Genomic DNA, 53,181 nt, shown 5'->3' on the forward strand with positions numbered 1-53,181 from the left:
GAGGCGTGAGCGGCCACCTGATCGCCGGCCGTGCCTATGGCCTGACCGCAGGCGTGCGGACCCATTCACCGCTGTTCTACGCTCATCTTGATCTGGACGCCAATGCACGCGCGGAAGTTCCGGGCGACCATCCGGAGCGAGCGGCGTACATCGCCACCGGGCTCGTCGAGGTAAACGGGACGCCCTACGGTCCCGGACAGATGCTTGTTCTGGGTGCCGAGACATCCAGCCTGAAAGCTTTGGCGCCGTCGACGGTGATGGTGCTGGGCGGGGAACCCGTGGGTGAGCGCTTCCTCTACTGGAATTTCGTCTCGTCCTCTCAGGAGCGCCTCCGCCAGGCTGCGGAGGACTGGAGGGCGGGGCGGATGAAACTTCCCGACGCCGATGACGCGGAGTTCATTCCTCTGCCTGACGATCCCTTTCTCAAGCCACCCGCAATGTCGTGATACCCCGGGAAACGCGATTGAGGTTCCTCGGCTGACTGCGCAAGGAAAAAGGCCGGAGCGGTGAACCGCACCGGCCTTTCCAAAATGCCCCCGGCAAGCCGGGAAACCTGCCGATACCGCTTAACGGAAGAGCGACAGGAGCGTTTGCGGTGCCTGGTTGGCGATCGACAGGGCCTGCACACCCAGCTGCTGCTGGACCTGCAGGGCCTGAAGGTTCGCGGACTCCTTGGCGAGATCGGCATCGACAAGGTTGCCGACGCCGGTCGTGATCACGTCGTTCAGGTTGCTGTTGAAGTTAAGCTGCCCTTCGATCTGACGCGAAGCTGCGCCGAGATCGGAAAGGCTGGTCTTCACTTCCTTGAAGAAGGCGTCGAGCTTGGTGCCCAGCGCCTTGGCTGCAGCCGCCGCAGTTGCCGACGTATCACCGGCAAGATCGGTGATGCTGGTGTCGGTTCCCGAAGCGCCCATTGCCGTGCCGGCCTTGGTGGTCAAGCCCTGGTTGGCGACCGTGAGCGTGTCGCCCGCGATCGACTGCAGAGCGCTGACCTTGCCGTCGGTGGCAGGAGCGGTAGCGCCGCTCTTCAGCAGGTTGACGTCGTTGAAATCCGAACCGTCGATGACCGTGAAGATCTGCTTCTTAAGAGCAAGCAGGTCGTTGGAGATCGCGGTGCGGCTTTCCACGTCCAGACCTTCGTCCGATGCTTCGAGAGCCTTCGACTTCATCTGGTTGACGAGGTCGGAGATCTGTTCGGCACCGGCAACAGCAACGTCCGTGACGCTCTTGGCGTTGTTGAGCGAGCTGGTGACTGCGTTCAACTTGCCGAGGTCGCCGCGGAGCGTCTGGGCGACAGTGTACTTCGCCGAGTCGTCCTTCGTGGATGCCACGTTCAGACCCGTGGTGATACGGCTCTGAGTGGTTTCCATCGAACGGTTGGTGGCATTGAGGCTCTGGAGAGCTGCCATGGCACCAGCGTTGGTGTTTACCGAAAACGCCATTTCAATTTCCCTTCTAGGTTACCGGCCGATTCTGCGGCCTCGACGGCAGGAAACGCTGCCGCCCGTACTCCCGACAATTCCGGGTGCAGGATCATTCTAGAAGGCAGGCGCCGCCCTCGGTCGCAGCCTGTGGAAAAACTACGCAGCCGGCATGGCGTCAGAACGGAAACAGCGCGTCGTAGATCTGCTGGCCCCAGCGGGCCTGCTGTGCATCGGTAAGCTGCCCACGCCCGCCATAGCTGATCCGCGCTTCCGCGATCTGGCTGTGCCGGATCGAGTTGTCGCGTGCGATATCCTCGGGCCGGATCACGCCGGAGACGACCAGTTCGCGCAGTTCGAAGTTGACGCGAACTTCCTGCTTGCCGCGAATGGCCAGGTTGCCGTTGGGCAGGACGCCGACGACGGTGGCCGCGATTGTCATGTTGATCTGTTCCGAGCGTGCGGTGTTCCCGGCGCCGACCGAGCTCGACTTCGAGCTTGTGCTGGTGAGATTGCCCGGGTCCGGATCGCCCGGCAGGATCTTCCCGATCTGGCTTTCGAGGCCGAGCAGGGCGGCGATACCGCTGTTCTCGCTGCCGGTGCGGGTGCGGGTCGTGGCGTTATCCACGCGGGCGCTGTCGGCGATGTTGATGCGGATCGTGACGATGTCCCCCACGCGGGAGGCACGCTGGTCACGGAAGAAGGCGCCGCCTCCTGTTCGGAACAGGGAGGCCCCGCGCGAACCCTCGGCGATCTGCGGATCGCTTCCGTCGGGGCCGTGCTCGGCCTTGGCGTGGTTGCCGAGCGAGGGCTCCACACGGGGCGCGACAGGGGCGCCGGGGTCGCTCATCCGGGGCGCTTTGCCGACGTTCTGAAGTCGGCCGACAGCGCCGCAGCCGGTAAGGACCGAGGAGCAGGCAAGAGCCGCGGCAACGATGAGGAAACGGTTGTTCATGCTGAATATCCTACGCGGCAGGCGCGGTGGCGGTGGTCAAGGTGCAGCTATCTGCACTTCGCCGCTCGATGTGGCGACGCCTTCGAGTGTCCGGTTCGTGGCAAGGTTCAACACTCGCACCGGATCGCCCCGACCCGCATCGGCCAGGGCCCGGCCCGGCGAGGTGATGCGCAGGGCTCCGGAAATGAGGGCGATCGTCACCGTCTCTCCCCGGCGTACCATTCGCGGCGGGGCGACATCATTGGCGCGAACGGGGCTGCCGGCCGAGAGGCGACGGGTCGTTTCCTGCCCGGCCGCTTCCGCGGGAGAAAGGGCGCCCCGCGCGACGGCGGGTGCCACACGCGCCGTCTCGAAGTCGGCGCTGGACAGCACGTCGCCGCGCTCCACTGCGCGCGCGAGAACCGGCACCGGCGCGTTCGCGGGCTGCGGCGCGGCTGCCGTCAACATGAGAAGGGCGGCGGTCAGCATCCTTTCGGTAGCCTCAGACTGTCTGAGTTGAAGTCTGCAGCATTTCGTCTGCCGTCTTCAGCACGCGACTGTTCATTTCGTAAGCGCGCTGCGCGGTGATGAGCGAGGTGATTTCCGAGACGGGATTGACGTTGGAAGCTTCGATGAAGCCCTGACTCAGCGTCCCGTATGCAGGCTGACCGGGGGTGGAGACCATTGGCTGGCCCGATGCGCCGGTTTCGATGAACAGACTGTCGCCGATCGCCTCGAGTCCCGCTTCGTTGATGAAGGTCGCCAGTTCGAGTTGGCCCACCGTCTGCAGTTCGGCCTGGCCCGCCAGCTTCACCTGCACTTCGCCCGTCTTCGAGACTGAGACGCTGAGCGCTCCCTGCGGCACGGTGATGTCGGGCTGCACGCGGTAGCCATCGGCCGTGACGAGTTCGCCCTGGTCCGACAGCTGGAACGATCCGGCGCGGGTGTAGCCGAGATCACCGCTCGGCAGCATCACCTGGAAGTAGCCGGGGCCGTCGATCGCGAGGTCATAGGGATTGCCGGTGCTGGTGAGGGCGCCCTGTTCGGTGATGCGGTAGACGCCGCCGGTTTTCACGCCTGCACCGATCTGGATGCCCGAGGGCACTTTCGTGCCGTCAGCACTGGTGGCCGCGCCGGGGCGGGATACCTGCTGGTACAGGAGGTCCTGAAACTCCGCACGCTGCCGCTTGAACCCGGTTGTGTTCATGTTGGCGATGTTGTTGGAGGTGACATCGACATTGGTCTGCTGGGCCAGCATGCCGGTGGAAGCGATGGAAAGAGAACGCATGCAGGGTTCCTTGACGTAAGAGGGCTCAGCCCAGCTTGCTGAGACGGTCGATCGCGCGGCGGCGCATGTCGGCGAGGTCGGCGGAGAGGCGCTGGCTGGTCTGGTAGGAGCGCAGGATCTCCACCATGTGCGTGGTTTCCGAGATCGGCTCCACGTTCGACGCTTCGACGCCGCCCGTGCGCAGCTTCGTCTGCGCAGCGGCAAGCACCGTACCGCCCGCGCCGGTCAGAAGCCCGTCGCCCCGGACCTCCAGCAGGTTCTCATCCGCGAAACCGGTCACCGCTAGACGGCCGACCGGCTCCTCACCGGCCATGACGGTGCCGTCGCTGGTGATCTTCACCAGCGCCAGCTGGTCTACGGCGACGGCGAGCGGCCGGCCATTCTCATCCAGCAGCCGCTGGCCGCCGGAGGTTGCGAGTTCGCCGCTTTCCAGCACCTTGACGAAGCCGACACGCGTGTAGCCGGTCGAGCCGTCCGCCATCTCCACGTTAAGGTAACCCGGCCCTTCGATCATGATGTCGAGAGGGTTGCCGGTCGCCTGGAAGGCGCCCTGGGAGATATCGTGAACGGCACCGTAATCGAGGACGTAGGATGTCCTGCGGGCGTCCTCGACCGGTCCCTCCTGGGCCGCCTCGACGTATTCATGAAAGAGCGCCTGTTCGCGCTTGTAGCCTGGCGTGGAGACGTTCGCCATGTTGTTGGCGGCCACGTCGAGCTGACGACGCAGGGCCTGCTCGTGGCTCAGCAGCACGAAGGAGGAGACGTCCATCTTCAGGCCCTTGCAAAAAAACTCGGCATAAACCCGCAAGGCGCACCCCTGCCGGCTACAATCCTATATATAGGAAGAAATCCCGCGCATGGATTCTGGTGCGGAATTTTGAGGGACAAGGCGTGAGCGAGACGACAGGCGAAACCCCGCCGGACGGGGCCGATGTGGCGAAAAAGCCGGGCAAGGGCCGCCTGATCGCCATCGCCGTCGTCTTGGTCGGGCTGCTTGCAGGCGCCGGCGGCGTCTACTGGTACATGCGCCCGGCGGAGGAGCATGCCGAGGAGAAGCAGGCAGAGGCATCTTCCGAAGAGGCGGAGGAAGGCGATGTGTCGGCCTCCTACATCGAAGTGCCGCCGATGATGGTGAACCTGCGTGGAGGCGGGGCGCAGTCAAAATTCGTGAAGCTGCGGTTCGTGATCGTCGCGGCGCCGGGCAAGACGGATGCGGTGAAGGCACGCCTCCCCGTGGTTCTCGACGCCTTGCAGCCGTTCCTGCGCGAATTGCGCCCGGACGACCTCAACGGCTCGGCCGCCGTATTCCGCATAAAGGAAGAGATGATGCGGCGCTCCACCGAAGCTCTAGGCAAGGGCATGGTTCGTGACGTGCTGATTCAGGATCTCATCCAGCAATGAGCATGGACCGCGAGGATCCGTCTCGTCCGGAGACCGTGCGGCTGGCGGCCGTAGATGGTGAGGCGCTGCCGCGCCGAGGGCTCAAGGCGGTGCTGGAATCGAACGTCATCAGCCATGAGCGTCTCCCGATGCTCGAGGTGGTCTGTGAGCGCATGGTTCGCACGTTCGCAACCTCGATGCGCAACCTCACTTCGGATGCGATCGAAGTGAACCTGGAGGCGATCACCTCCGTGCGGTTCGGCGATTTCATGGACCACGTGGCGCTGCCGGCCATGTTCGGGGTGTTCCAGGTGAAGCCCTGGGAAAGCTACGGCGTGGTCACGGTGGACGCCGGGCTGATCTATGGCATCGTCGACGCGCTGCTGGGCGGCCGTGGCGGAAGCCGGGCGCTGCCGCCGGAGGGCCGCACGTTCACCACGATCGAGTCCAGCCTGGTGTCTCGGGTCGTCCAGATGGCTCTGGACGAGCTCGCCGCTGCCTTCGAGGAAATCGCTTCTGTGGCGATGGGCCTGGAACGGATGGAATTGAGCCCGCGGTTCGCCGCGATCGCGGAACCCAGCAACGCGGCTGCAGTCGCAACCTACCGCGTGTCGATGGAGGGGCGCGGCGGCGTGTTCTCGATCCTGCTGCCCTACGCCACGCTCGAACCGGTGCGCGACAAGCTCCTGCAGCGCTTCATGGGCGAGAAACTCGGCCGTGATCGCATATGGTCGCAGCACATGGCTTCGGAGCTCTACAACACCGAAGTCACCGTGGATGTAGTCCTTGGCGAAAAGATGATGTCGCTGCGGGACGTGCGCGATCTGAAGGTGGGCCATACGATCGCCCTCAGCCACAGCCCTGAGGATCCGCTGCATCTGCAATGTGGCGGCGTGCCGCTCGGGCGTGCGCACATCGGCCAGCGTTCAAGCAATATCGCCATCCGCATGGCCACTGACATCGCGAAGGGATACTCGAAATGACTGTTGCGACGGCAATCAATTTCGCTTTGGTTCTCCTGTGTCTGTGCGTGATGGTCCAGGCCATCCGGATGGACCGCCGCATCCGGGCTTTGCGCGACGGGCATCTTGATCAGGCCGTCGAGAAGCTCGATAACGCAACTCAGCAGGCGCGTATCGTGCTGGCCGATCTCAAGCGCGTTTTGTCCAGCGATGTCGCGGCGCAAGGGGAAATCCTTCTCGCCGCGCGTGAATTGCGCGACGAGCTCTCCGTGATGGTCGGCGTCGGCAATTCGGTGGCGGAGCGCATTGTGGATGCCGCAGACAAGGCGCGGGCCGCCGAGGCCGGCGCACGCCGCCGCCCCGCCCGATGGCGGGAAGAGGCGGACGCCGCGCTTCGCGCCGACGAGGCCGTGCGCCGTGAAAGCTCTCCCGCGGGTGGAGAGCCGGCCGCGAAGCGGGATCTCAGCAGCATCGTGCTTGACCTTACAGCCGCCCGAGGGTCGCGAGGTAGCGCGGTCGCATGATCAAGGCGTTGACCCGGCCTACCCGCCTGATGCTCGGGGTGGCAGCCGCCGCGGCTGTTGCCAATGCGATCGCCTTCGCAGCGTCGGCGGACCTTGCCGGCGGGCCGGACACCGGGCGTCTGGGTGCCTCGCTTCGCGATGCGACCGCGCAGAGGGACCGGGTTTCCGCCGCCGACAAGCGCAGGCTCGACATGCGCGAGCAGGCGGTTCGGGCCAGCGAGGCGCGGCTCGCCAGCCAGTTGAAGCAGCAGCAGGAAGAGGCGGCCGCCGGGACGGCGAAGGGTGCTGCCGGCGCGCAGGCTCCGGCTGTGCCCTACGACAACCTCGCCCGTATCTATCAGCGGATGAAGCCCAACCGCGCGGGACCGATCTTCGAGAAGCTCGATCTTGACGTCCAGCGGGAGGTAGCGGCCCGCATGCGCGAACAGGCAACGGCGCAGATCATGGCCAACATGTCACCCAATGGCGCGGTGGCACTGTCGATGGCGATGGCCGGACGCAAGGTCATGCCGGCTCCTGCGGCGACCAGGCCCGGCGCTGGCCGCCCGGTCACGCCGAAATAAGCAGCGCGCCTCGAGCGGGAAACAGCGGCTATTGCTCCCTTGCAGATACCTTGACGATCAGCACCGTGTCGACAGCGTTGTCCGCTCGTTTCACCGAGGTCTTCAGCATCGCGGCCAACCGTCCGACATTCACAGGCGTGAAGCGCGACGTCCAGAGGCGAGCAAACTCGATGGCGGCTGAAAGCGCGGCCGCACGAAGTTTCGGGATGTTCTTGCCCAGGGCGGCGGCATCATCCGCAGACTTGGCCTTGATGACGATGGACAGGTGGAGGACCCCGTCCACTCGTCCTCCATCGACGATAGGCGCCGCGATCGGCTCGAGGCTGACGAAAATAGGATCAGGCGGCGGCAGTTCCTCCGCCTGGCGCGGTTCGGTGTTGGCTGCAAGCGCGGGCGCAGTCCACAACAACATCAGGGCAGAAAAAAAGGCGCGACAGGGGCGCAGCGAAAGCATGGGAACTCCGGTGAGCGGTCCGCACAAGGCTGGGTGGTTCTATAATAGGATGAAATTCGAGGAGTCGCGTCGGAATGAGCAGTGATCGGAAACCGGGGAAGGTCCGTGTCGTGGCCTCAGGCCCGGCACAGGCACCGGCTCCGGGTGCGGCACCTGCCCGTCGGCGTACCGATCAGCCCTCAGACAGCGCCAAGGCTGCGCCAGCCGTCCGGCCGCGGGGGGCGAGTCTGCTATGGCCCCTTCTGGGGTTTCTGCTCTTCCTTGTGAGTTGCCTTCTCGGCGGAGCCCTGCTGGTCCTGAGCGGCGTTGTCGGGGCGGGGGCGGCATGAGCCGTGTTCGCCTTCTTTGCGGTGTCGTGCTCGCCGCCAGCGCCTCGCTTCTTTCCGCAACCGACGGTGCGTACACAGCGCGGCTTCCCGGTTTTGCGGCGGAACTGGCGCAACGCCCGCCGCTGGTCGACGGGAACGCGTGGAAGTCGATGCCGGACAAGAGCGCCTGGCTTCAGCTCTCGACGGTCGAGGCGGCAGGGCGACAGTCGGCCCGCTGGGATTACGCGCGCAGCCTGATCGCGCAGGAACGGGGCCCGGATGCCTTGGGCGTGCTGGAAGTGATGCGCCAGGATGATCCGGACCTCGGCATGGTGGATGCCTGGCGCCTGGCCCATGGCGCAGCACTGACCCTGGTAGGCCGCGCCGACGCTGCGCTCACTGAGCTGGACATGCCGGGCCTGCGCATCAATCCGGAGGCCTGCCTGTGGCGTTCGCGGGCGCTTGCGGGTGAAGGTCTGGCAGAGCAGGCGCTACAGCAGCTGGAATGCGCCGCACCTGCCCTGGCCAAGCCGCGTGCGGCTCCATTCGTGCTGGCGGCGGCCCGCGCCGGTATAGAGGGCGGTGCACCGCAGAAGGCACTGCACTGGCTGTCTTGGCTGCCGGACCGAGACCCGGCGGCGAACCTGCTGCGAGGCAGGGCGGATCTGGCTTTGGGTCGCCACGACGCGGCGCGTCTTCGCCTCGCGAGGGTGGAGCAATCGGGCAGTGCGGCGCAGCGGATGGACGCCCGGCTCAGCCGTATCGAAGGCGATGTCGCCCGCAAGGCGATGCGTCCGGAGGAGGCGCTTGGGAAGCTGGCGGAGATACGCTACTCCTGGCGGGGTGATGCGATCGAGGAACGTGCCCTGCGGTTGTCGTACAGCCTCGCGGACGGACGGAACGATCTGGCCGGAGCCCTCTCGGCAGGGGCGGCGCTGGTGCGCTACCACGATACACAAGGTGCCGCAGCGCTTCTCCCGGACGTGCAGGCGAAGCTGGCGGCGGCCCTCGATCCGGAAAGAAAGTTGCCGCTGGAGCGGGCGGCAAGCCTCTACTGGGACTATCGGGACATCGCGCCATCAGGTGCTCAGGGCGACCTCCTGGTAAGCCGCCTTGCGGCGCGGTTGCAGCAGGCAGGCCTCTACGAGCGTGCCGCGGATCTTCTGTCGCACCAGTTGATGCAACGTGCGGGCGACCTTGCCCGAGGGCCGCTATCGGCTCGCGTCGCGAGTCTCTACATCCTTGCGGGCCGGCCGGAACGTGCGCTCAGGACGCTGCGGGAAACAGAGGATCCAGGCCTGCCGGACAGCATGGTCGGTGACCGCAAGCGGGTGGAGGCCGCCGCTCTCGCACAGGTCGGACGGGCCGAAGAGGCGCTGGCTGTGCTGCAGGATCTGCCCGGTTCCGCTCCCCTGCAGGCGGAGATACTCTGGCAACGCCGGGATTGGGGCCGCTATGCCCAGGCGACGGGAGAAAGTCTGCCGAAAGGCAAGTCGCTGGACGCCGTCGCTCAGGCGCAGGTCCTGCGGCATGCCATCTCCCAGGCGATGCTCGGGCGGGAGGACGCGCTTGCCTGGCTTCACTCGCGTTATGCCGCCGCGTTCAAAGGCCTGCCTTCGGCGCCCGTCTTCGAGATGCTGACCGGCGCGCCGGGCGCCGTCGATGCGGCGAAACTCGCACGGGCGATGGCAGCGATCCCCTCCGCGAGCCCGGCCGGCACCTTCGCGGACCTTCTGGGAGCGAGGAAGACGCCGTAGTCCCCCCACAGGACCGGCCTCAGTCCAGATAATTGGCCAGCGACATGGCGTTCAACTGCGAGAACACCGAATAACTGGCCTGCAGGATCGTCTGGCGCTGCGTTATGTCGATCGCGATCTGGCCAAGGTCGGCGTCCTCCACCTCGCCAATCGCCTGACTGAGAAGCTTGATGCGCTCATCCGCCCGCGTTTCCAGCGCTTCAACCTGCGCTTGGCGCCGGCCGTTCGCTCCATTGACCGAACGAACGCCGGTGATCCCTTCATCAAGCAGTGCCAGGGCCGCGGTGATGGCCTCGGCCTGCTCCTCGGTGAGCGTTTCCCCGAAGGGTCCCGCCTCGGCAAGGGCGCGGAAAGCCGAGACAAGACCCGTTGCGATATCGCTCGCGACGAGGCCATACTGCACGTCCATCCCGTCTCCTGCCCGGACGGCCTGGCGCACCGTGTCGTTTGCGAAGGCGGCGTCGGCATCGAGGCCGATCGTGTCCTGCAGCGTTTCAGGCACAAATGGCAGGGGAGTGGTCCGCGAGCCGGCGAACATCGGGACGCCGGATTCCTGCGCGTTGAGCGAGGAGCGGATCTGAAGGAACGCCTCCTCGATCATACCTTGCAGCCCCGGCGCATTTCCGGTGCCGACCGCGCTGAACAGCTCTTCCCGCAGGTCCAGCAAGGACGCGTCGATCTGCTCGAGGTGTCCCTGGTACATCGAGAGGGTGGTGGAGACCCGGTTGATGTTGTTCTTGTACGCCTCCTGCGTGGCGACCATCGAACGCGCGGAAAGGGTCCTCACGGCATCGAGACCGAGCCCGGCGTAGTCGTTGACCTTCTTTTCCGTCGCCAGCTGCAGTTGGCTTTCGGCAAGGTTCTGCTGTGTGCGCTGAATGGCGCTCGAAAGTGTCTGCTGCAGCGGAATGGTGGCTACGCGGGTCATCGAGCGTCGTCCTTAGACCATGTTGAGCAGAGTGTCGTACATCTGCGAGGCGGTGCTGATTACCCGTGCGGAGGCGGAGTAGCTGTTCTGCAGGACGACCATCTGGGCCAGTTCCTCGTCGATGTTGACGCCGGAGAAGGAGTCCCGACGGTTCACCGCATCCCCGAGCCGCGCGCTTGCATCGAGGGCCGAGGTCTTGGCGAGTGACGCCTGCGCGCCGGCCCCGCCAAGCAAGCGGCTTGCGAACATGTCGATGGTGGAACGACCGTCCTTGCCAAAGTCAATCGTGGAGGCGAGCGCATCGACGAAAGCGTTTGCCCCTCGGATATCCGCGGCGCCGATCGCCTGCTGGCCGGGGGTGGCATCGAGCTGGAGCCGCGCCAGCGGAAGGCGCGATGTGTCCGTCGCCATCTCGGACGAGACATGGGCGGTCGCGAGCGCGGCACTTGCGCCGCCGAGACCCGACAGTGCCGAGAACGAAAGCCCCGTGTCGAAGCGGTCCGTCGCGTCGGAGGGGATGGTGATCGCCGCCCCCGCGTTTGCCGTACTGGCGGTAAAGGTGATGCGGCCGGTACCGTCGAGGGCAAAACGCCCGAAGCTGCCCAGGTCGCTTCCGTTCAGGCCATCGACAAGGTCGCCCCAGGTGCCTCCGGCGGAGACGTCGAGTTCATGGCTGGCGAGCAACTTGCCGGACGGATCGCGCAGGACGATCTGCGCTGCGTCATCCGCGCTGAACCCGTGCGGGTCGTCGGACGCGAAGCCGGAGGGTGCCAGGGCGTTCCGATCCGAACGGATCAGATTGTTCAGGCCGAAGAACTGCGAGAAACCGATGCCCGCCCGGTCGCTTGGGCTATCGGGGTCCTGCCCGATGGCGATGCCGTTCTTGCCCGAGGCGGCGCTGATGGACAGGACACCGTTCTCGAAGGACGCCGATCCGGCCGGGGCCAGTCCGTCGTTGATGGCCGCCACAGCGTCGGCGACGGTCGAGAGCGGCGGAGGACTGTCGAAGTCGAGCGTTGTCTTCGCGACGAGGATACCGTCCTGCCCGACGACGGCGAATGTCACCTTGCCGGTGAAGCCGAGCCGGTCGGCAGCGACAAGGCCATTGGGCTGGCCGGTAAGCGTCTGCGGCGGGGGAGATGCGGTCCCTTCGTTAGCGACCTTGTTGAGCGTGCCCGCCAGACCGCCGAACAACTGGCCCAGCTGGTCGGTGAAGCCGGGCAGCACGCGGTCGCGCATGTCGATGAGGCCGCCCAGCTTGCCTCCGACGCCGCTGGTCTCGATGGTCTCCCCCGCCGAGGCGCCCAGCGCCCCGTTGTCTGCGGCGAAGTGAATGCTGATGCCTTTGTACATCCCCGCCGAGGCCCCGGCGCCGGACGCATAATTCAGCTGGCGCAGGCGCTTGTCCAGAAGGACCTGGCCGGAGGCCGTGTCGATCGTGACGCGCCCGTCCGGCTGCTCGCGCACCTTCACCTCGACGAGCCCGCTGAGTTCCTGCAGCGCGTTCATCCGCTCGTCGGCCGGGCCGGAGGCGCTCAGGCCGAGGCCCTGCAGGCGCGACACCTCGGCGTTGAGGCCGTGGACCTTGCGCAGCAGGACGTTGACCCGATCCACAGTGTCTGAGACCTCGCTCTCCACATCGGACCGGAGGGCGCCGACATCGGATTGAAGGGCATCGAGCGCGTAGATCGCGTCCGCTACGTTGCCGGTGAACATCGCGATCGCTTCCGGCGAGCCCTGCAGGCCGCCGACTTCGGAGATCGATGTCGAGATGGCGGTCAGACGGGCTGACAGCCCGCTGTCAGCGCCAGGCGTGCCGAGCAGCGACTGCAGGCGATCAAGGTACGTTGAAACGGCCTCCGTCCGGCCAGCTTCGCCGCCTCGCTGATAGACGGTGTTCTCGAGGAACTTGTCGGCTACGCGGGCGGGCTCCCCCACCACGACGCCGGTGACGTTCCCGCCGGCTATCGACGCGCTCTGCGAGACCGTCTGGCGCGCGTAGCCCGCCGTGCCGACGTTGGCGATATTGGTGGAGACGGTCTGCATCCCCGCCTGCGAGGCGGCAAGCCCCGACTTTGCGGAGTTCAGGATTGAACTGAGGGACATGGATCAGACCGTCCGGGTTGCTGTTGTATCAGCGCTTCAGGTTGCCCACTTCCTGAAGCATGTCGTCCACCGTGGTGATGATCTTCGACGAAGCGCTGTAGGCACGCTGAAAGAGGATCATGTTGGAGAACTCGGCGGCCAGATCGACGTTGGAGGTTTCCAGCATGCTGGCCGAGATCTTTCCGCCGCCGACGAGGCCGGGCTCGTTGATGGCGACGTTACCCGACTGCTCCGAAACGATGTAGGCGTTGCCGCTGATGCGGGTCAGGCCATCCGGGTTCTGGAACGTGGCCAGGGGCAACTGGTAGATCGGCCGCGACGTGCCGTCATCGAAGACCGCGCTGACGATCCCGTTGTCGGAGATACTCACCGATGCCACCGTGCCCAGCATGCCGCCATCGACGGTCGAGGAAAGCAGTGCTGAATCGCTGCCGAACTGCGTCAGGCCGGCGAAGCCGTCGGGTGAGCCGAGGTCGAGCTTGATGAGCGGCGCTTCGGCGCCGTTGCCCCAGCTGAGATCGAGCGCGCTGAAAAGATCGCTGCCTGCGGTTTTCAGGCTGCCGTCACCGTTGAATTCAACCATGCCGCTGCGCAGCGTGACGGGGGTGCCTGCGTCCCTGGCCGCCTGAAGAGCGGCCGCTTCCTTGCCGATGTTCTGGGGATCGACGAAGCTCGCCAAATCGTTCGGATCCGCGGTGATTTCGGCGTGCCACGTATTCCCGTCCGTCTTGACGAAGCTGAAGGTCAGCGTGTGGGCGCCGCCTTGTGCATCGAAGACTTCGACGCTGCGGGCGAACTGAGGCAGGACCTTTCCGCTCGCCATGTCACCTGCCCCGTAGCTGGCCACCGGGGCCGCAGTGGCGTCAAGGTTGGCGCGAAGCTGGACGGAGGTGGTGGCCGCAGCGGCTCCCGTCAATGCATTGGGACGGATCGGCTGGAGCGAGGTCAGGCTGCCGTTGTTGACGTACTTCCCCGCTTCGTCGAGCGGCCAGCCCATCAGGTAGAAGCCGGCGGTGTTGCGTAGGTACCCCGAGGAGTCCGTGGTAAAGGAACCGGCGCGGGTATAGGCGATGGCACCGCTGGAATCCGCGCTGGAGCGTACGACGAAGAAGCCCGCGCCGTCGATACCCACGTCGGTCAGGCTGGAAGACGCCTGAAGCATGCCCTGCTTGGAGATGAGCGCCTTGGGCGTGGCTGTGACGCCGCCTGCGGAATAGTTGCTGGTCATGCTGCCGCCAGTCACCAACGACTGGAACTGGGCCGAGGTGCCCTTGTAGCCGACCGTGTTCACGTTCGTGATGTTGTCGGCCACCGTCGCCATCGCGCTCGACTGCGCGTTAAGGCCCGACACACCGGCATAGAGAGCGGAATAAAGGCTCATGACAATCTCCTGTGGTGCAACGGTCGTACCTTGGGCGGCGCACCTCTCGCACCGGACACAGGCATTGTAGGATAAAGAAACGAGTGACGGTCGCGAGTCGCAGACTAAAAATTCGGAAGGCGTGGTGCCTGCCCGCAGGCTTTCATCCTATAATAGGGGGCACATCTAGCAGGCTGATCTCCACATGACCCTTCGCATATCGCTCCGCAACGGCGAGCCTGTCATCGTCAATGGCGCGGTCCTGCGCTCGGTGGGCCGCACTGATCTCGTGCTGGAGAACAGTGCCACGATCCTGCGCGGGCGTGATGTCATGAAGCCGCAGGACGCAGTTACGCCGGCGAAGCAGCTCTATTTCGCCTGCATGATGGCCTATATCGATCCCGCCGATATCGCGCGACACCAGCATGTGCTGCTGGAGAAGCTGGAAGCGCTGATGGGTGCACTCGTCTCCGCCGAGGCGAAGGCAGTATGCGTCACCTTCGCCGAAAAGGTCGCGATGGGCGAGTTCTATCAGGCGCTTGCCGATTGCCGCTGGCTTATCGCCTACGAGGCGGAAGCGATCGCCCGTCTCGTTCCCGCTGGCGCCGAAGCCGCAGGCTGACGGGGGCGTTCGCGGATGTCGAGTCTGGCCGCTGCCGTTGCGGGGTTGCGCATGCTGGCCCCCGACCGGCGGTATGGCCGGGTGGTGGCGGTTCGCGGCGCTCTCATTGAGGTGGATGGCCTCGCCGGTGCGGCGCGCATCGGTTCACGCATAAGTCTGCAGTCAACGACCGGCGCGATCGAGGCGGAGGTCGTCGGTCTCGATCACGGCATCGCGCACTGCATGCCGTTCCATGAACCCGAAGGCATTGCTTCGGGTTCAAGAGCGGACCTGTCCGCCGGTCAGCTGGGCTTGAGAGTGGCGCCGCAGTGGCTGGGCCGCGTTGTTGATGGCCTCGGCCGTCCCGTCGACGGGAAGGGCCCTCTCGTGCAGGGACCGGAGCACCGACGCATGAAGGCCGCTCCGCCCGCCGCCTCTGCCCGCGCCCGGGTGGGCGCCCGCATCGAAACGGGCGTGCGTGCGCTCGACCTCTTTGCGCCGCTGTGCCGGGGACAGCGCCTTGGCCTTTTCGCCGGCTCGGGTGTCGGCAAGTCGACGTTGCTGTCGATGCTCGCGCGGTGGACGGAGTGTGACGTGGCCGTCATCGGCCTCATCGGCGAACGTGGCCGCGAGGTTCAGGAATTCATTCAGGATGACCTTGGGGAGGAGGGGCTTGCCCGCAGCGTCGTCGTCGTCGCGACGTCCGACGAGCCGGCGTTGTTGCGGCGGCAGGCTGCATGGACCACGCTTGCCATAGCCGAGCATTTCCGTGACGCCGGGCTCGACGTTCTGTGTCTGATGGATTCGGTGACGCGCTTCGCCATGGCGCAGCGCGAGATCGGCCTGGCGGCGGGCGAGCCCCCCGCCACCAAGGGGTACACCCCGACAGTCTTTGCCGAACTGCCGCGTCTGCTGGAGCGCGCGGGACCGGGTTTGCCGGGCCAGGGGGCGATAACGGGCCTGTTTACCGTTCTTGTCGATGGCGACGATCACAACGAGCCGGTGGCGGATGCCGTTCGCGGTATCCTTGACGGACACGTGGTGATCACGCGCCAGATCGCCGAGCGGGGGCGTTATCCTGCTATCGACGTGCTCCGGTCCGTTTCCCGCACTTTGCCGCATTGCCTGCCCGCGGAGGACAATGGCACACGCCTCGCGGCGCGGCGGGAATTGGCGATGTGGAAGGACATGGAGGAGATGGTGCGGCTGGGCGCCTACCGCCCCGGCGCCAACGCCGAAGTCGATCGCGCCGTGGCCCTTGCCCCGCGCATCGAGGATCTTCTCCGGCAGGACCAGCGTGACCGTAGCTTTGTCGCGGCTGACTTCGCAGCCTTGCGGTCAATCCTGGAAGGAACTTCATGAAAACACCGTATGATACGGCCATGCGTGTGCGCCAGCGCGACCTTGACGAAGTCAGCGCCGCTATTCGCCGGGAGGCCGGGGAACTGGGGCAGGTGGAGCGCGAGCAGGCGCGGATGCGTGCTGCAGTGCGCGATGAGGCGCTCCTTGCCACTGCGGACGTGACCCTGATATCGCCGGGCTGGCAGCGGCGGGTGCAGAACGCGCAGCAGTCCCTTTCCGACCGCCAGGCCGAACTCCAGCATCGGCTTGAGGCGCTGCGAGAAGTCGCCATCGATGGCTATGGCGTTCTGCGCGGCATCGAAACGGCGGCCCAGGACTATCGTGCGGATCTGGGCCGAAAAGTGGCGGCAGCCGAGCAGGCGACCAGTGACGATATGAGCGCGGCGGCGTTCCTGAAGACCCTCCGCATCCAGCGCCGCAGGGCAAGCGGTGATTGACCGCACGTCCGCTACGGCGGGGCTCTCTCGCCTGGATGCGACGCAGAAGTCGCGTCTGATCTATGATGAGGCGCGTTCGCAGATGGCGGGTCGCCTGTGGCGCGCGGCGCTTGGCTCGACAGAGAACGCCGATGCTCCGGCCTCCACGGCGGCTATGCCCGAAGAGGCTCATTCCATCGGGCTCGAACGCCTTCTGTCTCTCCTCAGTACGGAAGACGCCAGCCCATCACCGCCTTCGGGTGCTACAGGCGAAAACGCTGTCGAGGAGCCGAGCCCGGCGCCCGCTGCCCTGCGCGCTGGGGATGTGGATGGGGCCAACGCACGCTACACCCCAATGCTCAACGACGCGGCTGCGCGCAGCGGCATTCCCGCCGCTGCGCTCGCGGCGATCATCGACGCGGAAGCGGCGAAGGGGCCGGGCGGCGCGTGGCAGCCTTATTCGCGAAACCCTCGCTCCAGTGCGGCGGGGCTGGGCCAGTTCCTCAACGGAACCTGGGAAGGGGAGGCTGAGCGGGCAGGCACCTGGCTTAACGGCCGGGCGCGGGAGAACGGCTGGCTTGATTCGGATGGGCGGGTGCGCGGCGACAAGAGGGGTGCCCTCCTCGCTCTGCGCTATGATCCCCGCGCTTCGATCGAGGCTGTAGCCGACTACGCATCCGCGAACGTGCAGTCGCTGCGGAAGGCCGGAGTGCCGATCGAGAGCGGCGTGGCCGATATCGCGCGCGCGGCTTACCTGGGCCATCATCTCGGATTTGGAGATGCGCGGCGTTTTCTGGCTGGCGGTCTCGCTCCTGACCGGGCCCGCAAGCTGCTTGGTGCGCAGGTCGGGGCAGCGGCGGCGGAGCGCCGGATCGCCCAGGCGGGCGGAGCCGTGGCGGCGCATCGCACATGGCTCCTTGGCTATGTCGGGGAGCATATCAGGCCCGAACGGTTCGGCTAGGGCCGCCCAGAGCCTGCGCGAAGGGCGCCCAGCTACCCGTCAGTGGATAACTTCCATATAGGATTGATGGTTCCCGCATTATAGGAATATTTTGCCTTTCATGGAGCAGTGGCAAAAAGCCGCCTGCGCCACGGGGGTTCGCCATGTCGAAAATCACTGCTGCCCTGGAGTCCGCAGTCGCGACTGTACGGGCAAATACGCCGTCCGATGATGCTCCGCAGACGCGGCGGCAGAGGGCGGAAATCGACCGCGCTTTTGCGCGGATCCTCAAGCTGATCGCGCCGCGCATCCGGCACTTCATCCGCCAGTACGGGCTTGTCGGGCACTGGGACGATGCCGAGCAAGTCTGCGCAATCGCCGTCCATCGCGCCATCCTTGCTTACGAGCCGGAAAAGGCCCAGTTCACGACGTTCGTGAACTGGCAGATTCGCGGTGAGCTGCAGAGCCTGCGCTTCCGGGTGATGACGGACCAGCGGCCTTCGGCGAAGAAAGTGGAGGCGACCACGGTGTCGCTGGACGCGATTGCCGGCGGTGATGATGGCGAGGGCCTATCCATCCTTGCGGCAATTGCCGACGAGGATGCGCTGGGCCGCACGGAAGCAGGGGCGAGCGAATATCTGGCCCGCGCCGCCATGAGCGCGCTGACGGACAGCTATGTCGAACACCTGCGCAACGCGGGTCTCGACCGCATACGACGGCGCGCGCAACCCCGGAAGTTGACCCGCGCCGAGCGTGCCGCCGGTGTCGTTGTGCCTCGACGCCCCTCGCTCGACCCCAGCGAAATCACGGAGCTCGAGCAGCGTCTTGAGCACAACCGTCAGGTCGTGGAGGGACGGCTCTTCGACATGGCTCCTCTTGACGGAGACCATGACGAGGGTGCGCGCGAACGCATGCGGCAGGTGGCGAAGCGTGCCGCCAAGGCCATGGGCGACCTGGCGTGCATCGACCCACGGTTCGCGCTGATGGCAGAGTACCGGCAGACCATGCTCGCCTGCTGAGTGAGCTGTCGTTGCCGCCGCGTCACCTTTCACGCAGGTTCGTGGGCCGCGGTGCCGTTTTCATTGGCGAGGCCGCTCATGACGGTCCGGTTTACCTCGATCAGCTGATCCACGCTTTCGCGCCCGGTGATGACGAGCGAGGTATACCGGTCCACCCACAGGCCCAGCGAGATGATGCCCGCGCGCAGCTCTTCGGGCAGGGCGTTCGCAGGGTCGATGCACAGATTGCGAAAGGCGCTCCAGACCTGCCGGTTGCGGTGAAGGGCGGGCGCCAGCTTCACGCCGGACAGGCCGGCCTCGTGTGCAGCCAGCATCTCACCGGTTATTTCGCTCATCAACCGGTATTCGGTGCTGCGTGGCGTCGCGGCGACCTTCTGGGCGCGGACGTAGGCGTTGACGGACATTGGGGCTCCGGCTTTGGGCGTGTCGCTCAGACCATATAGGATGAAAGCCGGAGGGGTGGTCGCGCGTCGGGAAATTGTGCGCGGACACACCGCGGCGGGCGGCGACGTTCTATAATTCGGTCACAGCCCGCGCGCGCGGGCGCCATCATTGCGGACCTTTAATGCTAAACGTCATCGGCCTCGTCGTCATTCTGCTGTGCGTATTCGGCAGCTTCCTGATGTCGGGCGGAAGCCTCGGGGTCATTCTCCATGCCCTTCCGCACGAACTGATGGCGATCGGCGGGGCGGCGCTGGGGGCTTTCGCCCTCGGCAATTCGATGACCACGCTGAAGAAGGCCGGTTCCGGTATTGCGCGCGTTTTCAAGGGCGACCGCTGGAAGGAGGCGGACTACCGCGACCTGCTGGCGCTCCTCTTTACTCTGCTCGCGACCTTCAGGAAGGGCGGTGCCAATGCCATCGAACCTCATCTGGACGCGCCCGCCGAAAGCTCGATCTTCTCGCGCTACCCCCGTCTTCTGGCCGATCATGAACTGATCGAGTTCATCTGCGATTATCTGAGGATGATGACCGTCAACTTCGAGGATCCGCACCAGATCGCCGAGGCCATGGAAGGGGACATGGAGCGCCATCACCATGAGGAACTGGCGCCTCAGCACGCCATCCAGATGATGGCCGATGGCCTTCCTGCCATCGGCATCGTCGCTGCGGTTCTGGGCGTCATCAAGACCATGAGTTCGATCGACCAGCCCACCGAAGTGCTGGGAGCGATGATTGGTGGCGCTCTGGTAGGCACGTTCCTCGGCGTTCTGCTGGCATACTGTCTCGTCGGGCCGATCGCCCAAAAATTGCAGCAGATCATCGACGCGGATTTCAAGCCCTACCTTATCGTCAAGACCGCCATCGTCGGCCATGCGCAGGAGCAGCCCACCGAGATCGCCATCGAGCTTGCCCGCCGCATGACCCCGTCCCCCTATGCACCAAGCTTTCAGGAAATGGAAACGGCGCTGGAGGCGGTGAAGCAGCAGCTTAACGGCGCTCCGGCCTGACGGAGAACGGGCAGTGGCAACAAGGGGCAACGAAAAGCGTCCGATCGTCATCCGCAAGGTCAAGAAGGTGACCGGTGGAGGGCATCATGGCGGCGCCTGGAAGGTCGCCTACGCGGACTTCGTGACGGCGATGATGGCCTTCTTCATGCTCCTCTGGCTTCTCGCCAACCCCGATGAGGTCCAGCTGAAGGGTCTTGCCGAGTATTTTTCCGCCGACAGTGCAAAGGCCAACCTGTCCACCACGCTGACAAATCAGCCGGGCATGCAACCGGGGACAGGGGGCAACGGGCGGAACAACCAGTCGGATGATCAGGAGCCGCGCGGCCAGCCTGCAGCGGAAGCCGGAACCGTGGGTGTCTCGCGTGGCGGGACGGCGAACATACCTGAAGCGGCGCTGCGGGTGATGGCACAGGAGATGCGCGTCGCGCTCGAACCTCCGCTGGATTCAGGCGAAAAAGGGAATGAGGGCGCTGGCAACATAGACGTCCGGCCAAGTCGCGAAGGCATGCGTATCCACCTTGTCGACAGCCCGCAGCGATCGATGTTCAAGGGCGGTACGGCGGAGCTGAACGACTTCGCGCGCGCCATGCTTGCGCGTGCGGCGCACAAACTGGGGACGATGGACGCCCGCATTGCCATCGAAGGGCACACGGACGGTGCCGGTGGCGACAGCGAGGCGAACTGGCAGCTGTCTGCACAGCGAGCGCTGGCTGCGCGCGCGGCACTGGTCGCGGCCGGTCTGCGTCCTGACCGGTTTGCGGAAATCGTCGCCAAAGCCGGTACCGAGCCGGTTTATCCCGACGATCCGGACAGACCCGAAAACCGGCGTATCACGATCGTCGTCATGGCGGCGCCGGGGGCGCTGCCCCATGACGCCAGCTTCAAGTTCTGAGGAGTGCCGGCCATGATGAAGCGGGCAGCGTTCGGCCTTGTCGCCATTGTGGCCGGGCTCGGCATCGGTGCAGGTGGCGCATGGGGCGTGCTGCAATACTTCCCCCAGCAGTTGCCTCACCACAAGGCCAGTCGCAAAGGCCCGACGGAGTTCGTGCCGCCGGTGCAGATGCTGGCGCCGCTTGTCTTTCCGGATGGCAGGCTCGCGGGCTATGCGAACTTCGAGATCCAGCTTGAGGTCAGCGAAGGCGCTGGCGAGGACGTCGGAACGACCATGCCCCTGCTCATGAACGCGGTGAATCTGCGGACGTACCGTACGCCCCTGGCGAGCGGCAAGGACGGGCTCGTACCGGGTCTGGAGCCCTTTCGGCGGGTGGTGATGGAAGCGGCCGCCGAGGTCTATGGCAAGGATGTGGTGCGCAGCGTTGCCGTGACCCGGGCATCCCCGGGCTGACGGTCAACGCTGACTACCCTCCCGCGCCGAAACTCTTGACGAGTGACCCGGCGACCAGAGCCCACCCATCGACCAGAACGAAGAAGATGATCTTCATCGGCAGCGACACGGTCGCGGGCGGCAGCATCATCATGCCCATGGCCATCAGAACCGCTGCCACCGCAAGGTCGATCACCAGGAACGGGAGAAGCAGCAGGAAGCCGATCTCGAAGGCGCGCCGCAGCTCCGAAATCATGAAGGCAGGCATCAATGTCGTCATCGGGAGATCCGCGCGGGTCCGGGGCGTCTTGCCGGACAACTGCACGAAAAGCTTCACGTCGTCTTCGCGAACCTGGCTGAGCATGAAGGCGTGGAACGGCCTGCTCGCGCGTTCGAGTGCCTGGGTTTCGGTGATCTGACCCGCGCTGTAGGGCTCCATTCCCTGCTTCCAGGCGGCATCGAAGGTCGGCGCCATGACGAAGAAGCTGAGGAAGAGCGCAAGACTGATGACGATGGGATTGGGAGGGACGCCCTGGACACCCAGGCCTGAGCGAAGCAGCGACAGCGCGACGACGATGCGGGTGAAGGACGTGATCGTCATGAGGATGCCGGGCGCTAGGCTCAGCACCGTCAGGATCATCACCAATTGCAGCACGCGCCCCGACATCGAACCACCGCCGGTCAGGGCCGCTGCCGCACCTTCGCTCTGGGCCATGGCGGCTTGCGGGCAGGCGGCGAGGACACCAATCCCCAGGGCGAAGCCAAGGGTAACGGCGCAGAACTTCAGGAAGCGATAATCACGTCGCACGGAGCCCGCCCGCATTGCGTTAGATTGCATCAGTGGAAGTCCGGGCCTGCGCGCGTGCTTCTGGAAAGGTCGGCCATGTTGCCGTCTTGTGTAAACCAGACCTCGGGCAGCACGGGAATCCGCTCCGCAAAGGAGTTCGGCGGCTCCGGCAGGGGGGCCGGACGCGATTGCGGCTGCGGCGTTTCTACCGGATGAGGGGCCGCGGCATCGCCGATACGCTTCACTTTCATGCCGGTTTCGAGAACAGTTACGCCTTCGGGGCCGATCACCAGGCTGAATTCGGTCTCATCACGCCGAACCAGCAGCAAGGAGCGCTTCTGATCGATGGCCAGCCGCTCCACCACGTGAAGGCGCTTGTCGGATGCAGGCCCCGCCAAGCGGCCCAGCCAGGCCTGAGGCAGGGTGAGATCATAACGGCGCACGGTCCACAAGGCGGCGGCGAGGAGGCCCAGCACCAGCAGCAGCGCACCGAGCATCCGAAGAAGAGAAAGCGCGTCCAACTCAGCCCTCGCGTTCCATGACACGGGTGATTTCGAGCGACATGGACTCTCCGTTGACCAGGATGCGCCCTTCGGCAACGAGGCGGTCGTTCACGTAAAGGCGCGTGGGATCGTCCTGTCCGCAGTCGAGCGGGATCATGGCGCCGCGGCTCATCTTGAGGACCTGCCGGATCGGAATGCGGGTCGAGCCCAGCACGATCGAGAGATCGATGGGTATGCCTTCAAGAACCGACACGGCAGGTCTCCTTTCAGCAAGCCTTATAGGAAAATTTATAGGATCGGAGTCCCACTAGGAAAAAGTTGCCTATAAGAGGACAAGGAGGCCCGGTGTGGCCGGGAGCGTGAGGCAGCCGTGGCGGAACTGGGCAATTCAATCGAGGTGTCGGCGTCGGGGCTGCGCGCCCAGGCCTTGCGCATGCGCGTCATTGCCGAAAACCTTGCCAATTCGAACTCCGTTGCGACGACCGCCGATGGAGATCCCTACCGGCGCCGGGTGGCAACCTTCGCTGCCGAAGTCGATCGTGCAAGCGGTGCGACACAAGTGGCCGTCAAGGCCATCGAAGCCGATCGCAGCGCCTTTGGACGGATCTACCAGCCTGGGAATCCGGCAGCGGATGCGCAGGGCTATGTCGAGCAGCCGAACGTCAATCCGCTGATCGAAGCGGCGGACATGAAGGCGGCGCAGCGTTCTTACGAAGCGAATCTCAATGCCATCGAGGCGGCACGTGGCATGACCATGCGCACCGTCGATCTGCTGAAGTAAGGGAAGGCGGATGTCGATCGGAGCCCTGGATGGCGTCTCGGCCTACGCGCGCGCGATGCGAGCGACCGCGCCTCTGGCCACTCCCGCTTCGCCTCCGGCCGGCGCGGCCGCGTCGGCTGGCATGGCTTCCGGGGGAAGCGGCTTTGGCACCATGGTCGAGAATATGGTGTCGGAAACCGCAGGCGCCCTGCGCAGCGCAGAAGCGCAAAGCATCAAGCAGATCAGCGGCAAGGGCGACCTGATCGATGTCGTGACAGCGATAGGGGCGGCGGAAACGGCCCTCGACACTGTCGTCGCGGTGCGGGATCGGGTGGTGTCGGCCTACTCCGAAATCATGCGAATGCAGATCTGATGACCCCGGACCAAGCGATCGAAGTGGCCCGTGCCGCGCTGATGCTTATGCTTACGATCTCCGGGCCGATGCTGATCGCGGCCTTGATCGTGGGTGTCCTGATCGGTCTGCTGCAGGCCCTTACGCAAGTTCAGGAGATGACGCTGACCTTCGTTCCCAAGCTGCTGGTCCTGGGATTGGTCATGCTGGTGAGCCTGCCGATGATGGGGCATGCGCTAGGTGCCTTCATGGATCGTGTGGCTGACGCGATCATCGCGCGGTGAGGCTGTGAACGCCGTCGACGTGGCGACATTGCTCCGGCTGCCGATTGATGTGGCATGCGTCCTGTTGCTGTTCTGCCGGGTGGGCGCAGTGGTGATGCTGTTGCCGGCGTTTTCGGATAACGCCATCCCGCCTCAGATCCGTCTCGTCATGGCCCTCGCTTTCACTTTCGGCATGTACGGCATGCTGGAAACGCGCGTGCTTCCAGCCACGACATCGGGCGTGTCGATGCCCTTGCTGGTGATGAGCGAAGTCATGGTCGGGCTGTCGCTTGGTATGATCGTGCGGATCATGTTCAGCGCCGCCGCCATGGCAGGCGCGATCGCATCGCAACAGGTCGGGCTCTCCTCCGCCCTGGTCTTCGACCCCGCGATGGGCGGTCAGGCGCCGCTGCTGTCCCGGTTCGTGGGACTGGGCGCTATCGTGGTGTGCCTGGGGTTGGGTGTCCATCATCTATGGATCGCGTCGATCTTCACGTCCTACGCGAGTTTCCCCACCGGCGGGCTACCACCGGCGGCAGACTTCGCACACCTCGCGGTCTCGGTCATGGGGCAGGCCATGGCGCTGGGCGTCAGCCTGTGTGCGCCGCTCATACTTTACGGCTTGTTGTTCAACCTCGGTTTGGGTCTTGCCGCCCGCGTCGCGCCGGCGATCCAAGTCTTCTTCATAGCGCAGCCCCTCAACCTCCTGCTCGGCCTTTCCGTGCTGGCCATGACGATCGGTGCAGTGCTGACGACTTTCGCGCGCGCCATGGCCACATTCATGCAGAACGGCTGGACGTACTGACATGGCCGACGATCCATCCGACAAAGATCAGCGGACTCACGAGCCGACTCCCAAGAAGCTGGAGGACGCCCGCCGTCGCGGTGAAGTGCCGATGGCTCCGGAGGTTCGTCATGCCACGATGATGGCTGGCGCGCTCGCGGTCACGGGGTGGCTGGGGCTCTCGGCCATGGAGCGGCTCGGCACCATGCTGACCCGCCTTTGGGGCGATGCCCAGACCTTCCGGATCGAGCCAGACGGCGCGCAGAACCTTGCGACCGGGGTGGTCTGGCACACGTTCGTCTCACTGCTTCCCGTCTTCGCCGTGCTGCTGGCCTGCGCGGTGGGCACGGCGTTCCTGCAGGGCCGTCCCTCGCTGAGTTGGTCCCGCGTCAGTCCGAAATGGTCGAAGCTGTCTCCGGCCGCAGGCGTGAAAAGGCTTTTCGGCACAAGGGCGCTGGTGGAGTTCACGAAGACGCTGGCCAAGATCAGCGCCATAGGGCTGGTCGTGTGGCTGGTCCTTGCGCCCGGCCTGCAGGGGGTCGATGGCCTCGTCGGGCGCTCCCCGGGCGCCGTGGGAGCCGTAGCGGCAGGACTTGCCTTCCGCGTCCTGCGCGCGGTGGTAGTGCTGATCGTCGTCTTGGCGCTGCTGGATTTCCTCTGGCAACGGCGTTCGTTCCTTCAACGCATGCGCATGACGCTTCAGGAGGTGAAGGACGAACACAAACAGAGCGAAGGCGATCCCAAGATCAAGGCGAAGATCCGCCAGATCCAGATGCAGCGCGCCCGAAAACGGATGATGGCGGCCGTGCCTGCCGCCAGCGTGATCATCACCAACCCGACCCACTACGCCGTTGCACTGAAGTACGAACATGGCGCCATGGCGGCACCGTCCGTCGTCGCGAAAGGCACGGACGCGGTGGCGCTGCGCATCCGCGAGATCGCGCAGGAAGCAGGCGTGCCGATCTTCGAAAGCCCTGCGCTGGCGCGGGCCCTCTTCGCCGCGGTGGAAATTGATCAGCCGATACCCATCGAACACTATTCCGCCGTCGCAGAGATCATCGGCTACGTGATGCGCCTGGCCCGGGGCCGCGCACAGTGAGGGCAGCGCTCAAGAGGGGCTCACCGCCAGTGGCAAGAAATCAGTCACGCCGCGACGGTTCTGGCCATCCCCTTCCTATAAGTACGGGAATGCCGAGGCTTCTGTTCTTCCTGCTGGCGGCCCTGCTGCTTGCCCCCTTGCCGGCCATGGCCGGGCCGCAGCCGCGTATCAAGGACATCGTCAACATCGAGAACGTGCGGCCAAACCAACTGGTCGGCTACGGTCTGGTCGTGGGCCTGCAGGGGACAGGGGATCGGACCCGCAACGTGCCGTTCACCGAGGAAACCCTGCAGGCCATGCTCGAGCGTATGGGCGTCAACATCCGGGGTAGCCAGATGTTGACGCAGAACGTTGCCGCCGTGACCGTCACGGCCACGATGCCGCCTTTCGCGCGTGCAGGCTCGACCATAGATGTGCAGGTTTCGGCGCTCGGCGATGCGAGCAGCCTGCAAGGTGGCATCCTGCTCGTATCCTCGCTGCGTGCTCTCGACGGCGAAATCTACGCGGTCGCCCAAGGGCCGGTGGCGGTTTCGGGTTTCAAGGCCCAGGGCGCCGGCGCCAGGCTGAGCCGGGGCGTGATGACCACGGCGCGGATCGCAGGAGGTGCCATCATCGAGCGGGAAGTGCCTTATGACCTGCGTTCGGCCACCACGCTGAAGCTTGCGCTGAAGAATCCGGACTTAACGACTGCGCGGCAGATCGCGCTGACCGTGAACCGGCAAGCGCCCGGCTCGGCCGAGGTTCTCGATCCTGGAACCGTCGAACTGCGGCCCTATGGAAGCGGCTCGCTCATCGATCTGCTTACGCGCGTGGAGAACCTTCCCGTCGCGGTGGATCAGCCGGCGCGGATCGTCATCAACGAAGCGGCAGGGACCGTCGTCATGGGCGCCGACGTCCGCGTAAGCCCTGTGGCGATCGCTCAGGGAGGCTTGACGATCAGCGTCACCGAGACGCCGGTCGCATCGCAGCCCGGCCCCTTGTCAGCGGGTCAGACCGCCGTTCTCCCCCGGACACGGATAGAGGCCAACGACGGAAATGGCGCCGCGCTGGCGATGCTGACAAGCGGAACGTCTCTTCAGACGCTTGTCGGTGGCCTCAACGCTCTGGGCGTCAGCCCGCGCGACCTGATCACCATCCTGCAGGCGCTGCGTACCGCAGGCGCGCTTCAGGCCGAGATAGCGGTGCAGTGATATGAGCGAGCAGAAAGTCACAGCCGCAGGGTCGCAGCCCCCACCGCGCCCCGCGACTGTGCACCCGGATCGCAGCCCCGGCGCTGTCGCCAGACAGTTCGAGGGTGTCTTCGCCGGTCAGATCACGAAGATCCTGATGGAGACGGTCGAGCAGGATCCGCAGTTTTCCGGCGGGCACGGCGAAGATATGTTCCGCGGCATCCTGGCCGAGCAGATCGGCAACCAGATCGCTCAGGGTAGAGGCCTCGGCATCGCTTCGGCGGTTCAGGCGCAGATCATCCGGCTGCAGGGAGATGAACCGGGTGCCCGGTGAAGTGATAGCCATCATGACCTCGCTGTCTGCGGTCATGCGGGAGGAGACCGCCAGGCTGGACTCCAGCCAGCGAGCGCTGGACCTTGGTGAACTTGCAGAAGTAAAGGCCCGTCTGGCCGGGGCGCTGGAGGAACGACTCGCGCGCCTGACGCGGCAGGAGCCGGGCTGGGCCACCGGGATGGGCGCCGAACTGCGCCACACATTCGCGGAAGCTCTTGGCGAGCTTCGCGCTGCCTCCATGGTCAACGCGGCCCTGCTGGAGCGGCACATCGAACTGTCCGTGGACATGATGGCCGCGATTTCGGCCGAGGCGAAGCGTCTCACCGGCAACCGCGCCTACGGGTATGGGGCGAGTGGAACCCTGGCACGGTCGGATCTCACGACGCCCATCGCTGTCAACGGGGAATTCTGACACGCGGCCTGCCGGGCTGCGGCTGCGAAGATGGCCAGGCCTGCTACTCGAACACGGCGGAAACGACGGCGGCAACCGCGTCCGGATCCAGCGCGTCAAGTGCCACCTCCACATCAGGAACCTGGCTGTACCCGAGCATACGGCCATTACGGTCCACCGCAACAGATACGACGCGCAGACCGTCTTCCTCCCGCACAACAGCCAATCCGCCGGCCACGGGGAAACGGTCGGGATCGACGACCAGCGTCGCACGTCCGGGCAGGCCGGCACCAAGGGTGGGCCTGCCGACGCGCAGCCCGTACGCGCGGGGGCCTGCAGAGCGGGGCGCTTCTACAATGGCCTGCAAAAGGGTCCGGGCGATCAGGCCATCAGGCAGCGGGGTGCCGTAGACCGGCAAGAGCCTGACCAGAGCCGTTTGCCCGTCCGAGGCGCCGTGCGGTGGAGGCGCGTCCCTGCGGACCGGAGCGGGCGGCTTCGATGCAGGCTTCTCCCGCAGCGCATCCCCGGCGGCAAGCTCCTCCCTCAACGCCGCGATGCGGGTACGGGACTTCGTCAGGCGCGCCTGCGGATTGGCTACCAGCGGCAGTACCGGGTCCAATGCTCCACTGCTGGCCAATCTTTCGAGGTGCGCGGCGAGCGCTGCATCGTCTGCCATGCCGAACAGGCGGCGCAGGGCGCTGCGGACATCCTCGTTCCAGCGCTCCAGCGGCTTGAGTGCATTCTCGATCCGTGAAAGGACGACGGGCGCGATGCCGTATTCCTGTTCCAGCGCGGCGATTGTAAGGGCGGGATCGCTTCCGCGACGAGCCCGCAAGGCAGCGGCCAGGAGGACGGCCGCTCGTTCACCCTCCGGGTCTGCCGGTATGGTGCCGTGAAGCGGTTCGGCCCATGCCGCGATGTCGAAGGAAGGATCGTTGACGTCGATCAGGAGTTCGTCGGCCGTGATGCCCAGAGCACGTGCGATCAGACGCAGTTCATCGGCTCGGGCGAAGACCTCCCCCCGTTCGATCTTGGAAAGACGAATATAGGTAATCGCCGGAAGTCTTTCGGAGAGTTCAAGCAGTGAGCCGATGTTCATCTGCTTGCGGAACTTGCGAACGCGGTTCGGGAACACCAGAGTGCGATGGAAATCAATTTCCATCAGTTCACTTCCTTTAATGTGCCGTTGTTCTGCCCGGAGGCTTGTTCCAGGCGACTTGTCGTTCATCGCTGTCCGTATCCGATCGAAGCCCATACAGGCTTTTTCATGCCTCTCCGACAGCGTCAATGCACCCTTTCGGGTGAACCGCCGAATCGGTTCTTTTCCGCGACCATTACTCTTTGGTGCAGTTCCAGACGGGTCTGGAGCGCCCCTCCTTAAATATCCTTAAAGCCCGCGCCGGTTGCACTTGAGCCTTGAACTTACTTCAGGAGCGTCACGGAGGCGGCGCCTGAAGGATCCGGTCCGGAGCTTGAAATGGGAACCGCCGAACTGGCCCGGCCTTCAGCCCTTGCTGGTCGCCGTCTTCATCAGGGCCATCTGTTTGCGATAGAGATTGGTCAGCGCCGCGTAGTCCTGCTGCACCTCGCCAAGCGCCAGAAGCTGGTCCTCAAGCGTCACATTGTTGCCGTCGGGCTTGGTTTCGCTCGTCTCGCTGTCCAGCACCACGCGTCCGCCCGTCTGCGGAGGTCGTGCACCGAGAGCGGCCATGCCGCCCGACAGCTCCACTCTGGGCCGGGACACGTGGGGGGGGCCGCCGGCTCCAAGCTGTCCGTCGAGGAGGGAGGCGAAATCCGGCGCCTCCACCGTCCGTGCCTTGTACCCGGGAGTTTCGCTGTTGGCGACGTTCTCGGCGATAACACGCTGGTGCTCGGCCATGGATTTCATGGCGCGGCTCATGCTGTCGAATATGGCGGGCAAGGAGGACATCAGGGGCTTTCCTGTCACGCTGTGCCGGTCAGCCGGGCGAGGGCGGCCTGGTAGTTGGCGAGTTGTGCCTGCTGGTACGGTGAACCCGAGCCCCCCGACATCACGCCGTCGACCAGAGCGGCCTTGGCTGAGTCCCAGTAGAGCGAGCGATAGGCGGACTGAGTCATGGATATGGCCGAAGTGACCGCTGTCAGCGCAGCCGCCGCGGTTTTCACGTCAAGCAGGGTCAATGTGTCGTCGAGGGCAAGGTTGTAACGACCGCCTGGTGTGACCTTGGGTTCGTTTCTGGCGGCAACCTTTGGGGGGATGAGCCGGATGGGCTCGAGGCCCAGCTTCGGCAGCGCATCGGTCCCTGTCGCGCCGGCAACGAGCTCAAGGGTATGGCCCGACTTCACCTCGATCTTGAGGCTGGACAGACCATCCGTGAACGGGGTGCTGATCGTGGCGTCAGTTCCGGTAATCCGGCGAATCTTCTGGGCGAGAGAGGCCATGGTCTCACCTTTCTCGATGGTGACCGTCCGCGCCGCCCCGCCGTCGAGCCTGATCTTGAAATTGTCTCCCACCCGCAGAGAGGTCTCCGTGACCAGGTCGCCGGTCGCCTGCTGGTTGAGCAAGCCGCGGTGCAGGCCAAGGGCCCCGAGCGCCGTCGAGCCTCCGGACACGGCGGACAGACGCACCGGCTCGATAGAGGTGGCGAGGCGCCCCCACTGCGAAACGGTCTGGACCGAGCCGCTGCCCGGATCAATGCGAGCGACAAAGCCGTCCACCCGGCCGGACCTTTCGCCTTCCAGAGTGCCGGCCGTTCGTCCGCCGACGTACAGGGAGCCGTTCAGAAAAGTGAGGCTGTCCGCCTGGTCGGCCTCTGCCGTTCCTATGTACGTCGTGGACCGGCTGGAGAAGTCAGCGTCGATGAGCATGACGAAGGCGTCCATTCCCCCACTGGGGGCGTTGACCTGGTCGCCGAGCAGGCTGCTGCTGGACGTTCCCGCCACCGCGATCTGCCCTGTCTCCGATACCGCTATCGCGCGCGCTGAGGCCGCACCCAGCTCAAGGCTGCCTGCATCCTCGCCCAGCGAGGAGCCGAAGCGGCGCAGCGTGGCAATGCCCTGCTCGTGCGTAAGGGCAAGAAGGCGCCCCTCGCCATCGATGGCCAGCGCGGCCACTGAATCTGATCCTCCGCTGTCGATCGTGCGCCGCTCGATGAGCTTGCCGGCGCTGTCCAGCTTGACGATCACCGCGTCTCCCCCCCCCGAGGACGCGCGGCCGGCCACGAAGATGGAACCGTCACGGCCCACGGTGACCGCACTGGCTGTTTCGGCTCCTACCTGCCGGATGACTGTATTCGAAAGTTCCTGCCCCTTGGCGTTGAAGCGAGCCACCAACATGTCGCCCTGGATCTCGTCTCCGCTGCTGGCGGTTCCCGCAACCACGATTTCGCCATTGGGGGCGAGGGTGACGGCCGCACCCCGGGCGCTGCCAGCGGTCCCCAGACTGCGCTGCCACACGAGGTTGCCTTCGCTATCCACCTTGGTGAGGAATAGATCGTCGGTGCCGTCCCCGAGGTGCGTCCCCAGGTCCCCGGCGGTCGTGCCGACGATGTAGCTGTACCCCTGCGCATCCGTGACGAGCCCCTGTGTGGTCGTACCGGCATTAACCGTGAGGTCGGCAGCGTCATCTTCCGTGCTGTCGATCGCGGCCGCTTGCGCTCTCGCGGTGGCGGCCGCGTCTACGGCGCTTATCGAATTCAACCGCTCCCAGCTCAGCGATCCCGCGCGGTCCTCAATACGATACACGTTCGCGCTGACCGGGCTGTCCTGGCCGGAGATCTGCCGTGTCTCACCGCTGGCGATCATCAGGGCGTCGGCCGTGCCCACCTGATCGAGAGATACTTGCTCGATGCCGGATGGGTTGAACACAAGACCCCATTTCCCGCCAGACTTCTCGACCGTGAAATTCGATGTCCACTTGCTCGTCGGGTTTCCGTCGGCATCGAGAACCGGGCTGCCGTTCGCATCGAGAAGAGGCCTTGCGGCGATGGCCGCGTTGAGCGCCCCCGCCACCGAATCGAGCGTCGGCGGCTGGCTGCTCTGCGAAAGATCGACTGTCACGACCTCCGTCAGGCTGCCCTTAGTGAGGGAAACGGAAAAAATTTCCGACCCGCTCAGGCCCTCCAGAGATGCCGCGCGCGTGGCCGAAACGCCGGCACCGACCACCGCCCCAAGAGCGTAGACCGAGGGCAGGCCCACTGTCCGGCTGGTGCTGGAGGCGGACCCGAAGGCAAGCGTCAGCAGATCGGTTTCCGCCGACGCTAAATAGGACTGCAGATCGCTCAGCCCTCTGGCGAACGCCTTCTGAAGGGATGCGCGCTCCGCCTCCTGAAGGGTTTTCGATGTCCCCGCTTCGGCAAGAATCCGCAGGTTCTCCAAGGCCTTGTAAGCGGTGAAGGCCGTCTGCACATCGGGCAAGCCGTCAAGGGAACTGTCCCCGGAGGTGTCGATGATCGAGGCCAAGCGCTTGACTGCGGCCACCTGCGCGCTGGTCGCTCCGCTCATCTCCCCAAGCCCCTGCCACGGGGGTGTCACGGTCGGTGTGGAGAACGCCTTCTTCGCTGCGATGACAGCCGGGCTCTCCGTCGATGCCGCCGTGCTGAGATAGGAGGAGTAGGAGGACGTTCCGCCCAGGATGGACAACCCGATCAACCCATTATTCAGACTTATCGTCAATTGTGCCTCGTAAGCCGGTTGCGCGGGGGTCTCTCCTATAAATAGAAGAGAGTCGCCGGAATCGGATGGGATCGCTTCAAAATTGCCATGACGTTTCAGGGAAACTCACAGTGAACATGATGACTGCGGTGGGTGAGCCGCCCGAGCTGAAGAAGTACTCGGGCACGCAGCGGGCGGCTGCGCTGCTGCTGGCACTGGGCCAGGAGCATGGCATCCCCATCTGGCAGCAACTCAACGACGACGAGATCAAGGAACTGTCGGCGAGCATCGCGCAGCTCGGCCGGGTACCGGCGCCCGTGGTCGAATACCTGCTGGGGCAGTTCGTCGGGGAAGTCTCCTCGATTACCACGCTGCATGGCTCCTATGAAACCACCGAGCGCCTGCTGGAGGGCGTGCTCTCGCCCGACAGGGTGAAGGATATCATGGAAGACATCCGTGGTCCTTCCGGGCGGACCATGTGGGACAAGCTTTCGAACGTCAGCGAAGGCGTGCTGGCCGGATACCTCAAGAGCGAACACCCGCAGACAGTGGCCGTGATCCTGCAGAAGCTGAAGTCCGACCATGCGGCGAGGGTGCTGGCGGCACTTCCCCGTGAGTTCAGCACCGAAGTCGTCCTGCGGATGCTGAAGACCGAGACGGTTCAGAAGGACGTGATCGTTCAGGTCGAGCAGACACTCAAAACCGAATTCATGACCAATCTTTCGCGCGCGCAACGTCGGGATCCGCACGAATCCATGGCGGATCTGTTCAACGCCATGGACCGCGCGACCGAGGAAGCCATGCTGGGCGCGCTGGACGACCGCGCGCCGGAATCCGCCGAGCGCATCCGCGGGCTCATGTTCACGTTCGAGGATCTGGGCAACCTCCTGCCGAGCGCCATCCAGGTCGTTGTGCGCAATTGCAACAAGCGCGAGCTGGCGCTGGCCCTCAAGGGGGCGCCGGAAGATATGCGGCGCCTGTTCTTTGGGGCGATGACGGAACGTGCTGCAAAGCTTCTGCGCGACGACATGGCTGCCATGGGCCCCGTCCGCGCGCGCGAGTGTGAGGCTGCGCAGGGCAATCTCGTGGCGCTCGCAAAGGATCTCGGCGAGAAGGGAGAAATCCTGCTCGCCGATCCGAAGAGCGACGACGCGATGATCTACTGAGGTGATGATGGACGCTGCGGCCACCATACAGCCCTTCGGCTTCGACCGGGTGTTCTTTCACAAGGTCGACACGCCGGTCGCACCGCCGCAGCTGCCGGATGAGCCTTCCTTTGAAGCGCTTCAGGAGCAGGTGGAGGATCTGCAGGCGCTTCTCGAGCGGATGAAGGCTGAACATGCCGTCGAGCTTGCCCGCGCTCGCGCCGACGGCTTTGAGGCCGGAGCCGCGCAGGCGCGGACGGAACGCGGCGAGGCGCTGCTTGCAGCAACGGACGCGCTTTACGCCTCCTTGGATCTCGTCGAGTGCCGCTTTGACGAAGCGGCGCAGCGGATGGTGGGTGAAGCCGGGGCCGTGGCCTTTCATGCGGCGGAAATGCTGGCCGGCCACGCCATTGATGAGGCTCCGGCAAGGGCCATTGACGAGGCTCTGGGCCGTGCGCTCGATCAGGTGGTGCGCGGGACCGCGCTGGTCGTGCGCGCCAATCCTGAGATGTGCGAGGATATCGCGGCGCTGATCGAGGCCCGCGAAGGCCGTGCCGGTCGTGCGCTGTCCATCACCGTCGTCAGCGACGAGGAGGTGGCACCGGGAGACGCGCGTATCGACTGGAACGCGGGCGGCCTGGACGTGGACTTGCAGGCCCGCCGCGCCGCCGTGCTGGCCGAACTCGACGGGGTGCTGCGACCTGCCACCCAGCGCGGCATGCCAGATGGCCGGGTGCCGCGCGAGGCTTGATCGCCTTTGCAGGGCGAGGCCGCGACACAAATTTCCATCGACCCGGCAAGTCTTGCCTAGTCTTATCCTATAATACCCTCGAAGGCGTCGCGCAGCGGTGCCGTTCATCGAGGAAGGCGGCACTTGGACGCGTTGCGCAATTTCGTAGGACAGATCGGCGTGCGCCGGGCGGCTGCCATGGCGGCCGTCGCGCTCGCCCTGCTCGCGGGGCTCGGCTGGGTTGCCATGCGCACGCCGCAAAGCGCGATGGGCTACCTCTACACCGATCTCGACCCGGCAGCGGCGGCAACCATCACTGAAAAGCTGAAGGCGCAGGCGGTGCCCTTCCAGCTTTCAGCCGATGGGACCGCCATCATGGCGCCTGTAGACAAGCTGCCGGAACTGCGCATGGCGATGGCTTCCGAAAAGCTGGGCGGCAAGATCGGCTATGAAGTGCTGGATGAGGAGGAGCCGTTCGGCATTTCCTCGTCCCGCGCCAAGCTGAACGAGACACGCGCGGTGGAGGGCGAACTTGTCCGTTCCATTGAAAGCCTCGATCGGGTCAGCCGCGCGCGCGTCCATGTCGTCATGCCCGAGCGCGCAATGTTCGAGACGGAGCCGCGTAAGGCGACCGCTGCGGTGACGGTGAAGACCAGCGGCCGTCTTCCCGGGGAGGCCGTGCAGGCGATCCGCTATCTCGTTTCCTCCGCGGTGCCCGACCTGTCCCCCGAAGCCGTCTCCGTCGTGGACCAGACCGGGGCTCTGCTCGCACGGGCCGGAGAGGGTGAGGGCGGGGCCAGCGACATCGAGGACCGACAGGCCGCCGTCGAGGCGCGTCTGCGTGACCAGATCGAAACGATGGTCGAACCGATCGTCGGCCAGGGCAAGGTGCGTGCCGAGGTTTCTGCGGTTCTCGAGCGGGATCAGGTGCGCGAGGAATCCGAAACCTTCGATCCCGACAAGCAGGTCGTCCAGCACCAGGTCACGGTCGAATCCAACAACCAGAGCAACGAGAACGCTGCCGGGGCGCAAGGCGCCACCGTCGCCGCGCAGCTTCCCGAGAACGAGGGCGCCGTCGCAGGCGGCGGCGGGGACAGCCGTCGTTCGGCGCAGAACGAGACCTCGGAGGACGTAACGTACCAGAACAGTCGCGTGCAGAAGGTGGCGGTGCGCACCCCGGGCCAGGTGAAGCGCCTCACCGTGGCGGTCATGGTGGACGGCGGCGAAAAAGGATTGCCCCAGCCCCAGCTGGAACGCCTTCAGCGGCTTGTCGAGAACGCCGTCGGCTTCGACAGCGAGCGTGGCGACAGCGTCGTCGTCGAGAATATGCCCTTCGCCGCACAGGAACTCGACAGCTTCGAAGGCGGCCTGCCGTTCGGGCTGACGGTGGATCGCATTCTCGACATCCTGAAGATCCTGCTGGTGGGCGGTATCGTGCTCTTCGCTATCCGTATGTTGCGGCGGCCCAATGCACCGGCCCTGTTACCCGCGCCGGCGCCCGAGGACGGTGGCAACGGCGCTTCCGAGGGCTTCGTCACGCTCGGCCAACTGGAACCGGTAACCGACCCGGAAACCCTGCTCGACCAGGAAATCGCGCTCGCACATGTCGACGGGCGGGTGAAGCTCTCGGCCATCAATCGGATCGGAGAAACCATCGCCTCCAATCCGGCGGAGTCCGCCTCCGTCATTCGCCAGTGGATGAACACGTGAAAGGTAACCGATGAGCGACGAGCTTGAACCTCGGCAACTCGCCCCTGCGCATCTGCCGGACGAGCCGGACGGCGATACAGCGGATCAGGCGACGACCACGCTGCCGCCCCGGCCGTCAACGCCTCCCACGCCCGACGATCTGCAAGCCGTCTTCGATGTCCCCGTCAAGGTGCAGGCGGTGCTTGGCCGGTCCAAGATGGACATCGGCGACCTGCTCCGCCTCAAGCCTGGCATGGTCGTCGAACTGGACCGCCGTGTGGGAGAGCCGGTCGACATCTTCGTGAACAACCGCCTCATTGCGCGGGGCGAGGTCGTGCTGATCGATGCCACTCTCGGCGTCACGCTGACCGAGATCGTTCGCAAGGAGGGCTGATGATCGGCCCTTCTCCTCATCCCACGCGCCTGCGGCTGGTGGGGGAACTGACCGAGGCGACGCGCCTTGCAGCCGAAATGGTGCGCGGGTCCGCCACCAGGATCGGCGTCGGTGCGGCGAACCAGGCGACCCTGGACGATTGGGCCGGCTCCGGCACGGACGTCGTCGTGGTCGATCTCTCAGTCAACCTGAAGGACGTTCTATCCCGCCTCCGAGGCGTCGGAGGTTCGGTGACGGCTTCGGTCTCCGGCCTCGTCGGGCAGAACATCGCCGACGTCGAGCGGGAGCTTATACTCCAGACGCTGCACCACTGCGGGGGCAATCGCAGCGCGGCGGCGGCGATGCTGGGTATTTCGGTGCGGACCATGCGCAACAAACTCCGGTCCTTCAGCGCGGAGGGAATGGAGGTGCCGCCGTCGTCCGAACGCCCCCCGGCAGCAAGACGGGGCCGTGACGTGAAGGGCGAGCGGCAAGCGGCGCAGCCTTCGCCGAGGGGCAGGGCCTGACTGTGGCGTCCACGGCATCCTCGAAATTCCAGCTTCCTGAAAGACTTGGCCTGTTCGTAGCGCGGTTGGGTCCTGGCCGCGACCTTGCGCTGGCGCTGGGTGTGGGCGCGATCATCGCGATGCTCATCCTGCCGATGCCAGCCTGGTTGCTCGACATGGGGCTGGCCCTGTCGATCACCGCTTCGGTGCTGATCCTGATGACGGCGCTCTTCATCGAAAAGCCGCTTCAGCTGTCGAGCTTTCCGACCATTCTCCTCATCACGACGATGCTGCGCCTCGGCCTCAACCTGGCCTCGACCCGGCTGATCCTCGGCCACGGCCATGAGGGGCACGAGGCTGCCGGAGGCGTGATCGCCGCCTTCGGCGAATTCCTGATGGGGGGCGAGACGGTCATCGGCCTCACCATCTTCGCGATCCTTATCGTCATCAACTTCGTGGTCATCACCAAGGGCGCCGGCCGCATCGCCGAAGTCGCCGCCCGCTTCAGCCTCGACGCGATGCCCGGCAAGCAGATGGCCATCGACGCCGACCTGAACGCCGGCATGATAACCGAGGAACAGGCCCGGGAACGCCGGGCCGAGATCGAGGCGGAAAGCGGCTTCTACGGCGCGATGGACGGCGCCTCGAAGTTCGTGAAGGGGGATGCGGTCGCCGGCTTGCTCATCACGGGCATAAACATTGTCGTCGGGCTGATCGTGGGTGCCGTCATTCACGGCGTCCCCTTCGGTGAGGCGTTCACGACCTACACGATCCTTACCGTAGGCGACGGGCTCGTCAGCCAGATCCCGGCACTGATCGTTTCCACGGCTGCGGGCCTTCTGGTTTCGAAGGGTGGCGTCGTCGGCAAGACCGGGGCTGCGCTTGGGGAGCAGCTTGGCCGCTATCCCAAGGCCTTCGGCATAGCCGGTGCCCTCATGGTGGCGCTGGCGCTCATGCCGGGCCTGCCTTTTCTGCCGTTCGCGCTGCTGGGCGGGCTGTGCGGCTGGCTGGCATGGTCGATGAGCCGCAAGGCTGAAACCGCAAGCGCGGCCGCCCGTATGGAGGAAGCGGCGGCCCTGCAGCGGCAGAACGCCGCACAGGCCGAGGAGCCGATCGCCCGCACCCTGCAGATGGACGCCCTGCGCATCGAATTGGGTTACGCCCTGCTCCCCCTCATCAACGACGCCAGCGCAGAGCCTCGCCTGGACGATCAGGTCCGGGCCTTGCGGCGCCAGCTTGCAATCGACTACGGGTTTGTCCTGCCTGCCGTCCGCATCCTGGACAACCTGGCGCTTCAGCCGAACGAGTACGTCGTCTTCGTGAAGGAAACGGAGATCGCGCGCGGCGAACTGCGCATCGGAAAGCTGCTCGTCATCAATGCAGGGGGCGGCGAAACCGGTCTCAGCGGCGAGGCCACGCAGGAGCCGGTGTTCAAGCTGCCCGCGCTTTGGATCGAACGCGAACTGCGCCAGGAGGCCGGGTTCCGCGGCCTTACGGTGGTCGATTGCGGCACCGTGGTCACCACGCATCTGACCGAGATCGTCAAGGACAACATCGCGGATCTGCTATCCTATGCGGAAACGCAAAAGCTGCTCGACGAGGTTCACAAGGAATCGGCGAAATTGATCGCGGATATCGTGCCCTCGCGTATTTCCATCTCGGGCGTGCAGCGTATCCTGCAGAATCTGTTGGCCGAGGGTGTGTCGATCCGGGATCTGCCGACGATCCTCGAAGGTGTGGCCGAGGCGAGCGCGATCACAGCCAATCTGACGCAGGTGACGGAGCATGTCCGCGCGCGGCTGGCGCGGCAGATCTCCGCCCAGCACACCCTGAACGGGACGATACCGATCGTGGCACTCGGGCTCGTCTGGGACGAAGCGTTTTCGGAGGCGATCATCGGCCAGGGCGACGATCGCCACCTTGCGATGGCGCCCTCCCAGTTGCAGGGGTTCATCGCCGCGGTTCGCGAAACCTACGACCGTCTTGCGGCCCAAGGCGAGATCCCCTGCCTGCTGACCAGCCCCAGCCTGAGGCCGTTCGTGCGCTCCATCATCGAGCGCGTTCGTCCCGCCACGATTGTGCTCTCGCAAAACGAGATCCATCCGCGTGCACGGCTGCGCAGCCTGGGCGCGATCGGATGAAGATGATGCGCTGCAACCGTTCTGGTCGCGCACCCTCTATGATGAGGTCTGATGGCACTCACCCCGTTTCCTTTTCCTGTATCGACGGCCGTTCTCACCGGGCCGATGCCGGCGTCCGCATCGGCAGCCGGGGCCCAGCCGGGCGTGCTCTTCGCGGCCGTGCTGGAGGCGGTGAGCGGAGGGGGCATGCCAGGCGGGGCGGTGGCAGTGTCGCCGCTGCCGGGTGTCGCTGAGGCACCGCAAAGGACGGCTGCGAGGGACGAGGGGGTGTCCCGGCCATCCGTTCCAGGCGCACTGTTGATGAAGGCAGCCGAAACGGTGTCGGCGGTGTCGGTACGGTCCATCATTGACCCGGTCGTTTCCATTCCTAGGCCACCGCAGGCCGATGAGCAGGCGGATGGCTCGCTACGGGTGGACATGGCGCCGGACGCGGTCGATGCCGAGGCTGGGAGCGTGCCCGCTGTTGGGCCGGAGGGATCGAGTGGCGACGCGCGCGCTTTCCTTGCTGCTCCGTTTGCCGATGCAGCTGTTTCGGAACCGGAGCCTCTTTCCGCAGTGGAGGCCCCGGCGCTGACACCGGAGGATCCGCAAGCTTCACCTGCCTCGCAGGAGGAGGAGGAGCCGCGCGCGACACCTGCGGTCGCGATTGACCTGCCGTTGCAGCCGGCGCTGGTTTTCCCCGGTGAAGATGGCGTGACCAAGGGGGCCGAAGCTGCCGGAACCACCGACCTCGTTGCGGAGTCGCCCGAGGTGAGGGCCACGACGAACGAGGACGCTGTCGCCATCCACACGGAGGATCAGGACAGCGCGGCTTCTCCGGCTGCCAGCGCTTTGCCGGTAGCAGTCGTGATACCGGCAATCGAACGTCCGGTGACAGGCGTGCAGAGCGAAAGGGCGATACAGATCCAGCCTTCGGCCGTCAGCCACGAGCGGAGCGCCACCGATCCAGCGTCGGTGCCGCGGGATGCACCTGACGCGCTTGCTCCGGCTTCCCCCGACCTGGCGGTGCCGGAGGGCGCAAGGGCCGGCACCGCTGCCGATGGGCCTTCTTTCGATCAGCACATCAACGCCGTTCTGGAGCGTTCGTCGTCTGCGGCCTCTCCGGCAATGGCCCGTCCGCCGGCAAGTCACGGGGCCGAGGCGACCGTCGCTCTGCGGGAGGGGCGGTTCGGCAATGACATCGGTGTTGCGATCGCAAGGGCGGTGGACCGTGTCGATCGCGGCGCGGGCGAGATCTTGCTGATCCGGCTGGCGCCGCAGCATCTGGGCCGGGTGGACGTGGAGCTTTCCTTTTCCGCGGACGGCACGCTGCGCGCGGTCGTCTCATCGGACAACGCGATGGCTCTGGACCTGATGAAGCGGGAAAGCGGCCAGCTTGATCGTGCCCTGGCCGATGCGGGCGTGCGTGCCGACACACAGTCGCTTCGCTTCGAAAGTGGGGCAGGTGGGCAGCAGCGCCATGGCGCTCGCCCGCATGTGCCGACATCTCCCGCAGGCGACGGAAGTGTCTATCCTGACCAGCAGGAGATCGCCGCGCCCATCCTCCCGTCGTTGCGAGGCAGCGGCCAAGTCGACCTCATGGCATAAGGCAGCCTATGACCACCGTTACCGATACAGCGACCAAGGGCATCAGCGCGACGGCCGGAGCCACCTCGGGCCTCCTGGCCGATTACAACCTGTTCCTCAAGCTGCTCACGACGCAGATGACGAACCAGGACCCGCTCGATCCCATGGACACATCGGAGTACACGGCACAGCTGGTGCAGTATTCGCAGGTAGAGCAGTCCATCCAGCAGACCGGTAAGCTGGACGACATCATGAGCCAGCTCCTCTCCCAGCAGATGGCGCAGGCCTCCAGCTACATCGGCCGGGAGGCCCGCTTCGATTCACCTGTCTCCGGTCTGGGCGATGCCCCGGCGCGCTGGACGTACTACGTCGACGGTGCCCCCTCCACGATCACCGCAACCGTGAAGGACTCGCTGGGCGCCACGGTCGCGACCGTGGCACTGGACCCGGACGCTCAGGGAACGTTCGAGTGGGACGGGACGAAGTCGGACGGCAGCAAGGCTGAGCCAGGCGCCTATACGCTGTCCATAAGCACCGTGAACGCGTCTGGATCAAGCCTCACGGCCACCATCAACTCGGTCGGCCGCGTAGACGATGTCGTGACCGACGGATCCAGCATCATGCTCGGCGTCAACGGCATCCGCTTCTCGGCGACTGGACTGGTCGCTCTCACCGCCGGCAGCGAGGATTGATGGCAAAATCAGTCGAGAATCGACACCGGCTCGACATCCGGGGACGTTCGGTCTCCGTCCGGCCTCGTGTGGGCAAGGATCGTATCAAGCCGACTGCAGCCGGGGATGCGTTCCGGCAGAGCCAGGATCATGAGGCAATCGGAGACGGACGGGTCCTCGATTGGGCCAATTATCTCCTCCACCTCTGCCGGGCTGAGGTTGGACTGGCTCAGGCACCGCAGGGCGGCCGCCTGCCAAAGCTGCTCGGGTGAATCCACCCGCAGCTTCAGAGAGAACCAGTATTCCTGCTGCGCCCCCGAGGCTGGAGCGTTCCCGCTGCCCAACCCCCAACCTGTCGTATCCGCCATACGCACTCTCAAGCACTTCAGACCAAATCCACGGCGGCCCGCCCCCCGGGCCCGCGACGTAAGGTCAACCCCAACGGCCAAGTGATGTCCGATGCATTCACCAGTCAACCGTCCGGTCTATCTGTATATCACCGTAGAAGGCATGAAAGCGGGCACCAGCAACAAAGCGTTGATAAAAGGCGAGTAGAACAACGGTTCAGCGCAAATCGACCCTGACGACCGGGCGTGGCCCCATCCTTTCTGAGCATTCATGGCTACTGGAACCCTGCCGGCGCTTCCGTACGGCGGCGAATCAGTCAGCCGGGCGGGTGCGGGAAATGCTCGACCAGGAAGTCCAGGGCAACGCGTGTTCGCATCGGCATCCTCATGCCTCGAAAGCCGTGGGCGATCAGGACGGCGACGGGCGGAATTGCAACCTGCGGCAGGACGTGGGTGAGCAGCCCGCGTGCGAGGTCTTCCTCCACCTGGATACGCGGAAGCAGCCCGATGCCGCCACCGCCGCGTGCAGCGCGCAGTATCGCTTCACTGCTGTTTGCCCGCAGGAAGCCCGTGACGCTGAATTCCTTCCCCTCAAGGAGCCATGGGCTTGGCCGGGCGGCGTAGCCATAGGCCAGGCACTGGTGCCCCGCGAGGTCGCTGACGGAAACGGGGACGCCGTGCCTGCGAAGGTACCCCGGCGAGGCGGCCAGTATCCGGGGCAAGTGCCCCAAAAGCGTGCCTTCGGCGCCGTCTTCCCCCACCCAGAGCCACAGATCAAGGCCACCGTGATCGGTCGCATCGTGCCAATCGGCCATCAGCCATTCGACCAGCAGCTCGGGATGCTGTTCGGAGAGCCGGCCGAGCCGCTCGGCATAGTGCAGCCCCAGTGCCGTCGTCACACCGATCCGTACCAGACCCCGGGCTGCCACGGCGCCCGCAAGGTCGCTTTCCGCAAGGCCAACCTGGTCGAGAATCGCCACCGCGTGTTCCAGCAACCGTTCGCCGTCTGTCGTAAGAACCTGACGGCGGGTGGTGCGTTGGAACAGCCTGACACCGAAATGGAGTTCCAGGTCACTGATGGCTCGAGCGATCGTGGTGTGGCTCAAGTTCTGGCTGCGTCCGAGCGCGGAGAAGCTGCCTTCTTCCGTGAGGCGAACGAACAGGCGCAAGGATCGGATCAGATCGCTCATTTGAACGGCTATAGCACAAGTGATGTGCCGAATTGCTATATTGTCTTCGCCTTCGCACGGATCGAAGGAGAAGCGATGAGGACCGAGGCCCCGAGAAGGCCAGGAGATTGAGAGGCAACTCATGACGAAGCGTATCGCCCGTGACGACCTGCGTTCGAAGATCATGTCCGCTGCGGACGCTGCCGCGCTGATCAAGCACGGGCAGACCGTCGGCATGAGCGGGTTTACCGGCTCGGGCTACCCGAAGGCCGTGCCGGTCGCGCTTGCTGCCCGTATCGAGGCGGAACACGCCGCCGGGCGCGCAATGCGCGTGAAAGTCTGGACCGGGGCGTCCACGGGGCCGGAACTGGACGGTGCGCTGGCCAAGGCGGACGGTATCGAATTGAGGCTGCCCTACAACTCCGACCCGATCGCGCGCGAGCGGATCAACAACGGCGAGATGGACTATCTCGACATGCACCTGTCGCAGGTGGCGCCGATGGCCTGGCAGGGGTTTCTCGGGCCGCTTGACGTCGCTGTCGTCGAGGTGACGGCCATTCGTCCGGACGGTTCGCTGGTGCCATCCTCGTCGGTCGGGAACAACAAGACCTGGCTCGATCGGGCCGAGGCGGTGATCCTTGAGGTCAACTCCTGGCAAAACCCGGCGCTGGAGGGGATGCATGACATCTACTACGGCACCGCTCTTCCTCCCCATCGCGTGCCGATTCCCCTTGTTCGGCCCGACGACCGGATCGGTGAAGCCGCCTTTCGTTGCGATCCGTCGAAGATCGTCGCCATCGTCGAAACCGACGCCCCCGACCGCAATCTGCCGTTCACGCCGCCGGACAGCGCGGCGCTGGCAATCGCCGATCACATCATTGAATTCCTGTCGCATGAAGTGGCGAAGGGGCGTCTGCCGGCTTCTTTGCTGCCGATACAGTCGGGCGTCGGCAATATCGCCAATGCCGTCCTCACGGGGCTGGTCGACAGCCCCTTCGACGATCTGACAGCCTACACCGAAGTGATCCAGGACGGCATGCTCGACCTGATCGATGCCGGGAAGCTGCGGATGGCCTCAGCCACCGCATTCTCACTGAGCCCCGACGCGGCCCTGCGCATCAACGCGGAGATGGAGCGCTATCGCTCACGCATGATCCTGCGCCCACAGGAGATCAGCAATCATCCGGAGCTGGTGCGCCGCCTTGGCTGCATCGCCATGAATGGCCTCATTGAGGCGGATATCTACGGCACCGTCAACTCCACCTGTGTCATGGGGTCACGCATCCAGAATGGCATCGGTGGTTCGGGCGATTTCGCGCGCAACGCCTACATCTCGATCTTCATGACGCCCTCCATCGCCAAGGGCGGCGCGATTTCCGCCATCGTGCCGCAGGCGGCGCATGTGGATCATATCATGCAGGACGTGGCCGTGCTGGTGACCGAGCAGGGTCTGGCGGACCTGCGCGGCCTCACACCGCGCAAGCGGGCCGCCCTCGTGATCGAAAACTGCGCGCACCCCATGTATCGGGATGCCCTTCGCGATTATTATGACCGCGCCAGCCGCACCTCGTTCGGCAAGCACGCTCCGTCGCTGCCGTCGGAGGCTCTGTCATGGCACCAGCGCTTCATCGACACCGGCACGATGCTGCCGAGCTGAGGAACGGGACCAAGGCTTAAGAAAAGGGGGCGCGAAGGCGCCCCCTGTTCCTTAAGGTCACGCGGAGCCGAGCCGCTTTCAGCGCACGAACTCTGCCTTGACGTTCCGTTCCTCGCAGCCGGATACCTCCGGCCGGGACATGCGGAGCAGGGTGTACCCCAGCAGGCCCGAGAGCAGCGAACCGGCGAGGATGCCGATTTTCGCCTCCGCCTGAAGGATGGCGGCATCGGGATAGGCCAGCAGCGCGATGAACAGGCTCATGGTAAAGCCAATACCGCACAGCAGAGACACGCCCAGCATCTGCGTGCGGCTGGCGTAGGCCGGGGCATCGGCAAGTCCAAGTCGGATGGCGATCATCGACAAGCCGAAGACCCCGATGGGCTTGCCAAGCAGCAGGCCGAGGGTAACGCCAAGCGTCACAGGCGCGGTGAAGGCGTCGGCGGGCAGGCCGAGCAGGGGAACGCCGGCATTGGCGAAGGCGAACAGCGGCACGATGAGGAAGCCTACCGGGAGATGCAGGGCGTGCTCGAGCCGGTGCAGCGGGCTCTCCGCATCGCTGTCAGAGCGGCTGGGTGTCCTGTCGAGAGGAATGGTGAGAGCGAGGACGACACCCGCAAGGGTGGCGTGAATGCCCGAGCGGAACACGAAGAACCACAGGGCGGCACCGAGCAGCAGATACGGCAAGAGGCGGTCGATCTTGAAGCGGTTCATCGCAACGAGGGCGACTACGATCGCTCCCGCCCCCGCAAGGTTGCCGAGCGAAAGGTCAGCCGTGTAGAACAGAGCGATGATGATGACCGCTCCCAGGTCGTCGATGATCGCGAGAGCGGCCAGGAAGATGCGCAGCGAGGCCGGAGCGCGCTTGCCCAGGAGGGAGATGACGCCCAGGGCGAAGGCGATGTCCGTCGCCGCGGGTATCGCCCAGCCTCGCGCTGTCGGGCCGGTGTTGAGGGCGTAGAATATGAGCGCCGGCACCACCATGCCACCAAGCGCCGCAACCCCGGGCAGGATCCGCCGCGACCATGTCGAGAGTTGTCCATCCAGCATCTCGCGCTTGATTTCCAGCCCCACGAGAAGGAAGAAGACGGCCATCAGCGCGTCATTGATCCAGTGTCCGAGGGACAGCGGTCCCACGTAGGTGTGCAGGATCGCCTCGTAGGTACCCGCCAAAGGCGAGTTTGCCACGATCAGCGCCAGCGCCGCGGTCGCCATGAGGACAAGTCCCGCTGAGGACTGGCCATTGAGGAAACGGCGCAGCGCACTGGGGGTCTTGAGACGAGTGATGGCCATGCGTACTCCAGGCGAGGGTCAACATCGCTGGCGGCCCGACCAGCGTTACGAAACCTGCCCGCCTTGGCGAGCACCCGGGGCGTTTATAGGCATGGTGGCCCGGGTCCCGCAACCGGCGCGGCGCAGTTTAACCGAGAGATCCCGCGCCGGGCGTGGACGGGGAAGCGGCTCGCCGCTCGTCTCTTCCCGAGCCGCGCCGGGGTTTTCGGGGCGGGCACCCGGTCATCCGAGTTGCTGGCTTGCCGCCGATGAAGTGGCCCCGCGTCAAAGAGCACCATAGTGGATCACAATCAGGCATCCGGAGGGAACGCCTGCGGTGCTCCGTTCATTCCTGACTTATTCACCACCGCAACATGCCATGTAAGGAGCCGTGGAATGGAAAACTTGTGGGCGTTCGTCATCATCGGCGGACCCATCCTCCTGGGCCTCGCGATCGCGTACGCGACGATCCAGTACTTTCGGCGGGACCGCCGCCTCGATGCCGTCTCGGACGAGTCAGCACGTGAACTGCGCGAGGAGCTGCGCCGGGAGGAGCAGAAGGTTCGGTAACCTGGCGGAACGGAAAACTCCGTCACATTAACGTAGGAGTATCGCTCGGCCGAACAGCTTGACTGTTGAATGAAGATGTGGATGGTACAGATGTCTCCATGATAGGAACAATTTCACGATCATGATGGTAGAGGTCTAATAATAATAACGGGGAGTTGCCGTGTGCATTTCGGGTGTGAGCGGGAAAATCTTTTCTGCACAAGTAAAAACCTGAAGGCGCGGCATGGTGATCCTGCATCCCATACGGGGTATTACGGAAGCCTCTGATGAAGCCTTAAGAGAGCAGTTTGCACTCTTGCGGGTTCAGATCCCGCTCATGTACGCTCTCCTGTCGATAAATGTGCTGTTCCTCGCAGCTGCCATTTATCACGACGTGCCGCCCCTCTACAGCCTCGGGTTCCCGGCGGTACTTCTTCTGGCGATCGCTCTCCGCTCGATTATGTGGCTGCTGCGCCGGCAGGACACGGCGACGGCGCCGCGGATCCGGCGCTATCTGTTTGGCACGCTGGCCGCTGCCGTGGTGCTCGGGGTGGCCTTCGGCGCCTGGGGTCTTCTGCTGCTGCAGATGATCGAGCCGGCGCGTTTCACAGCGGTCGTGCTTTACCTGTTCGTCTCCTCCATCACTTGCTGCTATTGTCTTCAGGCCCTTCCGGCGGCGGGCTGGGCGGTTCTCGCCTTCGGCACCATGCCGGCCACGTTCGTGCTGATCTTTTCGGGCCATCCCTACGATGCCGGTGTCGGTATTCCGCTCGTGCTGGCTGCGGCGCTCATTCTGTGGACACTGGCGCACAATCGGGGCGCATTCGACGAACTCCTGCGTTCCCGGGCGGAGATGAGGAACCTTGTGGGCGCGCTGGGGGACAGTCAGGAGCATTACCGGCAATCGGTGGCTCTGAATCCTCAGATACCCTGGATCGCGGACAGGACTGGCAGCACCATCGAGCTCAGCCCTCGCTGGTCGACCCTGACGGGCCTTTCCGTCGAGGAAGGACTGGGTTGGCAGGGCGCCGCAGCCCTTCACCCGGACGACCTGCCACAGGTGCGTGAGAGATGGCAGCGCGCGCTGAGTGGAGAGGAGGACCATCTCGATGCACGCTACCGCCTGCGTCATGCGGATGGCACATACCGCTGGATGCGGACGCGAAGCTTTCCGCGGCGGGACGAGAACGGAGAGGTTCTTGCCTGGTATGGCACGCTGGAGGACATTCATGACCAGATGCTGGCAGAACAGGCCCTGCAACAAAGCGAGGAGAGATACAGGCTTGCCTCGCTTGCCACCAATGACGTCATCTGGGATTTGCGGATGGACGGCAGCAACGTGGAATGGAGCAGCGCGGTTGCCACCGTTCTGGGCTATCCGGAGGCGCTGGCGGGCACATCGCGCGACTGGTGGGTGGAGCGTATCCATCCCGAGGACCGCCCGCATGTGCTGGAACGGTTTCGTGACGTGGAAACCGATGCCTCGCTCCGGCACTGGAGCCTTGCCTTTCGTTTTCTGGCAGGGTCCGGAACCTATCTGCATCTGAATGCCAGAGGCTATGTGGTGCGCGATCCTTCGGGCCGGGCGACAAGACTGATCGGCGCGCTGCAGGACGTCACCAAGCAGGTGCTGTTCGAGCGCAGCCTGCGCCGTGCGGCGCATTACGACGCGCTCACCGGCCTGCCTAACCGTACGCTGTTTGCGGAACGTCTGGATGCAGTCCTTGCTCAAGCTCATGATGAAGGAAAAGGGGTCGCCCTGGCAATCCTGGACCTTGACCGGTTCAAGATGATCAATGACAACCTCGGACACGATGCGGGTGACGCCATGCTGTCGCAGCTCGCTGTACGGCTCAGTCAGATTATCCCGCCCGAAGGCACGGTCGCCCGGCTCGGGGGCGACGAGTTCGCTGCGATCCTACCGGGCTTCGACGCCGAGACCGATCCGGTCGGAGCAGTCGATGCTCTTCTGTCGACCGCACGTGCGCCCGTCTCCTACAAGGGAAGGCAACTCGATCTCGGATTCAGCGTCGGTGTTGCGGTCGCCTTCGGCCACGGTGAGGCGCCTCGCGATGTCCACAAGAGAGCAGACCTTGCGCTCTACGCCGCCAAGAAGGAGGGCGGCGGACGCATCCGCTGCTATCGTGCTGAGCTCGGCTTCGAGGCGGAGCGCGAGATTCAGATGCTCTATGATGCTCGCGAAGCGTTGCGCCACGACCGGATCGTACCCTTCTATCAGCCAAAGATATCGTTCCACACGGGCGAATGCGTCGGGTTCGAGGCTTTGCTGCGGTGGCACCACGAGCAGGTTTTCCGGACGCCAGACGAAATAGCGGCAGCCCTGTCCGATCCCGGCACTTCGACGCAGATCACCGACCGCATTCTGGACAAGGTGATCGGGGACATTCTTGCATGGGAAGCCGAAGGGCTGCGCTTCGGCCGGGTCGCGGTGAATTCGTCGACCCATGATTTCAGCCGCGGCGACTTTGCCGAGCGGATACTCACAAGATTGGAGAGGGCGGGGGTGGCGGCCCACAGGATCGAGCTTGAGGTGACGGAAAGCGTTCTGACGGAACAGCTCTCCACTTCGGTGGAAAGCACGCTGCGCACGCTCTCGGACGCGGGTGTAACGATTGCGCTGGACGACTTTGGAACGGGTTATGCCTCGCTCACCCACCTCAAGCAGTTCCCGGTGGATGTGCTGAAGATCGACCGCTCGTTCATCGAGCAGATCGACCTGCGTGAAAGCGAGGATGCCATGATCGTGCGAACGATCCTGGATCTGGCAAAGCGCCTAGGCATCCTGACCGTGGCCGAGGGCATCGAAACCGCGTCCCAGGCGCGCGCCCTGGCGCAGTGGGATTGTGATGTCGCGCAAGGCTATCTCTTCGGCCGGCCTACAGATGCGGAAGCGGCTACCCGACTGCTGCAAAACTGGAACGCGGCTGCAGCGCTGGAGACGTTCAGGGGCGGCGTTTAATGATCGCGTGTCACCGTCCGACGGGAAACCCGCTGCGGCACTGCGCCAGCGAACCTGTTCTCTGCTCCACTGCATGGCCCGTTCTGGTCGTTGCAGAGCCGGCCATGCAGTGGGACAGGAGGAAGTAAGTGGCGATTAATTCGCCGCCTTGAACGACGCGAGGGTGGCCTTTGCGCTCTGCGACAGGGCATCTATACCGGCGCCGACGAGGTACCAGGTCTTGGGGTCGAGATAGACGACGCGGCCGGCCTTCCACGCGCTGGTGGCGCTGATGCGCGGATCCTGGGCGAGTGTTTGCCGCGCAGTGCTCGGCGCCGTGCCCGTGGCGGCAGAGCGGTCGATGACGAAGATCCAGTGTGGATCGGCGGATAAGCCGGCTTCGAGCTTCTGCTGTTGCTGCCGGTGTGCCAGCTCGGCTTCGGGCGAGCCGGCGGGCGCGCGTCCGCTACGCTCTGTGGCTTCGACAGCAGGCACGGCTGAACGGATGCCGATGAAGTCATAGACGTGGCCGAACCGATCGCCAGGCGCATGGACGGCAACGCCTTGGCCAGCGCTGAACAGGAGGAGGCCGGTGCCTTGCCGCCCGGCCTCGGCATGCAGTTCGGACACAGTCGCTTCGAACTCGGTCACGCGTTGGCCAGCCTGCTCCTCGACGCCGAACAGGTGCCCGAGCTTGCGGGTGTTGTCGATCACCGTCGCCGCCAGATCGCCTCCCTGCGAAGAGAGATCGATCGTCGGCGCTAGACCGGCAAGCTCGACATACTTCTTGGCAGACCGCCCGCCGATGATGACAAGGTCGGGCTTGAGCGCCGCCAACGCGGCCGTATCGGGTTCGAACAGAGTGCCCACGTTGGCGTAGCGAGGAGCGGTGTACCGGGCCAGGTGCGGCGGGAGGTTGCCGTTGCCGTCAGCCCCCTTGGGCACCCCCGCGACAGCGTCGACGCCCAGCGCGTTCAGGATGTCGAGCGTTGCGAGATCATAGACCGCGACCTTCTTTGGAGCCTGCTCGAGCAGGGTCTGGCCCTTGGCATGGGCAATCGTGACCTCCTTGGCGGGTGCGGCGCCGGCAAGGGTCAGGGCCGCGATGGCGGCGCTGATACCCAGAAGCGCTTTTCTTGAGAATGTCGGCATGCTGTCTTCCTTCCCTGTTCCAGACCTGACGCAGCTCAGAACCGCGCGGATATCCCTGCCCACGCACGAGCACGATCGTTGACGTAGCCATACTCCTCATAGGTCATCTGCTTATCGAGGAGATTCTGGATGCCCAGGCGCAGCGTGAGGCGTTCAGTCACATCGAGGGCAGCGCCGACATCGACGGTGGCATACCCCGGAGCGATGATGTTGGAGGCGCTGATCGCCGTCGCGGCCTGCAGTTCCTTGCCGTAGTAGATGCCGCGGATGAAGCCGCTGAAGCGTGAGCCTTCCGGACGGTAGTTCAGCGCAAGGCTTCCTTGCAGTTCAGGTGTCTCATTGAGGGCCGCCCCGGCGTTGATGCCGGTCAGCTGCTTGGAATCCGTGAACGTGCCGCTGGCGCTGAGAGTGAAGGCCGCGCCGATCGGAGCTCGCAGGGACGCCTCGATACCGCGAATGCGGGCCTTGTCCACATTGAGATACGTAGTTCCCGGCCGACCGCTGCTGTTGTTGGGCTCGCTGGTGCACCATGCGCCCGCTTGTGCGCACGTGACGCGCAGGATCTTGTCGTTGAAGTCCGTCTGGTATGCGGTCAGGCTCGCCTCGAAGCGCCCCTTGCTGTAGATGACGCTGCCTTCGTAGGTGAGCGACGTTTCCGCCTTCAGGTCGGGGTTGCCGTACACGGTGCCGCCGCGGCTGTTCTGGCCCCAATCCGCCAGTGTCTGCCGAATGTCGGGAGCGCGGAAGCCGCTGGACACGCCGCCCTTGACGATCAAGTCGCCGGTCACTTTCCACACGCCGTAGATGCGCGGCGAGAGACGGCTGCCATAGAGATCGTGATCGTCGAAGCGCAGACCCGTGGTCAGGGCGAAGCCGGGTATGAAGTTCCATTCCGCTTCGCCGAACAGAGCCCACTGCAGGCGGTCGGCCGCGTCCCTGACCTTGCCGTCGACGGTAAGTCCGTTGCCCGAAGGCGCGTAAAGGTCGATGTAGTCGAAATAGCCACCCGCGTTAATCGTGTGCCGGCCGATCGGCACGATCCAGGAGGACTGTGCCACGTAGTTCTTGATGTTGACGTTCGTCTCGCGGCGGGTGGCGTCCTCCAGCTGGACGTAGGACTGCGACGTCACGGCACCATACTTGCCCGTGTGGTTGAGCGAGTAGACGAACCTCTCCTGGCTCTGCAGCGAGGGGGTATCGGTCGCCAGCAGGGTCTTGCCCGGCGTTTGCTGCGTTTCCTGGTAGTAGTAGGAGGTTTCCAGGATAAGGTCGTGATCCGAGCCAAGCTTGAAGCCCAGCCGGCCCGTAAGGTTATCGTCCTTTCGCTGCGGCGTGCCGTAATAGACGGTGTCCTCGTTGCGCCGGTTCATTCCGCCCGAGAGCTGCAGCCCCACGACATCGGAAATGATCGGGCCGCCTGCGGAGAAGCTTGCGTCCCAGTAATCCCCGTACTCACCGAAAATCTGCCCTGTCCCATTGGCGCGAACGCTTCCGCTCCACTTATCGCCGACGCGACGGGTGATGACGTTGATGACGCCGCCCATCGCATCCGAGCCGTAGAGCGAGGACATCGGCCCACGTACAACTTCGATGCGCTCGATCTGCTCGAGCGGCGGCAGCATGCCGCTTTCGGTGATGCTGCCTCCGTTTGTGCGTGACTGACGTGAGTTGAGGCGGCGACCGTCGACGAGGATCAGGGTGTAGTTCGCACCCATGCCGCGAATGGAGATATCGCGCGAGTTGCCCTCACCAGGCGTGATGGACACACCGGGCACATCCAAAAGCGCATCGGTGATCTGCCGGTAAGGCGCCTCCTCCAGCCGTTCGCGGGAAATGACGCTGATGGAAGCCGGAGCCTCGATGGCCTGCATCTCGAAGCCGGTGGCTGTGACCACGATGTCATTGCTATCTGCGGCGGCATCGGCAGCTTCTTCGGCGCAGACACTGCTGGAGAGAACTAGGCCAAGGCTGAGGAGCGGCAGACGAGAAGCTCTGAGCGCGGCATAGGCAAACGACATCTAAACACCCCTTTGGCGACCCCCCAGGGCCAAGTGGCGCTCAGCTACGGCTAATGCTAACAATTCGCAACAGCAGAATTATGTCTTTTTATGTACAGGCTTTTTGGGCTGTTCAGCCGGCGAACCGCCGACGATGCAGGGCGAGCACCGGCTTCACCGCAGCAAGCGCAGCCTCCATCTCCTCTCGAAAGGAGCGCGGCCGATGTATCGCCGAGTGGGCGGCGCATACCACTGTTGTGTCGGCCCAGGCCTCCGCCAGGCCGAGTGCCCATTGTTCGAAGGCGTCCGCTGCGTCGGCCCTGTCGCCGAGAGCCCTCGCAAGCATGGGATGGAATCGCAGGCGTGGGGAAGGAAGCAACGCCCTGAGCAAGGCAGGCGGGGTGAAAACGTTGATCGTGTCGTCCACGTGAAGGATGCGACTTGACCGGTGGCGGACCAGGGCAGAGCCCACATGCACCCGCTCATCCTGGCATACGAAATCCACGCCTGATGGTATGGCAAATTCAAGATCCGCGCCGAACCGCTCCTGCGTCGACGTGTCCTCGATCCGATCCTTCGACCAGGGAAGGTCTGGATACTCTCGATGATGCCGCTCGGTGCCGATCAGCGTCGCGCGCGGGAACAGCTCATGGAGCACGCGGCAGTGCAGGGTGTGGAATGGGTGTACGTTGACGATCGCGTCAATCGCCTCGCCGCCGTTCGTCAGCGCCCGGACGGCGGACAGTTCCTCTTCCTCGGGTCTGTAGCTGTCGATGAGCAAGAACCGACCATTGGACTGCCGGACCAGCGACATCTGTGTGCCGATGTTCAGGATCCCGGCGATCCTGAAATCACCCCGAATGGACCAGAAATCTCCCGCAAGTTGCTCCACGTTCGGCATCTCCTTCGTAGAGGAAATAAGCCGCTCTCGCGAGGGTTCCGCCGCCTCCGGTGGCGGGAGGACGGGCGCCCGCATGTCCCGTTGCCTCTGTTGAAAACATTTTTGAAATTAGTGTTTGACCGAATCGCGGGGTCACCTTAGAGGGCGCTTCACCGCAGCGGACCACACGGTTTTGCAGCGGTCGCCAAG

General features: G+C 64.9%; 55 protein-coding genes (1 of these 55 cut by a window edge). 33 read left to right on the top strand and 22 right to left on the bottom strand.

Translation table 11 applies throughout. The features are described 5' to 3' along the window. A protein-coding gene (locus QOL62_RS13760; RefSeq protein WP_283406686.1) for a pirin family protein crosses the window boundary here: on the top strand, positions 1-446 show its final stretch. It extends 451 nt beyond the left edge of the window; 446 of the gene's 897 nt are visible here — the last part of the coding sequence; the start codon falls outside the window, past its left edge; the stop codon is at positions 444-446. A 120-nt stretch (positions 447-566) separates the two neighbouring features. Here the strand turns inward: QOL62_RS13760 and QOL62_RS13765 are convergent, their stop codons facing one another. From QOL62_RS13765 to QOL62_RS13785, 5 genes are all read right to left on the bottom strand, one after another. Further along, positions 567-1,442, bottom strand: coding sequence for a flagellin (locus tag QOL62_RS13765; RefSeq protein ID WP_103728726.1), 876 nt, complete (start codon positions 1,440-1,442; stop codon positions 567-569). A gap of 157 nt (positions 1,443-1,599) precedes the next feature. Beyond that, positions 1,600-2,376 (bottom strand): flagellar basal body L-ring protein FlgH, encoded by a 777-nt coding sequence (flgH, locus tag QOL62_RS13770; RefSeq protein WP_283406687.1) that lies wholly within the window; start codon positions 2,374-2,376, stop codon positions 1,600-1,602. 36 nt (positions 2,377-2,412) lie between these two features. Then, on the bottom strand, positions 2,413-2,844 hold the full coding sequence (flgA, locus tag QOL62_RS13775) for a flagellar basal body P-ring formation chaperone FlgA (RefSeq protein WP_283406688.1): 432 nt from the start codon (positions 2,842-2,844) through the stop codon (positions 2,413-2,415). Between the two features lie 13 nt (positions 2,845-2,857). Next, entirely contained in the window at positions 2,858-3,643 is a 786-nt protein-coding gene (flgG, locus tag QOL62_RS13780; protein ID WP_103728723.1) for a flagellar basal-body rod protein FlgG, read from the bottom strand. 25 nt (positions 3,644-3,668) lie between these two features. Continuing rightward, the gene (locus QOL62_RS13785; protein WP_283406689.1) at positions 3,669-4,412 is read right to left on the bottom strand and encodes a flagellar hook-basal body complex protein; all 744 of its coding nucleotides are present in this window, start codon (positions 4,410-4,412) and stop codon (positions 3,669-3,671) included. Positions 4,413-4,534: 122 nt separating this feature from the next. On the opposite strand from QOL62_RS13785, the gene QOL62_RS13790 reads away from it, so the two are divergent. Genes QOL62_RS13790 through QOL62_RS13805 form a run of 4 tightly spaced genes read left to right on the top strand, consistent with a single transcriptional unit; the run spans position 4,535 to position 7,072 of the window. Further along, entirely contained in the window at positions 4,535-5,044 is a 510-nt protein-coding gene (locus QOL62_RS13790; protein ID WP_283406690.1) for a flagellar basal body-associated FliL family protein, read from the top strand. Then, the gene (gene fliM / locus QOL62_RS13795) at positions 5,041-6,006 is read left to right on the top strand and encodes a flagellar motor switch protein FliM (RefSeq protein ID WP_103728721.1); all 966 of its coding nucleotides are present in this window, start codon (positions 5,041-5,043) and stop codon (positions 6,004-6,006) included. The genes QOL62_RS13790 and fliM overlap by 4 nt, the downstream gene beginning before the upstream one ends. Then, the gene (locus tag QOL62_RS13800; protein WP_103728720.1) at positions 6,003-6,509 is read left to right on the top strand and encodes a DUF6468 domain-containing protein; all 507 of its coding nucleotides are present in this window, start codon (positions 6,003-6,005) and stop codon (positions 6,507-6,509) included. Before fliM ends, QOL62_RS13800 begins: the two co-directional genes overlap by 4 nt. Then, positions 6,506-7,072 (top strand): MotE family protein, encoded by a 567-nt coding sequence (locus QOL62_RS13805; RefSeq protein WP_283406691.1) that lies wholly within the window; start codon positions 6,506-6,508, stop codon positions 7,070-7,072. Before QOL62_RS13800 ends, QOL62_RS13805 begins: the two co-directional genes overlap by 4 nt. Before the next feature lie 28 nt (positions 7,073-7,100). Here QOL62_RS13805 and QOL62_RS13810 read toward each other — a convergent pair whose 3' ends face one another. Next, the gene (locus tag QOL62_RS13810) at positions 7,101-7,484 is read right to left on the bottom strand and encodes a hypothetical protein (protein WP_283406692.1); all 384 of its coding nucleotides are present in this window, start codon (positions 7,482-7,484) and stop codon (positions 7,101-7,103) included. Between the two features lie 367 nt (positions 7,485-7,851). Between QOL62_RS13810 and QOL62_RS13815 the strand changes: the two genes are divergently transcribed. Then, positions 7,852-9,591 (top strand): hypothetical protein, encoded by a 1,740-nt coding sequence (locus tag QOL62_RS13815; protein ID WP_283406693.1) that lies wholly within the window; start codon positions 7,852-7,854, stop codon positions 9,589-9,591. 19 nt (positions 9,592-9,610) lie between these two features. Here QOL62_RS13815 and QOL62_RS13820 read toward each other — a convergent pair whose 3' ends face one another. The 3 genes from QOL62_RS13820 to flgE are packed head-to-tail and all read right to left on the bottom strand — an operon-like array spanning position 9,611 to position 14,006. Beyond that, on the bottom strand, positions 9,611-10,519 hold the full coding sequence (locus QOL62_RS13820; RefSeq protein WP_283406694.1) for a flagellin: 909 nt from the start codon (positions 10,517-10,519) through the stop codon (positions 9,611-9,613). Between the two features lie 12 nt (positions 10,520-10,531). Next, complete coding sequence (locus QOL62_RS13825) at positions 10,532-12,625, bottom strand: flagellar hook-associated protein FlgK (RefSeq protein ID WP_283406695.1); 2,094 nt, start codon at positions 12,623-12,625, stop codon at positions 10,532-10,534. 28 nt (positions 12,626-12,653) lie between these two features. Then, complete coding sequence (gene flgE, locus QOL62_RS13830; protein WP_283406696.1) at positions 12,654-14,006, bottom strand: flagellar hook protein FlgE; 1,353 nt, start codon at positions 14,004-14,006, stop codon at positions 12,654-12,656. Between the two features lie 184 nt (positions 14,007-14,190). On the opposite strand from flgE, the gene QOL62_RS13835 reads away from it, so the two are divergent. The 5 genes from QOL62_RS13835 to QOL62_RS13855 all read left to right on the top strand — a co-directional run bounded on the left by QOL62_RS13835 (position 14,191) and on the right by QOL62_RS13855 (position 18,323). Then, the gene (locus QOL62_RS13835) at positions 14,191-14,607 is read left to right on the top strand and encodes a flagellar biosynthesis repressor FlbT (protein ID WP_103728714.1); all 417 of its coding nucleotides are present in this window, start codon (positions 14,191-14,193) and stop codon (positions 14,605-14,607) included. 15 nt (positions 14,608-14,622) lie between these two features. Continuing rightward, the gene (gene fliI, locus QOL62_RS13840; protein WP_283406697.1) at positions 14,623-15,948 is read left to right on the top strand and encodes a flagellar protein export ATPase FliI; all 1,326 of its coding nucleotides are present in this window, start codon (positions 14,623-14,625) and stop codon (positions 15,946-15,948) included. Further along, positions 15,945-16,385, top strand: a complete 441-nt coding sequence (locus tag QOL62_RS13845) for a hypothetical protein (protein ID WP_283406698.1) — start codon at positions 15,945-15,947, stop codon at positions 16,383-16,385. Before fliI ends, QOL62_RS13845 begins: the two co-directional genes overlap by 4 nt. Next, on the top strand, positions 16,378-17,325 hold the full coding sequence (locus QOL62_RS13850; RefSeq protein WP_283406699.1) for a peptidoglycan-binding protein: 948 nt from the start codon (positions 16,378-16,380) through the stop codon (positions 17,323-17,325). Before QOL62_RS13845 ends, QOL62_RS13850 begins: the two co-directional genes overlap by 8 nt. A 143-nt stretch (positions 17,326-17,468) precedes the next feature. Beyond that, on the top strand, positions 17,469-18,323 hold the full coding sequence (locus QOL62_RS13855; RefSeq protein WP_103728710.1) for an RNA polymerase subunit sigma-70: 855 nt from the start codon (positions 17,469-17,471) through the stop codon (positions 18,321-18,323). A 29-nt stretch (positions 18,324-18,352) separates the two neighbouring features. Here QOL62_RS13855 and flaF read toward each other — a convergent pair whose 3' ends face one another. Further along, positions 18,353-18,727, bottom strand: a complete 375-nt coding sequence (gene flaF / locus QOL62_RS13860; protein ID WP_283406700.1) for a flagellar biosynthesis regulator FlaF — start codon at positions 18,725-18,727, stop codon at positions 18,353-18,355. A 161-nt stretch (positions 18,728-18,888) separates the two neighbouring features. Here flaF and motA point away from each other — a divergent pair, with 161 nt between their 5' ends. From motA to QOL62_RS13875, 3 genes are read left to right on the top strand one after another with little or no spacing between them, the layout of a single operon-like run. Next, the gene (motA, locus tag QOL62_RS13865) at positions 18,889-19,773 is read left to right on the top strand and encodes a flagellar motor stator protein MotA (protein ID WP_103728708.1); all 885 of its coding nucleotides are present in this window, start codon (positions 18,889-18,891) and stop codon (positions 19,771-19,773) included. Positions 19,774-19,786: 13 nt separating this feature from the next. Further along, a complete protein-coding gene (locus tag QOL62_RS13870; protein WP_283406701.1) occupies positions 19,787-20,665 on the top strand; it encodes a flagellar motor protein MotB in 879 nt (292 codons plus the stop codon). 12 nt (positions 20,666-20,677) lie between these two features. Next, positions 20,678-21,118, top strand: coding sequence for a hypothetical protein (locus QOL62_RS13875; RefSeq protein ID WP_233203829.1), 441 nt, complete (start codon positions 20,678-20,680; stop codon positions 21,116-21,118). A gap of 13 nt (positions 21,119-21,131) precedes the next feature. Here QOL62_RS13875 and fliP read toward each other — a convergent pair whose 3' ends face one another. The 3 genes from fliP to QOL62_RS13890 form a co-directional block, all read right to left on the bottom strand. After that, on the bottom strand, positions 21,132-21,812 hold the full coding sequence (fliP, locus tag QOL62_RS13880) for a flagellar type III secretion system pore protein FliP (protein ID WP_283406719.1): 681 nt from the start codon (positions 21,810-21,812) through the stop codon (positions 21,132-21,134). 122 nt (positions 21,813-21,934) lie between these two features. Next, on the bottom strand, positions 21,935-22,405 hold the full coding sequence (locus tag QOL62_RS13885; RefSeq protein WP_103728705.1) for a flagellar biosynthetic protein FliO: 471 nt from the start codon (positions 22,403-22,405) through the stop codon (positions 21,935-21,937). Between the two features lies 1 nt (position 22,406). Continuing rightward, a complete protein-coding gene (locus tag QOL62_RS13890) occupies positions 22,407-22,640 on the bottom strand; it encodes a FliM/FliN family flagellar motor switch protein (protein WP_103728704.1) in 234 nt (77 codons plus the stop codon). Between the two features lie 117 nt (positions 22,641-22,757). Between QOL62_RS13890 and flgC the strand changes: the two genes are divergently transcribed. From flgC to QOL62_RS13930, 8 genes are all read left to right on the top strand, one after another. Continuing rightward, on the top strand, positions 22,758-23,168 hold the full coding sequence (gene flgC / locus QOL62_RS13895) for a flagellar basal body rod protein FlgC (RefSeq protein WP_103728703.1): 411 nt from the start codon (positions 22,758-22,760) through the stop codon (positions 23,166-23,168). Positions 23,169-23,178: 10 nt separating this feature from the next. After that, complete coding sequence (gene fliE / locus QOL62_RS13900; RefSeq protein ID WP_103728702.1) at positions 23,179-23,520, top strand: flagellar hook-basal body complex protein FliE; 342 nt, start codon at positions 23,179-23,181, stop codon at positions 23,518-23,520. After that, on the top strand, positions 23,520-23,783 hold the full coding sequence (locus QOL62_RS13905) for a flagellar biosynthetic protein FliQ (RefSeq protein WP_103728701.1): 264 nt from the start codon (positions 23,520-23,522) through the stop codon (positions 23,781-23,783). The genes fliE and QOL62_RS13905 overlap by 1 nt, the downstream gene beginning before the upstream one ends. A 4-nt stretch (positions 23,784-23,787) precedes the next feature. Beyond that, positions 23,788-24,567: a flagellar biosynthetic protein FliR gene (gene fliR / locus QOL62_RS13910; RefSeq protein WP_283406702.1), complete on the top strand. Its 780-nt coding sequence runs from the start codon at positions 23,788-23,790 to the stop codon at positions 24,565-24,567. Position 24,568: 1 nt separating this feature from the next. Beyond that, positions 24,569-25,645: a flagellar biosynthesis protein FlhB gene (gene flhB / locus QOL62_RS13915; RefSeq protein WP_283406703.1), complete on the top strand. Its 1,077-nt coding sequence runs from the start codon at positions 24,569-24,571 to the stop codon at positions 25,643-25,645. Positions 25,646-25,734: 89 nt separating this feature from the next. Beyond that, positions 25,735-26,835, top strand: coding sequence for a flagellar basal body P-ring protein FlgI (locus QOL62_RS13920; protein WP_379511684.1), 1,101 nt, complete (start codon positions 25,735-25,737; stop codon positions 26,833-26,835). Position 26,836: 1 nt separating this feature from the next. Further along, positions 26,837-27,148 carry a rod-binding protein gene (locus QOL62_RS13925; protein WP_283406704.1) on the top strand — a complete coding sequence of 104 codons (312 nt, stop codon included), beginning with the start codon at positions 26,837-26,839 and terminating at the stop codon, positions 27,146-27,148. Next, on the top strand, positions 27,129-27,560 hold the full coding sequence (locus QOL62_RS13930; protein ID WP_283406705.1) for a flagellar biosynthesis protein FlgN: 432 nt from the start codon (positions 27,129-27,131) through the stop codon (positions 27,558-27,560). Before QOL62_RS13925 ends, QOL62_RS13930 begins: the two co-directional genes overlap by 20 nt. 43 nt (positions 27,561-27,603) lie before the next feature. Here the strand turns inward: QOL62_RS13930 and QOL62_RS13935 are convergent, their stop codons facing one another. The 3 genes from QOL62_RS13935 to QOL62_RS13945 form a co-directional block, all read right to left on the bottom strand. Further along, positions 27,604-28,701 (bottom strand): helix-turn-helix domain-containing protein, encoded by a 1,098-nt coding sequence (locus QOL62_RS13935; protein ID WP_283406706.1) that lies wholly within the window; start codon positions 28,699-28,701, stop codon positions 27,604-27,606. A gap of 342 nt (positions 28,702-29,043) precedes the next feature. Next, the gene (locus QOL62_RS13940) at positions 29,044-29,469 is read right to left on the bottom strand and encodes a flagellar basal body rod protein FlgB (protein WP_283406707.1); all 426 of its coding nucleotides are present in this window, start codon (positions 29,467-29,469) and stop codon (positions 29,044-29,046) included. Between the two features lie 14 nt (positions 29,470-29,483). Next, positions 29,484-32,192: an NHL repeat-containing protein gene (locus QOL62_RS13945; protein ID WP_283406708.1), complete on the bottom strand. Its 2,709-nt coding sequence runs from the start codon at positions 32,190-32,192 to the stop codon at positions 29,484-29,486. Positions 32,193-32,308: 116 nt separating this feature from the next. Between QOL62_RS13945 and QOL62_RS13950 the strand changes: the two genes are divergently transcribed. From QOL62_RS13950 to QOL62_RS13985, 8 genes are all read left to right on the top strand, one after another. Next, the gene (locus QOL62_RS13950) at positions 32,309-33,337 is read left to right on the top strand and encodes a flagellar motor switch protein FliG (protein ID WP_103728732.1); all 1,029 of its coding nucleotides are present in this window, start codon (positions 32,309-32,311) and stop codon (positions 33,335-33,337) included. A 7-nt stretch (positions 33,338-33,344) separates the two neighbouring features. Further along, positions 33,345-34,067 (top strand): FliH/SctL family protein, encoded by a 723-nt coding sequence (locus tag QOL62_RS13955; protein WP_283406709.1) that lies wholly within the window; start codon positions 33,345-33,347, stop codon positions 34,065-34,067. A gap of 123 nt (positions 34,068-34,190) precedes the next feature. Next, positions 34,191-35,756 carry a flagellar basal-body MS-ring/collar protein FliF gene (fliF, locus tag QOL62_RS13960; protein ID WP_379511682.1) on the top strand — a complete coding sequence of 522 codons (1,566 nt, stop codon included), beginning with the start codon at positions 34,191-34,193 and terminating at the stop codon, positions 35,754-35,756. A gap of 10 nt (positions 35,757-35,766) precedes the next feature. Continuing rightward, on the top strand, positions 35,767-36,129 hold the full coding sequence (gene fliN, locus QOL62_RS13965) for a flagellar motor switch protein FliN (RefSeq protein WP_103728693.1): 363 nt from the start codon (positions 35,767-35,769) through the stop codon (positions 36,127-36,129). Continuing rightward, entirely contained in the window at positions 36,129-36,635 is a 507-nt protein-coding gene (locus QOL62_RS13970) for a helix-turn-helix domain-containing protein (protein WP_283406710.1), read from the top strand. Before fliN ends, QOL62_RS13970 begins: the two co-directional genes overlap by 1 nt. Positions 36,636-36,685: 50 nt before the next feature. Beyond that, a complete protein-coding gene (gene flhA / locus QOL62_RS13975; RefSeq protein WP_379511724.1) occupies positions 36,686-38,755 on the top strand; it encodes a flagellar biosynthesis protein FlhA in 2,070 nt (689 codons plus the stop codon). Between the two features lie 300 nt (positions 38,756-39,055). Further along, positions 39,056-40,342, top strand: coding sequence for a flagellar hook-length control protein FliK (locus QOL62_RS13980; RefSeq protein WP_283406712.1), 1,287 nt, complete (start codon positions 39,056-39,058; stop codon positions 40,340-40,342). 8 nt (positions 40,343-40,350) lie between these two features. Beyond that, a complete protein-coding gene (locus tag QOL62_RS13985; protein WP_283406713.1) occupies positions 40,351-41,013 on the top strand; it encodes a flagellar hook assembly protein FlgD in 663 nt (220 codons plus the stop codon). Positions 41,014-41,021: 8 nt separating this feature from the next. Here QOL62_RS13985 and QOL62_RS13990 read toward each other — a convergent pair whose 3' ends face one another. Beyond that, a complete protein-coding gene (locus tag QOL62_RS13990; protein ID WP_103728689.1) occupies positions 41,022-41,360 on the bottom strand; it encodes a hypothetical protein in 339 nt (112 codons plus the stop codon). Between the two features lie 296 nt (positions 41,361-41,656). After that, positions 41,657-42,529, bottom strand: a complete 873-nt coding sequence (locus QOL62_RS13995) for a LysR family transcriptional regulator (protein WP_103728729.1) — start codon at positions 42,527-42,529, stop codon at positions 41,657-41,659. Positions 42,530-42,650: 121 nt separating this feature from the next. On the opposite strand from QOL62_RS13995, the gene scpC reads away from it, so the two are divergent. Next, positions 42,651-44,165 (top strand): succinyl-CoA:acetate CoA-transferase ScpC, encoded by a 1,515-nt coding sequence (gene scpC / locus QOL62_RS14000; RefSeq protein ID WP_103728688.1) that lies wholly within the window; start codon positions 42,651-42,653, stop codon positions 44,163-44,165. A 78-nt stretch (positions 44,166-44,243) separates the two neighbouring features. On the opposite strand, the gene nhaA is transcribed toward scpC, so the two are convergent. Next, a complete protein-coding gene (gene nhaA, locus QOL62_RS14005; protein WP_283406714.1) occupies positions 44,244-45,455 on the bottom strand; it encodes a Na+/H+ antiporter NhaA in 1,212 nt (403 codons plus the stop codon). 375 nt (positions 45,456-45,830) lie between these two features. Here nhaA and QOL62_RS14010 point away from each other — a divergent pair, with 375 nt between their 5' ends. Together QOL62_RS14010 and QOL62_RS14015 are read left to right on the top strand one after the other, a co-directional pair. Further along, positions 45,831-46,004, top strand: coding sequence for a hypothetical protein (locus tag QOL62_RS14010; RefSeq protein ID WP_158250627.1), 174 nt, complete (start codon positions 45,831-45,833; stop codon positions 46,002-46,004). 316 nt (positions 46,005-46,320) lie between these two features. Then, the gene (locus QOL62_RS14015) at positions 46,321-48,963 is read left to right on the top strand and encodes a putative bifunctional diguanylate cyclase/phosphodiesterase (protein ID WP_283406715.1); all 2,643 of its coding nucleotides are present in this window, start codon (positions 46,321-46,323) and stop codon (positions 48,961-48,963) included. Positions 48,964-49,098: 135 nt separating this feature from the next. On the opposite strand, the gene QOL62_RS14020 is transcribed toward QOL62_RS14015, so the two are convergent. The 3 genes from QOL62_RS14020 to QOL62_RS14030 all read right to left on the bottom strand — a co-directional run bounded on the left by QOL62_RS14020 (position 49,099) and on the right by QOL62_RS14030 (position 53,067). Beyond that, a complete protein-coding gene (locus QOL62_RS14020; protein ID WP_283406716.1) occupies positions 49,099-50,094 on the bottom strand; it encodes a siderophore ABC transporter substrate-binding protein in 996 nt (331 codons plus the stop codon). A gap of 35 nt (positions 50,095-50,129) precedes the next feature. Then, positions 50,130-52,112, bottom strand: coding sequence for a TonB-dependent receptor domain-containing protein (locus QOL62_RS14025; protein ID WP_283406717.1), 1,983 nt, complete (start codon positions 52,110-52,112; stop codon positions 50,130-50,132). 112 nt (positions 52,113-52,224) lie between these two features. Further along, positions 52,225-53,067, bottom strand: a complete 843-nt coding sequence (locus QOL62_RS14030) for a hypothetical protein (RefSeq protein ID WP_283406718.1) — start codon at positions 53,065-53,067, stop codon at positions 52,225-52,227. Positions 53,068-53,181 lie beyond the last annotated feature (114 nt).

The sequence above is a fragment of the Novosphingobium panipatense genome, assembly GCF_900182875.1.
In the GTDB taxonomy this organism is placed as follows: domain Bacteria; phylum Pseudomonadota; class Alphaproteobacteria; order Sphingomonadales; family Sphingomonadaceae; genus Novosphingobium; species Novosphingobium panipatense.

Bases quoted from the DNA above. Each gene is read 5' to 3' on its own strand.
- flgA (WP_283406688.1), bottom strand. From the start codon at position 2,844: ATGCTGACCGCCGCCCTTCTCATGTTGACGGCAGCCGCGCCGCAGCCC.
- QOL62_RS13970 (WP_283406710.1), top strand. From the start codon at position 36,129: ATGATCGGCCCTTCTCCTCATCCCACGCGCCTGCGGCTGGTGGGGGAA.
- QOL62_RS13785 (WP_283406689.1), bottom strand. From the start codon at position 4,412: ATGGACGTCTCCTCCTTCGTGCTGCTGAGCCACGAGCAGGCCCTGCGT.
- QOL62_RS13875 (WP_233203829.1), top strand. From the start codon at position 20,678: ATGATGAAGCGGGCAGCGTTCGGCCTTGTCGCCATTGTGGCCGGGCTC.
- QOL62_RS13905 (WP_103728701.1), top strand. From the start codon at position 23,520: ATGACCCCGGACCAAGCGATCGAAGTGGCCCGTGCCGCGCTGATGCTT.
- QOL62_RS13995 (WP_103728729.1), bottom strand. From the start codon at position 42,529: ATGAGCGATCTGATCCGATCCTTGCGCCTGTTCGTTCGCCTCACGGAA.
- QOL62_RS14010 (WP_158250627.1), top strand. From the start codon at position 45,831: ATGGAAAACTTGTGGGCGTTCGTCATCATCGGCGGACCCATCCTCCTG.
- fliN (WP_103728693.1), top strand. From the start codon at position 35,767: ATGAGCGACGAGCTTGAACCTCGGCAACTCGCCCCTGCGCATCTGCCG.
- QOL62_RS13800 (WP_103728720.1), top strand. From the start codon at position 6,003: ATGACTGTTGCGACGGCAATCAATTTCGCTTTGGTTCTCCTGTGTCTG.
- fliP (WP_283406719.1), bottom strand. From the start codon at position 21,812: ATGGCCCAGAGCGAAGGTGCGGCAGCGGCCCTGACCGGCGGTGGTTCG.
- fliE (WP_103728702.1), top strand. From the start codon at position 23,179: ATGTCGATCGGAGCCCTGGATGGCGTCTCGGCCTACGCGCGCGCGATG.
- QOL62_RS13930 (WP_283406705.1), top strand. From the start codon at position 27,129: ATGAACCGGGTGCCCGGTGAAGTGATAGCCATCATGACCTCGCTGTCT.
- QOL62_RS14030 (WP_283406718.1), bottom strand. From the start codon at position 53,067: ATGCGGGCGCCCGTCCTCCCGCCACCGGAGGCGGCGGAACCCTCGCGA.
- QOL62_RS13765 (WP_103728726.1), bottom strand. From the start codon at position 1,442: ATGGCGTTTTCGGTAAACACCAACGCTGGTGCCATGGCAGCTCTCCAG.
- QOL62_RS13835 (WP_103728714.1), top strand. From the start codon at position 14,191: ATGACCCTTCGCATATCGCTCCGCAACGGCGAGCCTGTCATCGTCAAT.
- motA (WP_103728708.1), top strand. From the start codon at position 18,889: ATGCTAAACGTCATCGGCCTCGTCGTCATTCTGCTGTGCGTATTCGGC.
- flgH (WP_283406687.1), bottom strand. From the start codon at position 2,376: ATGAACAACCGTTTCCTCATCGTTGCCGCGGCTCTTGCCTGCTCCTCG.
- QOL62_RS13950 (WP_103728732.1), top strand. From the start codon at position 32,309: ATGATGACTGCGGTGGGTGAGCCGCCCGAGCTGAAGAAGTACTCGGGC.
- QOL62_RS13940 (WP_283406707.1), bottom strand. From the start codon at position 29,469: ATGTCCTCCTTGCCCGCCATATTCGACAGCATGAGCCGCGCCATGAAA.
- QOL62_RS14020 (WP_283406716.1), bottom strand. From the start codon at position 50,094: ATGCCGACATTCTCAAGAAAAGCGCTTCTGGGTATCAGCGCCGCCATC.
- QOL62_RS13985 (WP_283406713.1), top strand. From the start codon at position 40,351: ATGACCACCGTTACCGATACAGCGACCAAGGGCATCAGCGCGACGGCC.
- flhB (WP_283406703.1), top strand. From the start codon at position 24,569: ATGGCCGACGATCCATCCGACAAAGATCAGCGGACTCACGAGCCGACT.
- QOL62_RS13845 (WP_283406698.1), top strand. From the start codon at position 15,945: ATGAAAACACCGTATGATACGGCCATGCGTGTGCGCCAGCGCGACCTT.
- QOL62_RS13925 (WP_283406704.1), top strand. From the start codon at position 26,837: ATGAGCGAGCAGAAAGTCACAGCCGCAGGGTCGCAGCCCCCACCGCGC.
- QOL62_RS13825 (WP_283406695.1), bottom strand. From the start codon at position 12,625: ATGTCCCTCAGTTCAATCCTGAACTCCGCAAAGTCGGGGCTTGCCGCC.
- QOL62_RS14025 (WP_283406717.1), bottom strand. From the start codon at position 52,112: ATGTCGTTTGCCTATGCCGCGCTCAGAGCTTCTCGTCTGCCGCTCCTC.
- nhaA (WP_283406714.1), bottom strand. From the start codon at position 45,455: ATGGCCATCACTCGTCTCAAGACCCCCAGTGCGCTGCGCCGTTTCCTC.
- flgE (WP_283406696.1), bottom strand. From the start codon at position 14,006: ATGAGCCTTTATTCCGCTCTCTATGCCGGTGTGTCGGGCCTTAACGCG.
- QOL62_RS14015 (WP_283406715.1), top strand. From the start codon at position 46,321: ATGTACGCTCTCCTGTCGATAAATGTGCTGTTCCTCGCAGCTGCCATT.
- scpC (WP_103728688.1), top strand. From the start codon at position 42,651: ATGACGAAGCGTATCGCCCGTGACGACCTGCGTTCGAAGATCATGTCC.
- flgG (WP_103728723.1), bottom strand. From the start codon at position 3,643: ATGCGTTCTCTTTCCATCGCTTCCACCGGCATGCTGGCCCAGCAGACC.
- QOL62_RS13935 (WP_283406706.1), bottom strand. From the start codon at position 28,701: ATGGAAATTGATTTCCATCGCACTCTGGTGTTCCCGAACCGCGTTCGC.
- QOL62_RS13820 (WP_283406694.1), bottom strand. From the start codon at position 10,519: ATGACCCGCGTAGCCACCATTCCGCTGCAGCAGACACTTTCGAGCGCC.
- QOL62_RS13855 (WP_103728710.1), top strand. From the start codon at position 17,469: ATGTCGAAAATCACTGCTGCCCTGGAGTCCGCAGTCGCGACTGTACGG.
- QOL62_RS13955 (WP_283406709.1), top strand. From the start codon at position 33,345: ATGGACGCTGCGGCCACCATACAGCCCTTCGGCTTCGACCGGGTGTTC.
- QOL62_RS13810 (WP_283406692.1), bottom strand. From the start codon at position 7,484: ATGTTGTTGTGGACTGCGCCCGCGCTTGCAGCCAACACCGAACCGCGC.
- fliM (WP_103728721.1), top strand. From the start codon at position 5,041: ATGAGCATGGACCGCGAGGATCCGTCTCGTCCGGAGACCGTGCGGCTG.
- flaF (WP_283406700.1), bottom strand. From the start codon at position 18,727: ATGTCCGTCAACGCCTACGTCCGCGCCCAGAAGGTCGCCGCGACGCCA.
- QOL62_RS13805 (WP_283406691.1), top strand. From the start codon at position 6,506: ATGATCAAGGCGTTGACCCGGCCTACCCGCCTGATGCTCGGGGTGGCA.
- QOL62_RS13990 (WP_103728689.1), bottom strand. From the start codon at position 41,360: ATGGCGGATACGACAGGTTGGGGGTTGGGCAGCGGGAACGCTCCAGCC.
- QOL62_RS13920 (WP_379511684.1), top strand. From the start codon at position 25,735: ATGCCGAGGCTTCTGTTCTTCCTGCTGGCGGCCCTGCTGCTTGCCCCC.
- QOL62_RS13815 (WP_283406693.1), top strand. From the start codon at position 7,852: ATGAGCCGTGTTCGCCTTCTTTGCGGTGTCGTGCTCGCCGCCAGCGCC.
- QOL62_RS13980 (WP_283406712.1), top strand. From the start codon at position 39,056: ATGAAGGCAGCCGAAACGGTGTCGGCGGTGTCGGTACGGTCCATCATT.
- fliI (WP_283406697.1), top strand. From the start codon at position 14,623: ATGTCGAGTCTGGCCGCTGCCGTTGCGGGGTTGCGCATGCTGGCCCCC.